We start from the raw sequence: 56,626 nt of genomic DNA, 5'->3' as shown, positions 1-56,626 counted from the left end.
GGCAATGGATTCAGTGATACGGGCATCGAGGTAGGCGTATCCCAGCATCGCGCGCCAGCCGTCGCCAAGTTCTCCCGCCAAGGTCCATTCCGCGCCGTCCGTGCGCTGCGTGCCGACCGGCACCAGCGTGTTGGTGACGGGGTTGTTGACCTTGATATCGGTGCGCTCCAGGCGGAAGACTGACACCGTGGTCGACAGCTTGCCACCAAGGAAGTCGTACTTGGCGCCGATTTCGTAGTTGGTGGTTTTCTCGGGCGCCAGGTCGGCGTTGTTCGCGGCCAGCGAGAACGCTTCGCCGGATGGCTGGTACGACTGGCTCCACGAAATGTAGTACGACTGCACCGAATCGGGCTGGAACACCAGGCCCAGGCGCGGGCTCCAGTTGGAATCGGTACGGGCCAGGTTGGTGCCGTTGCGGCGGTCTTCGGTCTTCTGCTCGAAGCGGTCGTGGCGCACGCCGCCCAGCACTTTCCAGTGTTCGCCCAGCGACACCATGTCCTGCACGTACAGGCCCAGGGTGTTGAAACGGCCCAGGTTGTCCGTGCCGGGACGGCCGCCCAACTGCAAGGGCAAAGTCGGCAGCACCGGATCGAACAGGTCGACGGTCGCCACATTATTGGCCGAGTAGTTCACCAGGTCCTTGTTCTGCTGGCCGACCTCCACGCCGTACAGGATCTCGTGCCGCACCGCGCCCCACTGCGCGCGTTGCGTCAGTTCGGTCTGGTTGGTCCAGCCGTGTTCTTCGCGCATCACGTTCGAGCGGTTCAAGGTCACGGTCCTTGCGGCCTCGTTCACGATGCCGGGCAAGGTGTTATTGCGATCCAGGGTGTAGTGGTAGTAGCGCGTGGCGTTGCGCAGCGACCAGTTCTCGTTGAAACGATGGTTCAGCGTGGCGGCATACGACTGCACCCGCGCCTGCGAGTAGTCCGCGTCGCGCGCGTTTTCGGCGCCGTAGTAGGTGGAAGGATCCACCTCCACCGGACGGCCATGGTAGGCCGGGATGCCAAAGTCCGTGACGCGGCGGTCTTCGAGGAATTCGGTCTGCAGCAGCAGCGTCGTATCCTCGCCCAGGCGGAATTGGGCGGACGGCGCTATCGCCTTGCGGTCCAGGAATTGCTTGTCGCGGTAGCTGTCGCCCTTCTCCACCGCGCCGGTCAGGCGCCACGCCATGCTGCCGCTTTCCGTCGAACGGCCCAGGTCCAGATCCAGACGCCGGTCATTCCAGGAGCCGTAGCTCAGGCCCAGTTGCGTGATGTCCTCTCCGGGCTTCTTGGTGATGCGGTTGATCAGGCCGCCCGACGATCCCCGGCCGTACAGCACCGCGGCCGGTCCCTTGATGACGTCGATGCGCTCGACGTTGGACAGGTCGCGGAAATACAGCGCGTCGTCGCGGAAGCCGTCGACGAACTGGTCGGCGATGGCGGTAAAGCCCCGGATCGACACCTGGTCACGCTGTCCATCGCCGGTGGAGAAGCTCACGCCCGGCACGTTCTTCAACGCGTCCTGCATCGAATTGGAGTGCTGATCGCGCATGACCTCCGCGGGCACCACGTTCACGGTCTGCGGAATATCGCGCAAGGGAACATCGATCTTGGTGGCGCTGGACGAGTCAGGCGGGTTGTAGCTTTGCGCCGCCGCGTCGTTGCCGTACACGCTGACGGCGGGCAAGGTTGGAGTGCTGGTCTGGGCTTGCGCGGGAGCCGGGCTGGCCAGGGGTGCCAGGACAATCAATGCTGCGGAAATCGAACGAGGGGCGTGCATGGCCGTGCTGCGTCTTTCTAAAGTAGTTTGAAATGGAACGATCGGCGATTTTCCAGTTAATGAGAATGGGTCGCAATCTTTTTGTTATTTCGTTGCCGGCGGGCCACGATAAATGAGACAGTCGTCCAATTCAGTTTTCTGTCAGCACGTGTATGCAACCCGTGCGCGAACCGTGGCCGCGCCAGCCTTCGCCCATGTCACGGCCGGGTCACACGCTGTCCCCAAAATTCCTTTCCTTCAAACCCGGAGGAAAGACGGTGAAGCCGAATCTAGGAAAGATCCTTGCAATGTCCGCCAGCGCCGCGCTGTTGGCGGGCCTGGCCGCTTGCGGCGGCGATGACGACGACGATGACACGCCCGCGACGCCGCCGCAGGCCAGCGTGCCGCAGGGCTCCACGCTGGACGTGGCCATCCTGGGCACCACCGACCTGCACGCCAACGTGCTGGGTTACGACTATTACAAGCTGGCTGAAGACAAGAGCTACGGCGTGGACCGCACGGCCACGCTCATCGCCAATGCCCGCAAGCAGTACGCCAACACCCTGCTGTTCGACAACGGCGACACCATCCAGGGCACGGCCCTGTCCGACTACCAGGCGCTGGTGGCCCCGGTGCAATGCAGCGACATGCTGGCGATCTACAAGCAGATGAAGCTGCTAACCTATGACGCCGCCACGCTGGGCAACCACGAGTTCAACTATGGCCTGCCCTTTCTGTCGCAGATCACGAATACGGACCTGGGGCTGGCCGGCATCGGCAAAGGCACGGCCCAGACCAACCCCGCCGGCGCCAAGGACTGCGCGGAGCCAGGCTTTCCCTTCGTGTCCGCCAACGTCGTATCGGCTGCGAGCAAGCAGCCCGTCTTCAAGCCCTGGGTGGTGCTGGACAAGACCTTCAAGGCCACGGATCCGAACGGCAAGCAGATCGATGTCGCGCTGAAAGTGGGCGTGATCGGCTTTGCGCCTCCGCCCATCCTGCAATGGGACAAGGCCAACCTCGAAGGCCACGTCGAAGTCTCCGGCTGGAAGGAGTCGGCGCAGCGCTACGTGCCGGAAATGCGCGCGGCGGGCGCCGACCTGGTGGTGGCGCTGGCGCACGGCGGCATCGACATGGTCGCCGCCTATAGCCCCGCCATGGAGAATGGCGCCGGCTACCTGAGCCAAGTACCCGGCATCGATGCCCTGATCACCGGCCACCAGCACCTGCTGTTCCCCGACACCAACGCCAAGTCGCAATTCGCGGGCCAGCCCGGCATCGATCTGGAGAAGGGTCTGATCAACGGCGTGCCCGCGGTGCAGGCCGGCCAGTGGGGCAACAACCTGGGGCAGATCACGCTCAAGCTGGCGTATGACAAGAGCTGGCAGGTGCAGAAGGACGCCACGCGCGTGCAGCGCATCTCCACCCGCCTGACCGCGCAGAGCGGCGCCACGCCCGCGACCTACGTCGAACCGGATGCCGCCACCCAGCAGCTGGTGCAGGCGGAACACGCGGCCACCATCGCCTACGTCAAGACACCCATTGGCCAGAGCCGCTTCGACATGGCGACCTATTACGCGCTGGCGGGTGACGTGTCGGCGTTGCAGATCGTGAACATGGCGCAGATCGATTATCTGGCGGACTACATCGCCAAGAACAAGCCGTCATACGCCGCGCTGCCCATCCTGTCCGCCGCTGCGCCCTTCAAGGGCGGACGCAACGGCCCGGGCGATTTCACCTACGTGAAGCAGGGCAACATCGCCATCAACAACGCCGCCGATCTGTACCTGTACCCGAACACCCTGCAGGTAGTGCGGGTCAGCGGCAACATCGTGCGGCAATGGCTGGAGAAGACGGCCGAACAGTTCCGCCAGATCGACCCGGGCCAGGTCGCGCCGCAGGATCTGATCGACACCGGCTTCCCGACCTTCAACTTCGACGTGCTGTACGCCGCCGGCAACGCCTTGCAGTATGAAATCGACGTGACCAAGCCCAAGGGCTCGCGCATCACGAAGCTGACGTACCAGGGCGCGCCGCTGGATCCCGCCGCGCAATTCCTGGTGGTCACCAACAACTATCGCGCCAGCGGCGGCGGCGACTTCCCCGGCCTGGCCGGCGGCAAGGGCGACATCGTGCTGCAAGCTCCGGACGCCAGCCGCGACGTGCTGATCAGCTACATCAAGAAGCACCCGGATCTGGACCTGGCCAGCTATGGCCTGGACCGCAGCTGGCGCTTTGCGCGGGTGGGTGCATTGGCTGGACCGGTGGTGTTCGCGTCGGTGCCAGGGACGCTGGCCATGGCCGCGGCGCATGGCGTGGACAACGTCAGCGTGCATGACGCCACGCCCGACCCGGTGACCCAGCTGTCGCGCTACGCGGTGGATCTCAGCCGCTAAAGCTGGCGGTAGTAGACGCAGATGCGCCGGCCGCCGATCTCGTGCACCTCGATCGGCAGCTCGTACAGCTCGCTCAGGATCTCCGGCCGGACCAGTTCGGCCGGAGTCCCCTGATGCGCGATGCGCCCTGCCCGCATCGCCACGATGCGGTCGGCGTAGGTGGACGCGAAATTGATGTCGTGCAGCACCAGCACCACGGTCTTGCCCAGTTCGTCCGCCGCCCGCCGCAAGGTGCCCATCATGGCGACGGCGTGCTTCATGTCCAGGCTGTTCAAGGGCTCGTCCAGCAGCACGTAGCGCGTGTCCTGGCACAGCACCATCGCGACGAAGGCGCGCTGGCGCTGTCCGCCCGACATCTCGTCCAGGTAACGGTCGGCCAGCGGCTCCAGGTTCAGGTAGGCAATGGCGCGGTCGATGTGGTCCTTGTCTTCAAGCGTCAGCCGGCCGCCGGTATGCGGATAACGGCCGAACGCGACCAGGTCCCTCGCCGTCAGCCGCAGCGGCAGGTGGTTGTCCTGGCGCAGGATGGCCAGGCGACGCGCCAGCTCGCGGCTGTCCGCCCGCGTCACGTCCAGGCCTTCCACCAGCACCCGGCCGGCGGACATGGGCAGCAAGCGGCTGACCATGGACAGCAGCGTGGACTTGCCCGCGCCGTTGGGGCCGATGATGGCCGTAACGCCGCCCGCCGGCAGCGTCAGGCTGACATCGTCGACCACCACGCTATCGCCGTACTGCTTGCTGATTTTCTGGATTTCTATCATCGGCGCCCCCTGCGCAGGATCAGGACGAGGAACATCAGGCCGCCCAGGAATTCGATCACCACGCTGACGGTGGTGTTCAGGCCCAGCACGCGTTCAAGCAGCGTCTGGCCGCCGACCAGGAAGATCACGCTCAGCAGCACGGCCGCCGGCACGGTGTGGCGGTGCCGGTCGGAACCCATGGCCTGATAGGCCAGGTTGCTGACCAGCAGGCCGAAGAAGGTCACCGGACCGACCAGCGCCGTCGATACCGACACCAGCACCGCAATGGCGGCCAGCGTCAGCATCAGCGTGCGGCGATAGTCCACGCCCAGGTTCACCGCAATATCGCGGCCCAGCGCCAACACGTCGTAGCGGCGCCGCATACGCCACACCAGCAGGGAAGCGGAGCACACCGCGGCCAGCGCGATCGGCAGCAGGCCCACGCGCACAGTGTTGAAGCTGGCGAACATGCGGTCCTGCAGCACCAGGAACTCGTTGGGATCGATCAGCCGCACCACGAAACTGGACAGGCTGCGGAACAGCAGGCCGAAGATGATGCCCACCAGCATCATCAGGTGCAGGCTGCGCACCGCGTCGGAGAACAGCCAGCGGAACAGCAGGCAGGCAAACGCCGTCATGGCGCCGACCTCCAGCAGGAACGCCGCCACCGGATGGCTGGCGGCGGTGGCCGCCTGGCCGAAGCCGAACACCACCACCGCCTGGATCAGTAGGTACAGGGCGTCGAAGCCCATGATGGCCGGCGTCAGGATGCGGTTGTGGGTGATGGTCTGGAACAGCACCGACGACACCGCCACGGCATAGGCCACCAGCAGCATCGCCGCCAGCTTGGCGCCGCGGAACGGAATCACGAAGGACCACTGGCCATTGGCGCCCAGGGTCATGAAGGCGACGGCACAGGCCAGGGCGGCCGCGCCCAGCAGCCATAGGCGCCAGGCTTGCGGCGCGCGGACCGGCGCAGCTGCGCGGATTGCGAATTCAGCCAAGTCGGTTCCTCCGCGTGCGCAACAGCCACAGGAACAGGATGCTGCCCAGCACGCCGACCACCGTGCCGATGGGAATCTCGTAGGGATGGATCACCAGCCGGCCGATGACGTCGCAGGCCAGCACGAACACCCCGCCCAGCACCGCCACGTAGGGAATGGAGCGGCGCATGTTGTCGCCCAGTACCAGGCTGACGGCGTTGGGCACGATCAGGCCCAGAAAGGGAATACTGCCCGCCGTCACCACCACCACGGCCGAAATCGCGGACACGATCAGCAGTCCCGCCAGCGTCAGCCGCGCATGGTTCAGACCGAGGTTGGCGGCGAACTCGCGGCCCATGCCCGCCACCGTGTAGCGGTCGGCGGCCGCGTAAGCCGCACAGGCCAGGCCGAAGCCTATCCACAGCAGTTCATAGCGCCCCCGCAGCACGCCCGAAAAATCGCCCGTGGTCCAGGCATGCAGCGACTGCAGCAGGTCGTAGCGGTAGGCGACGAAGGTAGTGGCGGCGTGGATCACGCCGCCCAGGATCAGCCCGATCAGCGGCACGATGAAAGGCGTGCGCAGCGGCACGCGCTTGAGCAAGGCCAGGAACAGCAAGGTGCCGGCCAGCGCGAAGCCCGTGGCCGTGAGCATCTTGCCGATCACGGGCGTATCCGGCGCCAGCAACGTGACCACCAGTATGCCCAGGGTCGCGGACTCCACCGTGCCCGCGGTAGTGGGCTCCACGTAGCGGTTGCGCACCAGCATCTGCATGATCAGCCCCGCCACCGCCAGCGACATGCCGGCCAGCAGCAAGGCCAGCGTGCGCGGTATCCGGCTGACCATAAGCAGGCGCCAGGCCCGCTCCGCGTCCTCGCCGCCGCTCCACAGCGCGGCCAGGCTGAGCTGGCCGGCGCCCAAGCTGATGCTGGCCGCGCACAGGGCCAGCAGCAAGGCGACTGCCGCCGCCAAACCGCCCCAACCGCCTATCGACTGCCGCCAGCTCACCCGCAATGCTCCCGCCGCTCAGGCATAAGGCTTTACTTACCCGCCGCCAGCGCGCCAGCGATCTCGTCCACGTTCTGCTGCATGGCGGTCAGGCCTGCGCTGCCCAGCAGATACCAGTTGTAGCCGTTCAGGTAGACCACGCGCTTGTTCTTCCAGGCCTTGGTCGGACGCAACAGCTCGTTGTCCAGCATGCGCTGGGCCGATACCCCTTCGCGGCCAATGGCGGCATCGCGGTCGATCACGAACAGCCAGTCAGGGTCGGTCTGGGCGATGAACTCGAAGGAGATCGCCTGGCCGTGGTTCGACACGCTCAGCCCCGTCGTCGCCGGCTTGATGCCGAAGGCGTCGTGGATCACGCCGAAGCGCGAACCCGGGCCATAGGCGCTCATCTTGCCGCCGGTGGTCAGCACGATCAGTGCGGTGCCGGCGCTTGCCGCCTTGCCGTTCAGATCCGCGATCGAAGCGCGCAGCGCGTCGAGCTTGGTCTTCGCAACGTCCTGTTTGCCGTAGATGGCGGCCAGCGTTTCGGTGTTGCGCGTGACGCTGCCCACCAGATCCTTGGCGTTCACGGTCAGATCCACGGTGGGCGCCAGCTTGGCGAGCTCGTCGTACTTGGGCGCGGAGCGGCCCGCCACGAAGATGAGCTGCGGCGCGGCGGCGTGGATCACCTCGTAGTTGGGCTCGAACATCGAACCCACCTTCAGGTAGCGCTGATCGGCATACTGGCTCAGCTGCGGCGGCCACTTGGCGACCGTCGGCACGCCCGTCGCGTCCACGCCCAACGCATGCAGCGTGTCCAGCACGGCCAGGTCCATGACTACCGTCTTCGCCGGGTTGGCCGGTACGGCGGTTTCACCGCGCGCGTGCTTTACCGGCACTGTCGCCTGCGCCGCGCATACCGCCGTAGCGGCGCCGAGGACCAGCGCGGCCCCGGCCTGGACCGCCCAACGCCGGACGCGGCCTGCTTGCGTTTGCTTCTTCATGCATACCTCTTCATGTAGCGGGCGCCAGGCGCCCTTTCAAACTCAGAACTTGACGCCCACGCCCAGCCAGTAGCGGCGGCCGTCCTCGACATAGCCGTAGTCGTCGTACGTAACCTGCTTGTCGAACAGGTTGTAGATGCCGGCGTACACCGCCACGGTCTTGTTCACCTGGTACGAGCCGCCCAGGTCCACGAAGGTGTAGGAAGGCGCCACCACCGACGAGGAAGACGGGCCGGTGATGGGCTGGCTTTCCTTGCCGCGGTAGTTCAGGCGCGCCCATGCCTGCAATGCGTCCGAGGCCTGCCAGTTCACCGTGGTGGTGAACAGATGCTTGGGCAGCTGGTTCAGCGGCTGGCCCTGGTACTGGCCGGACTTCTGTTCCGACTTGGTGAAGGTGTAGCTGCTGGTCATGGACCAGTCGCGCGACAGCGGCAGCTTCAAGTTGGCTTCCACGCCGCGCGAATTGGCCTTGTCCACGTTCATGTAGGTGGTCGGGTCCGAGCCGAACTGGTTCGGGCCGTCCGTGCACTGGCTCGCCGGGCAAGCCACGCGGGTGATCTTGTCCTTGAAGTCGTTGTTGAAAATGGTCAGGCCGGCGTTGAAGCCTTCGCCGTCGTCATACAGGATGCCGATTTCCTCGGTCACCGACTTCTCGGGCGTCAGGTCCGGATTGCCGTACATATTGCCGCCACGGCTGACCTGGCCCCAGCCAGCCACCGTCTGGCGCAGATCAGGCGCGCGGAACCCCGTGGACACGCCGCCCTTCAGGGTCCAGCGGTCGGCCATGTGCCAGACGCCGTACAGGCGCGGGCTGAAGTGCGTACCGAAGTTCTCGTCTTCGTCCATGCGCAGGCCGGTTGTGACAGCGAAGGTCTCGGTCAGGCGCCATTCGTCCTCGGCGAACAAGGCCCACTGGTAGCGGTCTACCTTGCTGGGGCCGTTGGCCAGCTGGTTGCCGGTCTGGTCGTTCAGGCGCTGGCTCAGGTAGCTGCCGCCCAGGGTCAGCATGTGCGAGCCCAGCGGCAGCGTCCAGCTGGTCTGGATGTCCAGATTCTTGATCTTCATCTGGCGCGAGCGGTTGTCGAATTCTTCCTGCTGCACGTAGCTGTCCGACACGCCCCAGCCCCAGCGTCCGGTGTGCGACAACGCCCACTTGTTGCTGCGGTAGTCGGTATCGGACGAGGCCGGGCAGCCATTGCGCCCGCAAGCCTGGCCGGGCGGCAGCGGCTCAACGGTCTTGCCCAGCGTTTCGTGCAGCTTCTGGCGCATGGTGGTCGCTTCCAGCACGATGTCGTGGTCGCGGTTGGGCGTCAGCGCCAGCTTGGCCGTGACGCTTTCCGAGTTGCGTTTGCGGAAGCCGTCGACGATGTCGTCTTCATCGCGCTGCGTGGCCTGGCCGTAGATCTGCAGGCCCAGCAGGTCGGTCTTGATCGGGCCGGACAGGTAGAAGTTGCCCTGGTAGATGTCGCCCGACTTGTTGCTTTCCTGGATGGTCGTGTCCAGGCGGATCTCGCCGCCCCACTCCGAGGGCACCTTGCGGGTGATGATGTTGATCACCCCGCCCATGGCGTCCGAGCCGTACAGCGAAGACATGGGGCCGCGCACCACTTCGATGCGCTCGATGGCGGAAAGCGGCGGCGTCCAGCCGCCTTCGACGCCCGTGGAGTCCGAGTTGGTGCGGGTTTCGCGCGAATTCTGGCGCTTGCCGTCGATCAGGATCAGCGTGTACTTGGGTCCCATGCCACGCAGGCTGATGTCCTGGCGGTCCCCGCCGCCGGTGACGATCACGCCCGGCACGTCCACCAGCGCGTCGTTGATGTCGCGATAGAACTTCTTGTCCAGGTCCTCGCGGGTGATCACGCTGATCGACGCCGGCGCGTCCTGGATCTGCTGCTCATAGCCCGAGGCCGTCACCACCACGGTATCCAGCGTCTTGGCGCTGTCCGCGCTTTGCGCCCACAGGGGCTGCGCCACGCCGAAACCCGCGGCGCACAGGGCTGCCGCCAATTGCGTGCGCGAGCCCGGACCGCGCCGGCCGGCGACCATTTGTTTGCTGCTCATGATTCCAATTTCTCCCGTCCCAGGCCCGCGCCGCACCCCGCGTGCGGCGTCCGTCCTGCCCCGTACTTATTAATGAAAACCATTCTCATATTAGAATTGGAGCTGCCGGGAGCCAGCAACACGCTTTCCGCAACTTTTATCTTCTTTGAACTTCTTGACACTCCGGTCCGCGGCCATAAGCCAAACTGCCGGATGCAGAACCGACGACACGCATGCCTTTTTCCCACGCTCCGGCGACGCGCCGCATCCTGCTGATCGACGACGATGTCGAGCTCGCGCAGATGCTGCGCGAATACCTGGAACCCGGCCATTGCCAGCTCGCCCTGGCGCATAGCGGCGCGCAGGGCCTGGCCCTGCTGGCGCGAGACGACTACGACCTGGTGCTGCTGGATTTGATGCTGCCCGACGGCAACGGGCTGGATCTGCTGAAGCAGTACCGCCAGCGCTCGCGCCGGCCCGTCATCATGTTCACCGCCCACGGCGGCGAGACGGACCGCGTGCTGGGCCTGGAGTTCGGCGCCGACGATTACCTGGCCAAACCTTTTAGCCCGCGCGAACTCAAGGCCCGCATCAGCGCGGTGCTGCGCCGCTTCGAGGAGGTGCCCGACACCGCCCGGCCCCCCTTGGCGCTGGGCGCGGTGTCGCTCGACCCCGCCACCGGCCTCTTGCGCGTGGGCGACAGCGAAATCGCGCTGACTGGCGCCGAGCAGCGCATCCTGGAAATCCTCCTGCGCACGCCTGGCCAGGTGGTCGGACGCGACCAGATCGGCCTGTACGCGCTGGGCCGCAAGCCGGACCGCTACGACCGCAGCATCGATACCCACATCAGCGCGCTGCGCAAGAAGCTGCGCAGCGACAGCGGCGCCGAAACGCTGGCCATCCGCAACCTGCGCGGCCTGGGCTACGTGCTGGCGGGCGCGGACTGATGGCCTGGCTGCCCGCCCGCTCGCTGTTCTGGCGCGCTTTCCTGACCTTCTGGGGCGCAATGGCCGTCATTCTGGTGTGCGGCATGGTGCTGACCGCCGCGGTCGCCTGGTACCGCTTCAACTCCCTGGACGGCCTGAATCCCGGCAACCTCACGCGCGACGCAGCGCAGATCGCCCGCAGCGAGGGCGTGGATGGCCTGGAACGCTGGGTCCAGGCCATGGACCAGCGCTACTCGGCCCTGAAGATCTACGTCATGGACGCCCAGGACGCCGACATCCTGGGCCGGCGGCTACCCGCCCGCATGGAAGACTGGTTGAGCGATTTCCGCGCAGGACCCGACCGCTCGCCAAAGGCGGACTACCTGCCCGCCGACCCCACCGGCGAACGGGTCTCCTGGTGGGAACCGCAAAAGCTGGTGCTGCCCGATGGCTCGGTGCTGCTGATGCTGTTCCTGCCGTTCGATTCTTCGCATTGGGAAGTGCTGGCCCTGTCGCCGGTCGCGCTGGCGCTGGTGCTGTTCGCGCTGGCGGTAACCGCTCCATTCTGCTGGGCCCTGAGCCGCCACGTGACGGCGCCATTGGCGCAGCTGCGCCAGACCACCCACGCCTTGTCGGCTGGCCGGCTGGACGTCCATACGCCCGCCAAGCTGGCCCGCCGCAAGGACGAGCTGGGCCTCTTGGCACGCGACTTCGACGCCATGGCCGACCGCCTGAAAGCCCTGGTCGACACACGCGAGCAGTTGCTGCACAACATCGCACACGAGCTGCGCTCGCCGCTCGCGCGGCTGCGGCTGGCGGCCGAACTGGCGCGGCGCAAGGACGAACGCCAGGACCTGCAGCTGGACCGCATCGAACTCGAATGCGAACGCCTGGACGCGCTGGTCGGCAACACCCTGAGGCTGGCGCGCCTGGGCGCCTTGCCCGTGCCCACCGAAAACCTGGACCTGGCCGAAGTCGTTTCCGACGTGGTCAATGATGCCCGCTACGAAGCCGGCGGCCGGCAGATAGGCATAGAGTGGCAGCAACAGGCCCCGGTGCCGCTCATCGGCGATCGCTGCAGCCTGGCCAGCGCCATCGAGAACGTACTGCGCAACGCCCTGCGCTTCGCGCCCGCGCACAGTGCGATCCGCGTGCGCCTGCTGTCGAACTCGCAGGAGGCCTGCCTGGAAATCGAAGATCGCGGGCCGGGCGTGGCAACCGAAGAGCTGGAAGCGCTGTTCGAGCCCTTCTATCGCACAGCATCGGGCGCGCGCAAGGCCGGCAGCGGCGCCGGGCTGGGGCTGTCCATCGCCCAGGCCGCGGTGGCCGCGCACAAGGGCACGATGTCGGCCCGCAATATCTCGCCGCAAGGGCTTTGCGTGCGGATGGAGCTGCCTCGCCTGGCCGGCTGAACCGGGCAGCCGCGGTCAGTCGGCATCGGCCAGGATCGCGGCCGGCAGCCGCGGCAAGACGCGCATGGCATTGGCCGTGGTGGCATGCGCCACCTGCGCGGGCGTGATGCCGCGCAGTTCCGCCAGCGTGGCGGCGATGCGGACCAATTCCGCCGGCGCGTTGCGTCGCTGCGGCGGATGCAGCCAGGCCGGTGGAATGTCCGGTGCATCGGTTTCCAGCACCAGGTGCGCCAGGTCCACGTCCACCGCATGGCGGCGGATCTGCAAGGCGCGCTCATAGGTCATGGCGCCGCCCAGGCCCAGCGCAAAACCCTGGTCGATGAAAGCCTGCGCCTGCTGCGCGCTGCCGTTGAAGGCGTGCGCAATGCCGCCGATACGCGGGTGGCGGCGCAGATACTTCAAGAGGATGTCTTGCGATCTGCGCACATGCAGCAGCACCGGCAGATGGAACTCGGCGGCCAGCGCCAGCTGCGCGGCGTAGAACCGTTCCTGGCGCTCGCGCGGCTCGCCAGAAGCGATTTCAGGAACGAAGAAGTCCAGGCCGATCTCGCCGATGGCGACGAAGCGCGGATCGCCCAGCGCTTCCTTGACGGCCGCACGTAGCGCGTCCAGATCATCATCGCTGGCGCGCTGCACATACAACGGATGAATGCCCAGCGCATAGGCGCCGCCGGCGGTCTTGCCGGCCAGATCGCGCACCACGGAAAAATTGGCGCGCTCGACCGCCGGAATCACGATGGACTGGACGCCCGCCTCGCAGGCGTCGTCGGCGACCTGCTCGCGGTCGGCGTCGAACTCGGCGGCATCCAGGTGGCAATGGGTATCGATCAGCATGGGCGCGACCTCCTTGTCCGGATTATCGCCCCGCGCGCCTTAACCCGAAACCAGGCGGCCGTTTTCCATCAGCAGTTGGCGGTCGGCGCGGGCGGCCAGTTCGGGGTCGTGGGTGACGATGGCGAACGCCGTGCCCGATTCCTGGTTCACCCGCGTCAACAGTTCGAACATATTGTGCGCGGTGTGGCGGTCCAGGTTGCCGGTGGGTTCGTCGGCCAGCACGCAGACGGGACGCGTGACCAGGGCCCGCGCCAGCGCCACGCGCTGCCGCTCGCCGCCGGACAACTGCCCCGGGAAATGCCCTTCGCGGGCGGCCAGGCCCACCATGCCCAGGACTTCGTGCGCGGCTGCCCGCGCCTTATCGCGGCTCTCGCGGCGCACGATCAGCGGCATCGCCACGTTGTCCAGCGCGGAAAACTCCGGCAGCAGGTGGTGGAATTGGTAGACGAAGCCCAGGCTGCGGTTGCGCACCGCGCTCTTGCGGCCCTCGGACAGTCCGACGGCGAGCTGGCCATCCACCGAGACGGAGCCGCTGGTAGGCACGTCCAGCAGGCCCAGGATATGCAGCAGCGTGCTCTTGCCCGAGCCCGAGGCGCCGACGATGGCGACCATTTCGCCGCGCGCCACCGTCAGGCTGACGTTGCTCAGCACTTCGATGCGCGCGGGGCCTTCGTCGTAGACCTTGACGATATTGTCGGCCTGCAGCGCGTGAGTCAGCATGTCAGTCATGGCGCAGCACCTGTGCGGGTTGCAGGCGCGAGGCGCGCCAGCTGGGATACAGGGTCGCCAGCAACGACAGCACCAGGGAAGTCACGCCGATGGTGACGATGTCGCCCATCTGCGGATCCGAAGGCAAGGCGCTGATGAAATAGATTTCGCGCGGCAGGAAATGCACGCCCAGCAGGCCCTCGATGAACGGCACGATCACGTCCACGTTGTAGGCGATCAGGATGCCGCCCGCCACGCCCAGCAGCGTGCCGATCACGCCGATCAGCGCCCCCTGCACCAGGAAGATGCGGGCAATCTCGCGCGGGCCGGCGCCCAGCGTGCGCAGGATGGCGATGTCGGACTGCTTGTCCTTCACGGCCATGACCAGGGACGACAGCAGGTTGAACGCGGCCACGGCCACGATCAACGCCAGGATCAGGAACATCATGCGCTTTTCGGTCTTCACGGCCGCGAACCAGGTGCGGTTGTTGCGCGACCAGTCGCTCGCCATCATGTAGGGCGGCAGCACCTTCTGCAGCTCGGCCGCCACTTCCGGCGCGCGCTGCATGTCGGCGACGCGCAGGCGCACGCCGGCGGTGCCGCTGTCGCGGAACACGCGGGCGGCATCCTCGTCGTCGACGAAGGCCAGCGAGGAATCGTATTCATAGTGGCCGGACGAGAACACGCCCACCACGGTGAACTGGCGCATGCGCGGCGTGAAACCCGCCGGGCTGATCGAGCCTTGCGGCGCCATCATCAAGAGCGTGTCGCCCAGCTTCACGCCCATGCCATCGGCCAGTTCATTGCCCAGCACCACGCCGAAACTGCCGGGTTTCAGATCGGTGAGCTTGCCCGACACCATCTGGCGCGGCAGGTCCGAGACATTGCCTTCGGTCTGCGGATCGATGCCGCGTACCTGCACGCCCCGCAAGGCCTGGCCGCGCACCAGCATGCCCTGCGCCGCCACGAACGGGGCGCCGGCCTTGACGGCGGGATTCTTCTCGGCGGCGGACGCGAATTCCTGCCATCTCTCCAGCACCCGCTCGGGCGCGGCCCCGGGAATATAGAGTTCGATGTGCGGCAGCACCGACAACATGCGGTCGCGCACTTCCTTCTGGAAGCCGTTCATTACGGACAGCACCACGATCAGCGCGGCAACGCCCAGCGCGATGCCCGCCATCGAACTGGCGGCGATGAAGGAGATGAAGCGATCGCGGCGGCCGCGTCGCTGACGGATTCTGGCCAGCCCGGCATAGCGGGCGCCTATCCATAGTTCGTAGGGTATTTTCAGCACGTGCGCATTATGGCATTAACCGCCTGGATTCCGGCCCGCGGATGTGCGGTTCGGAGACCAGGCGTTTCAAGCTATGGCAGTCCGCGGCGCCGCTTAGTTCCCGGCGCCTGCGGGGACTACAATCGCGCCCATGCTGATCGTCATTCCGGGCGCCCTGCCCGCCCTACCCTTTGCCGCCGAACTGGCCAAGCTGTTGCCTGAACGCGCGCCCACGCTACATGGCTGGCTGCTCGCCGGCAGCGCCCGGCCCCAGGCCCATGACCGGCGCGCGCAGGGCTGCACGCCCTACGAAGCCTGGCTGCTGGACCGCGCGGGCTACGTCCCCGAGCCAGGCCTGCCGCCCGGCGCCGGACTCGGCCCGCTGCTGGCCGGGGCGCAAGCCGAAGGCAGCGGCCCCATCTGGCTGGCCGAACTGGTCCATCTGGCGCTGGGCACGGACCAGGCCACCTTGCTGGATCCCGGCCTGATGGACCTGCGCGCCGAGGAAACGGCCGCCCTGCTCGACACCGCCCGCCCCCTGTTCGAGGACACGGGCTTCGCGGTCGAAGAACTCTCGCCCGAACGCTGGCGCCTGCGCCTGCCGGAGGGCCTGCGTCCGCAGACCGCCAGCCCGCTGGCCGTGGCTGGACAGCGCCTGAACGACTGGTGGCGCCAGGACGCGGAAGCGCGCCCCTGGCGCCGGCTGCTCAATGAAATACAGATGGCCTGGCATGAACACCCGGTCAACGACGCCCGCGCGGCGCGCGGCTTGCCGCCAGTCAACGCGCTATGGCTGTATGGCGGCGGCACGCCCTGGACGCAGTCCCGGCCGACCCCGGCGCAGGTGTACGCCGATCTGGACGCCCCCCAGCGGGCCGGCGACTGGGCCGCCTGGCTGGACGCCCTGGCAGCGCTGGACGCGCAGCATCTGCGCCCGCTGGCCGGCAAGCATGGCCTGCCGGCCGCGCCCGCCGAACTGCTGCTGCTGGGCGACGACCGCAAGGTCGCCCTTACCCTGAAACCGCGCGGGGGCCTGCTCGGCTTGCTGCCCGCGCCCAAGAAAAACTGGAGCGCCTGGTGGTCTCACCCCGCTTAACCGTCCGCACGCCCGACCTGCAAGCCTGCCACATCCTGGAAGCCTCGGGCATCCACCCGTTGCTGGCCCGCCTGTGGGCCGCCCGCGGCGTCACCCATCCTGATCAAACCCAGCTCGCCTGGAAGTCGCTGCTGCCGCCCAACGGCCTGACGCATTCGGACCACGCTGCCGGCGTGCTGGCCGACGCCATTCAGGCGGGCAAGAAACTGCTGATCGTGGCCGACTACGACTGCGACGGCGCGACCGCCTGCGCGGTCGGCCTGCGCGCCCTGTCCGCCATGGGCGCGGACGTGGACTTCCTGGTGCCCAACCGCTTCGAAACCGGTTATGGCTTGTCGCCCGCCGTGGTCGACCTGGCGGTCCGGCATCGCGCCGGCAAGCCCGACATCATCATTACGGTCGACAACGGCATTGCCAGCGTCGACGGCGTGGCCGCGGCCAACGACGCTGGCATCGGCGTGGTCATCACCGACCACCACTTGCCGGGCGACACGCTGCCGGCGGCCCTGGCCATCGTGAACCCGAATCAGCCCGGCTGCGGCTTTCCGTCCAAGAACCTGGCGGGCGTGGGCGTCATTTTCTACATGATGCTGGCCCTGCGCGCCGAACTGCGCCGCCGCGGCGTCTACGCGGCCGATGGCGGCCCGCGCCTGGACGCGCTGTCCGACCTGGTGGCGCTGGGCACGGTGGCCGACGTAGTCAAACTGGATGCCAACAACCGCCTGCTGGTCACCCAGGGCCTGCAACGCATGCGCGCCGGCCGCCTGCAGCCAGGTTTGCGCGCACTGTTCGCCGTAGCCGGCCGCGAGCCGCGCGCGGCCAACGGCTTCGACCTGGGCTTCGCGCTCGGCCCCCGCATCAATGCGGCCGGCCGCCTGGCCGACATGAGCCTGGGCATCGCCTGCCTGACCACCGACGACGAGGCCCAGGCGCTGGAAATGGCGCGCGAGCTCGACAACATCAACCGCGAACGCCGCACGATCGAAGCCGAAATGCGCGAGCAGGCGCTGGCCGCCATGGAAGCGCCGAACGCGGCCGCAGGCGCCACGGTCTGTGTGTTCGACCCGGGCTGGCACCAGGGCGTGGTGGGCCTGGTGGCCTCGCGCCTGAAGGAAAAATTCTGGCGCCCGACGCTGGCCTTTGCGCCCGCGGGGGACGACGAAATCCGCGGTTCGGGCCGCTCGATCCCCGACGTGCACCTGCGCGACGCGCTGGACCTGGTGTCCAAGCGCCATCCCAACCTGATCCGCAAGTTCGGCGGCCACGCCATGGCGGCCGGCCTGACGCTGGGGCGCGAGGACTTCGCCGCGTTCGCCCCCGCCTTCGACGCCGCCGTGCGCGAGCTGACGGGCCGCGATACCTTCGAGCCGGTGATCGAGACCGACGGCTCGCTGGAATCGGGCTACGCCAACGCCGACGTCGCCGGCATGCTCCAGCAGCAGGTCTGGGGCGCCGGCTTCGCCGCCCCGCTGTTCCTGGACGAGTTCGTGGTGCGCAACCAGCGCCTGGTCGGGGAAAAGCACCTCAAACTGTCGCTGGAGCGCGGCCATCAGCGCTTCGACGCCATCTGGTTCGGCCACGACCAGTCGCTGCCCGAACATATCCAGGCGGCTTACCGGCTGGAGCAGAACGTGTGGAACGGGATGGTGTCGGTTCAGCTGGTCATCGAGCACGCGGGCTGAGGCCCGCCATGGGCGCAAGCCCCGATAAGGCGTGAAACGTCGCACGCGGAGCGGACCCGGGTACCTGTCCCAGGCCGCTCGCTCGACGCCCGGACTACTTGTTCACCAGCTTCGCAGGCTGCGCCAGGGCCACCAGCGCGCCCACCACCAGGCAGCCCGACAACATGTAGAGGCCTGTATTGGTTGTGCCCGTCATGTCCTTGAGCCAGCCCACCAGATACGGGCTGACGAAGCCAGCCAAGTTGCCCACCGAATTGATGAGCGCGATGCCGGCCGCCGCGGCGGTGCCGCCCAGCAAGGCCGTGGGCAGGCTCCAGAACAACGGCAGTACCGTGCAGATGCCGATATTGGCCACCGTCAGCGCCAAGATCGCCAGTACAGTGTTGCCGCTCCAGATCGCCGAGAACAGCAGGCCCAGCGCGCCGAACAGCGCGGGCAAGGCCACATGCCAGCGGCGCTCCCGCAGGCGGTCGGAGTTGCGCGAGATCAGGATCATGCCGATCACGGCGAACAGGTTCGGAATCGCCGTCAACAGGCCAATGGCCAGCGGACTCTGCACGCCCGTACTCTTGATCAGGGTCGGCATCCAGAAGCCCACGCCGTACAGCCCCATCACGAACGAAAAGTAGATCAACGCCATCGCCCACACCCGCGGCTTGGCCAGCGCGGCGCGGATCGGCGGATCTTCCTTCTGCTGTTCCTCGGCCGCAATATTGCGGATCAGCACGGCCTTTTCATTGGCAGTCAGCCACTTGGCCGTGTTGATGCGGTCGTCCAGGTAGATCAGCACCAGCACGCCGATCACCACCGACGGAATGCCTTCCAGCAGGAACAGCCATTGCCAGCCCGACAGGCCATGGTCGCCGTGGAAGGTGCTCATGATCCAGCCGGAGATCGGGCCGCCGATCAGCCCGGACATGGGCACCGCGGTCATGAAAAAGGTCGTGATGCGGCCGCGCCGGGCCGCAGGATACCAGTAGGTCAGGTACAGGATGATGCCCGGAAAGAATCCGGCTTCCGCCGCGCCCAGCAGGAAGCGCAGGATGTAGAACATGTGCACGCTGCTCACGAACATCATGCAGGCGGAAATGATCCCCCAGGTAATCATGATGCGGGCGATCCAGATCCGCGCGCCCACCTTGTGCAGGATGATGTTGCTGGGAATCTCGAAGATGAAGTAGCCGATGAAGAAAATGCCCGCGCCCAGGCCATACACGGTTTCGCTGAACTGGAGCTCCTGCAGCATCTGGAGCTTGGCGAAACCCACGTTGACGCGGTCCAGGTAGGCCACGACGTAGCACACCACCAATAGCGGCACCAGCCGCCAGCCTACCTTGCGGTAGATCCGGTCTTCCTCTGTCGCCGGGATCGCCGGCGAAACCCCGGGGGCCATCGCATTGTCCATCTGTGTCTCCATTCCTCTGTCGGGATAGGCCGGCTGCTCGCCGGCGCCGTCGCGGTCCATCCCGTCCCGATCAGGAACGGCCGGGCCGTTGCCCCCAGCCTAGAACCCCCGTCTTGACAAAAAACTGAACAATTCGGATTTTCTGGCAGAAACCTCCCCGATAAGATCCGTCCCCCTTCTTGTCCACTGTGGCCGCGCACTTGGCCCAAGCACGGTAAAATGTTCGGTTTCGCACAAAAGTCATCAGGACAGGATCATCATGGAAGCCGAACGTCAGAACCAGCTCGCAGCCCGCCTCGCCGATTACGCGGAGCGCGAACAGGCTCTACGGAGGTATCTTTGACTACGATGCCAAAGCTGAACGCCTGCAAGTCGTAAACGCCGAACTCGAAGATCCGGCGGTCTGGAACGACCCCAAGCACGCCCAGGACCTGGGCCGTGAAAAGAAAGCCCTGGAAGACGTGGTGGAAACGCTCACCGCCCTGGGCTCGGGCCTGGCCGACTCGAACGAGCTGTTCGAACTGGCCGCCTCCGACGACGACGACGCCACCCTCGAATCCATCGAGCAGGACGCCGACGCCTTCCAGGAAAAGCTGGAAGCGCTGGAGTTCCGCCGCATGTTCTCCAATCCGGCCGATCCGCTGAACTGCTTCCTGGACATCCAGGCCGGCGCCGGCGGCACGGAAGCGCAGGACTGGGCCTCGATGCTGTTGCGGCAGTACCTGAAGTACGCCGAGCGCAAGGGCTTCAAGGCCGAAGTGCTGGAAGAATCCGACGGCGATGTCGCGGGCCTGAAGTCCGCCACCATCAAGATCGAAGGCGAATATGCGTTCGGCTACCTGCGCACCGAAACCGGCGTGCACCGCCTGGTGCGCAAGAGCCCCTTCGACTCCTCGGGCGGCCGCCATACCTCGTTCGCCAGCGTCTTCGTCTACCCCGAAGTCGACGAATCCTTCGAAGTCGAAGTGAACCCCGCCGACCTGCGCGTGGACACCTACCGCGCTTCCGGCGCGGGCGGCCAGCACATCAACAAGACCGATTCGGCCGTGCGCCTGACCCACATCCCCACCGGTATCGTGGTGCAGTGCCAGAACGACCGTTCGCAGCACCGCAACCGCGCCGAAGCCATGCAGATGCTGAAGTCCAAGCTCTACGAACTGGAAATGCGCAACCGCATGGCCGAGCAGCAGAAGCTGGAAGACTCCAAGACCGACGTGGGCTGGGGCCACCAGATCCGCTCCTACGTGCTGGACCAGAGCCGCATCAAGGACCTGCGCACCAACGTCGAAATTTCCAACACCCAGAAGGTGCTGGACGGCGACCTGGACCCCTTCATCCAGGCCAGCCTGAAGCAAGGCATCTAAGTTTCGCGATACTTCCCCTCAACGCATCCAGAGGTTCACGAATGTCCGACACCATCGTAATTCTCACCGGCGCATCGCGCGGCATCGGCGCCGCCATGGCGCGCGGCCTGGCCAAACCGGGCACCCGCCTGATCACCCTGGCGCGCCGGGAAGATCCCGAACTGGCTGCCTATGCCCGCTCGCAGGACGCGCAGCTGGAACAGCTGTCCGTGGACCTCTCGGACCTGAATGCGGCCGAGACGGCCGCGCAGCGCATCTGCGCGTCGCTGCCCCGTGACGCCCGCCGCTATCTGCTGATCAACAACGCCGGCACCGTGCACCCCGTCGCCGGCACCGACGCGCTGGTCGACGGCGCGGCCATCGCCTCCGCCTTCAACCTGAATGTAAGCGCCGTGATGCTGCTCACGGCGCGCTTCCTGGCCGCGGTCGAGGACCTCAAGGCCGACCGCCGCGTGCTCAACATCTCCTCCGGCGCGGGCCGCAACCCGAACGCCGGCTGGGGCGTCTACTGCGCCACCAAGGCCGCGCTCGACATGTACTCGCGCGTGGTCAAGGCGGAGCAAGGCGCCGACGGCGCGCGCATCGTCGCGCTGGCCCCCGGCATCGTCGACACCGACATGCAGGTCGCCATCCGTTCCAGCGATCCGGAAAGTTTCCCGGCGCTGGCCAAGTTCCAGGAGTTCCACGCGACCGGCAAGCTGTCCTCGCCCGCCAACGTGGCCTCCCGCATCCTCGCCTACCTGGACCGCGAAGATTTCGGCACCACCGAGATCGACGACATCCGCAATTACGACTGATTCCCCGACCATGACCGACCACTCGACCACTCCGGCGCCCGCCCAGGACGAAAACCGCTTGATCGCCGAACGGCGCGCCAAGCTGGCCAAACTGCGCGAAACCGGGGTCGCGTACCCCAACGACTTCGTTCCCGACGCCCGCGCCGCCGCCCTGCATGACAAGTACGACGGCCAGGAGCAGGAAGCGCTTGCCGCCAACCCCGTCACCGTCAAGGTCGCCGGCCGCATGATGCTCAAGCGCGTCATGGGCAAGGCCAGCTTCGCCACGCTGCAGGACAGCACCGGCCGCATCCAGATCTACCTGGACCGCGGCACGCTGGGCGAAGACAGCTACGCCGCGTTCAAGCAATGGGACATCGGCGACATCATCGCGATCGAAGGGTCGGTCTTCAAGACCAACAAGGGCGAACTCTCGGTGCACGCCGCCAGCGCGCGCCTGCTGTCCAAGTCGCTGCGCCCGCTGCCCGACAAGTTCCACGGCGTGGCCGACCAGGAACTGCGCTACCGCCAGCGCTATGTCGACCTCATCATGACGGACGCCACGCGCCGCACCTTCGAGGCGCGCAGCAAGGCCGTGGGCAGCATCCGCCAGTTCATGCTGAACGCCGGCTTCCTCGAAGTGGAAACCCCCATGCTGCACCCGATCCCGGGCGGCGCGGCGGCCAAGCCCTTCGTCACGCACCACAATGCGCTGGACATGGAAATGTACCTGCGCATCGCGCCCGAGCTCTACCTCAAGCGCCTGATCGTCGGCGGCTTCGAGCGCGTCTTCGAAGTCAACCGCAACTTCCGCAACGAGGGCGTGAGCCCGCGCCACAATCCTGAATTCACCATGATGGAGTTCTATGCGGCCTTTGCGGAATACCGCTGGCTCATGGACTTCACGGAAGAGCTGATCCGCCAGGCCGCCATCTCGGCCACCGGCAGCGCGGTGCTGACCTACGGCGAACGCGAACTCGATCTGTCCAAGCCGTTCGACCGCCTGACCATCTGCGAAGCCATCCTCAAGTACGCCCCCGGCTACACCCAGGCGCAACTGGACGATGCGGCCTTCGTGCGCGCCGAGCTCAAGAAACTGGGCGCCGATGCCGACGGCCCGGTGCTGTCGCGCGCCGGCCTGGGCGCGCTGCAGCTGGCCCTGTTCGAAGAGACCGCCGAAGCCAAGCTCTGGAACCCCACCTACATCATCGACTACCCGGTCGAAGTTTCGCCGCTGGCGCGCGCCTCCGATACCCGCGAGGGCATCACCGAGCGCTTCGAGCTCTTCATGACCGGCCGCGAAATCGCCAACGGCTTCTCGGAGCTGAACGATCCCGAAGACCAGGCCGAGCGCTTCCGCTCGCAGGTCGAAGCCAAGGACGCGGGCGACGAGGAAGCCATGTTCTACGACGCGGACTACATCCGCGCCCTGGAGTACGGCATGCCTCCGACGGGCGGCTGCGGCATCGGCATCGACCGCCTGGTCATGCTGCTGACCGACAGCCCCAGCATCCGCGACGTCATCCTGTTCCCGCACCTGCGCCGTGAAGACTAAACGGCGGCTGGCATCATGATCTTCAAGATCCTGATGCTGCTGCTGGTCGTGGCGGGGCTGATCTACTGGATCAAACAGCCCCGCGGCGGCCAGCCCTACACCTCCTATCCGGCGGCGCGTCCGCGCCGGCCGGTGTTCATTGCTCTGTGCATCGCCGCGGCGCTCTCGGTGGCGGCTTCCCTGACGACCTTCCTGCTGTGGGCAGGCGGCGTGGCGGGCGGCGTCACCGGCGGCGGCTATCACGGCCAGGTGGATTTCCTGCTGCCCGTGGCGGGCACCCTGCTGGCGCTGGCCGTCGTCTGCGCCGTGGGCGCATTCTTCAAGCGCCGGGGCTGAAGTCCCGCCCTGGCGGCCCGCCTATTCCGGCCATTTGCCGGCTCCCGCCGGCAGCGAGGGCAGCGATGCCTGCAACATCGCATCGATGAACTCGGCAGGCCGCAAGCGACCGTCCGGCCTGTACCACTGCACCGTCAGGTTCATGGCGCCCAGCACGCAGCGCTTGATGACACGCGCATCGCCTTGCAAGAGTCCCACGCCGACGGCAGCCGCCACCGCCTCCTGCCACATCGCCTCGTAGCGGTCGCTCAGCGATTTCACGGCCGCGCGGCTGGGCGGCGAAAGACTGCGCCATTCGTAGACCAGCGCATTCATGGCGTCGCCACCGGCGCCATGCAGCATGCTCCACATGTGCACGCGGAACAGCGCGGCCAGCCGGTCCGCCGGCGCCTGGTAGCGCCCCAGGGCCCGTTCGCCGTCGTCTATCACTTCCTGGATGCCGTTGTTCATCACCGCCACCAGGATCTCTTCCTTGCTGCGGAAATGATGGAACAGGCTGCCGGATTGCAGGCCCACCGCCCGCGCCAGCTCGCGCACGGTGGTGCGTTCATAGCCGTGCTTGCAGAACAGCTGCCCCGCCGTCAGGACCAGCTCGCGCCGGCGTTCGGACTCCGATCCCTCGTCCCGCCCTTGCGCGGCTTCCCGGATTTTCTCCATGGTGCGGTCACAGCCGTTGAATGATGGTGGCCGTGGCCATGCCGTGGCCGATGCACATCAGCTGCATGCCCAGCTCGCCTTCGGTGGCTTCCAGTCCCGTCAGCATCTTGGCCATCAGCCCGGCGCCGGTGGCCCCTAGCGGATGGCCGTGAGCGATCGCGCCGCCCCAAGGATTGACGCGCGACAGCTTGGCGCCCAGTTCGCGCTGCCAGGCCAGCACCACGCTGGCGAAGGCCTCGTTGATCTCGATCCAGTCTATGTCTTCCAGGCTCAGGCCGGCGCGCGCCAGCGCTTGCCTTGCCGCCGGGATCACACCCGTCAATTGCAGCACCGGGTCCGATCCCACCGCCACCCGCGCCAGGAAGCGCGCGCGCGGCCGCAGGCCGTCGGCCAAGGCCGCGTCGCGGTCGGCCAACAACACTGCGGAGGCGCCGTCCGCCAGTTGGCTGGCGTTGGCGGCGGTGACGCCGCCCTGGCCCGGCGGCCGCAAGGCGGGCGCCATGGCCGCCATGCGAGCCGGGTCCGTCTTCTCGCGTATGCCTTCGTCGCGCCCGGCATCTGCGCGCGGCCCCGGCAGCAACTCGGCGTGGCGGCCGGCCTGCGCCGCGCTCCAGGCGCGCGCATGGCTCTCCCTGGCCCATTCGTCCATCTCGGCCTGGGACAGCTGCCAGCGCTCCGCAATCCGCTCCGCGCTCTCGATCTGATGAATCAATGGATAGCGTTCCAGCAAGGCGGGGTTCAAGCCTTCGAAGCCGCGGAACTCGCCTTGCCCCAACGTCACGTCCAGGAACATCGGCACCCGGCTCATGCTTTCGACGCCGCCGGCCACCACGTAGCGCATGTCGCCTGCGGCAATCGCTTGCGCGCCGAAATGCACCGCCTGCTGGCTGGACCCGCACATGCGGTTCAGCGCCACGCCCGGCACGCTCTCGGGCAAGCCCGCCAGCATGGCGGCCAGCCTGCCGATGTTGGCGCCCTGCTCGCCCGCCTGGCTGACGCAGCCCGCGATCAGGTCCTCGACCTGCGCGCCCGGCAGTTCGGCTCGCGCCAGCAGGCCCTGCACGGTCTCGGCCAGCAGCGTGTCCGGCCGCGTATCGGCCCACCATCCGCCGCGCCGCCCGAAGGGCGTGCGCACGGCCTCCACGATCACGGCTTCATTCATGCCGTCGTCTCCTCAACGTAGAGCGCTTCGATTTCGTCCGCATAGCTGCGGTAGATGCTGGCGCGCCTGACCTTCATGGTCGCGGTCACTTCGCCGTCATCATGGTCCAGTTCCTTGGTCAGCAGATGGAAGCGCTTGATCTGCGCCACGGGCGCGAGGCCCGCGTTGGCGCGCGCGACCTCCTGCTGCACCAGCTCGCGCACCTGCGCGCATTCGGCCAACGAGCGGAAATGCGTGAAGGCGATGCGGCGCGACTCGGCCCACTTGCCCACCGTATCGAACTCCAGCTGGATCAGCGCGGACACGTACTTCCGGCCATCCGCGATCACGATGCATTCCTTGACGTAGGGGCTGCCCTTGACCGCGTTCTCGATCTCGGAAGGCGTCAGGTTCTTGCCGCCCGCCGTAATCATGATGTCCTTCAGGCGGTCCACGATACGCACCCGGCCCGCTTCTTCAGCCACCACATCGCCCGTGTACAGCCAGCCGTCGCGCACCGTACTGGCAGTGGCTTCCGGGTTCTTGTAATAGCCCTGGAACACCATCTCGCCGCGCACCAGCAGCTCGCCCGCCTCGCCCATGCGCCATTCCACCCCCAGGATGGGCTCACCCACGGTGCCCACCTTCACGCGGTCCGGATGCTGACCGAAGATCATGCCCGCCGACTCCGTCAGTCCGTAGACCTCGATCAGCGGCACGCCCAGCGTGCGGAAGTAGCGCACCACGTCGGGCGAGATCGGCGCGGCCCCCGTCATGGCCACGCGCACCCGCCGCAGACCGATGAAGTTCTGCAAGGCGCGCAACACCAGCCAGTACCAGAGCCAGCGGGTCCAGCGCTCGCGCAGCGTGTATTGCGCAGGAGACTTCTCCAGGAACGGCGTGCACGCCGCCAGCGCGCGCCGGTACAGCCATTGCTGCAAGCGCCCCGCTTCCTGCATCTTGATCGAAATGGCGGCGTGCAGCTTTTCCCAGATGCGCGGCACGCCCAGGAATATCGTCGGCGCGACTTCGCGCAGATCTTCCTGCACCGTGCGTATCGACTCGCCGAAGTTCACCTGCGCGCCCAGGTAGAGGGGCACGAAGGTGGAGAGCATCTGTTCGGCCACATGGCACAGCGGCAGGTAGGACAGGTGCACGCTATTGCCGTCCATCGCCAGCCGCTCGGCGATGCCCGGCGCCACGCCGCGCATATTGCCGTAGCTCAGCATCGCGCCCTTGGGCTTGCCGGTGGAGCCGGAGGTGTAGATCATGAGACCGGTGTCGTCCAGCCGTTGGCCGTCCAGTCCCTGGTTCAGGGCAGCGAGCTCGGCCGCCTCGCGCCGCGCGCCTTCGGCCTCGATCTCGGCGTAGGTCACGATGCGCTCGCGCTCCGCCGGCGCATAGGAGCGCAGGCCCTTGGTCTCCATCATGACGATGCGGCGCAACAGCGGCAGCCTGTCGGCCACCTGCAGCACCTTGTCGGTCTGCTCCTGGTCCTCGCACACCACCAACTCAACGTCCGCATGCTCCAGCACGTAGCCCATTTCCTCGGCCGGGCTGGTGGAATACACGCCCACCGCCACCGCGCCGACCGCGCCCGCCCCCATCTGGGTCAGCAGCCATTCCACGCGGTTCTCGGAGACGATGGCGACCCGTCCGCCCGCGCTCAGACCCAGGGCGCGCAGGCCCAGTCCCACGCGGCAGGCCCGGCTCCAGTATTCCGCCCAGGTCATGGGCTTCCAGATGCCGAAGTCCTTCTGCCGGATGGCGATGGCCTCCGGCTGGCGGCGCGCCTGCTCGCGCAGCATCTGCGGCAGCGTCAGGGCCGGCCACGCCTGCGCCGAAGCGCCGGAGATATCCATGTGCTTGTCCGTCATGACAGCCAGCGCTTGCGGCGCTTGTAGTGCTTGATGTCGCGAAAGCCGCGGGCCTCGCCCGTGCCGCCCACGCCCAGGTAGAACTCGCGCACGTCGGGGTCCGCCGCCAACTTTTCGGCGCTGCCGTCTATCACCACCTTGCCGGTTTCCATGATGTAGCCGTAATGGGCCACCGCCAGCGCCACAGAGGCGTTCTGCTCCACCAGCAGCATCGACACCCCCTGTTCGTGGTTGATGCGGGCGATGATGGAGAAGATGTTCTCCACCAGCATCGGCGACAGGCCCAGCGAGGGCTCGTCCAGCAGCATCAGCCTGGGCTGCGCGATCAGCGCGCGGCCGATGGCCAGCATCTGCTGCTCGCCGCCCGACAGATAGCCCGCCAGGCCGCGGCGCCGCTCGAACAGGCGCGGGAAGTAGCCATAGACCAGATCGAAGTCGACCTTCGCCCCCGGCCTGCCCGTCAGGGCGTAGGTGGCGGCCACCAGGTTTTCCTCGACCGTCAGGTCCTCGAACACCCGGCGCCCTTCCATCACGTGCGCCAAGCCCGCGCGCACCAGGTTCTGCGGCCGGGCGCCCGCGGTGTCGCCGCCGTTGAAGACGATCTGCCCGCGCACCAGCGCGCCATCCTCCAGGTCCAGCAGGCCAGACACGGCCTTCAGCGTGGTGGACTTGCCGGCGCCGTTGCTGCCCAAGAGCGCCACGATGCTGCCGGCGGGCACCGACAGGGACAAGCCGCGCAGCACCTGCACCGCCTTGTTGTAGACGACTTCGATATTGTTGATATCGAGTACCGCCGCTGCGGGCGGCGCGGCATGCGCGTCATGTCCAGGGTTCACAGGCGCCTCACTTCAGCACGATCCAGTCGGAGGCCGGCACCATCTGCTTCTGCTTCACATCGGCGCGATAGATCCGGCCCACCGGGATCGAATTACCCTTGATCGAAATCGGCACGCCGATCAGGCCGCCCGTGTCGAAGTCCTTGATGCCGTCCAGCGCCGCCTTCATGTTGGCGCTGGTCAGTTCCTTGCCGGCGTCCAGCGTGCGCTTGGCGACTTCGGTGAACAGCATGGCGGCCAGGAAGCCCTGCATGTAGCCCGTGCTCTGGTACGTCGGGCGCATCTCGCGGATCTTCTTCAGCATCGGCGCGTCGGCCGCGGTGTCGTAGTAGTAGCGGTACGGCATCACGCCCATGAAGCCCTCGGCGTCCTCGCCCATCTGCATCACGGTGGAGTTGTCCATGGTCCAGAACGTGCCCATGTAGCGCGTCTTCAGGCCCATGCGCTTGCCCTGCCCCACGAACTCGGGAATCGGCGCCAGCACGTAGCCGTGGAAGATGGTGTAGTCCGGATCGGCGCGGCGCAGTTTGATGACCTCGGTCGACACGTCCACGCTGCCCGGCGGCGTCATGATCTCGGTCGCAACCTTCAGACCCAGCTTTTCCGCCACCGCGCGCGAGCTGGCGATGGGATCGCGGCCGAATTCCGTGTCCGAATACACGAACGCCACCTTGGCGCCGGGCTGCTCCTTGGCGATGTAGCGCAGCAGGATGCCGAACATTTCCGTGTAATCCGGTCCCAGCATGAACTGGGCCGGATACTTGGCCGGATCGTTCAATTCGGTGGCAAACGACGCGCCGGTCATCAGGATATCGCCCGTGCGGTTCAGCTCGGCATTGATGGTCTTGGAGAAGCCGGTGGAATCGCCGTAGTAGAAGTTCACCTTGTTCTGGCTGGTGATCTTCTTGAACGCCGCCACCGACGCATCCACCTTGTAGGCCGTGTCTTCCGGCACGTAGCGCAGCTTGCGCCCCTTCACGCCGCCCTGGTCGTTGACGATCTTCACGTAGTCGGTAATGCCGGCATGGATGCCCTGCCCCGCGAAGGCGAACACGCCGCTCAGCGGGATGGAGCCGCCCAGCACCAGGTCCTCGGCCGCCTGCGCGACCGGCGCCGCTGACAGGGCCGCCGCCAGGCCCAGGGGGGCCAACAACCTCGATAAACCGCTGCCGATCCGGATGCGCTTCATGGTTAGTCTCCTGAGGGTCTTATGGATGGCCGCCGCCGCGCTCGCCTCGCATGGGCTAGGTACGGAAGGGCCAGAGGTGGAAGTAACGGCGCACGCGTCGCCAGATTTCCGCGAGCCCGTGCGGCTCGAAGATCAGAAAGCCCACGATCAGCAGGCCGAAAACAATGGTGCGCACCGGCGAAATCAGGCGCAGCGCGTCGCCGCCCACCGGCAGCCAACCGACGATCAGCTTGAGCAGTTCCGGCACCATGGTCATGAAGATGGCGCCCAGGATGGAGCCCAGGATCGTGCCCATGCCGCCCACGATAATGGCGGCCAGGAAGAAGATCGACATGATCAGCGGGAAGCTCTCGGGGGTGACGACCCGGAAGAAGTAGGCCCACATGCCGCCCGCCACGCCCGCATAGAACGAGGACAGGCCGAACGACAGCAGCTTGTAGCGCAACAGGCGTATGCCCAGCACCTCGGCCGAGATGTCACGGTCGCGTATGGCGATGAAGGCGCGGCCGATGCGCGTGCGGAACAGGTTGGCCGCGCCCAGCACCATCAGCGCCGTCACCGGCACGATCAGCCAGTAGATCTTGAACGAGGTGTCCAGGTCCACGCCCAGCACCCGCGCCGGCGGCACCTGCATCCCCGTCGTGCCGCCCGTGAACTGCCAGTTGGCGAAGATGAAATGCGCGATGAACGAGGCGGCGATCGTGGCGATGGCCAGGTACAGGCCCTTCACCCGCAGGGACGGAATGCCGACCAGCAGACCACCCAGCATCGCCACCAGCCCGCCAGCCACCAGATTCAGCAGCACCGGTGTGCCCAGCCGCTGCTCCAGCACCGCCACCGTGTACGCCCCCAGGCCCATGAAGGCCGCCTGCCCCAGGCTGACCAGGCCGGTATAACCCGTGAGGATGTTCAGCCCCGTGGCACTGGCGACATTGATGGCCACCAGGCAAGCCAGGTACAGCCAGTAGGCATCGGCCACGAAGGGGAACATGACCAGGGACGCGGCCAGCAAGACCAGCCACGCCTTCTGCGTACGGGTGTCGAACAGCGCTTCGTCCGCAAGATAAGTCTGCTTGGCAGTCGCGATGCGCATCGGTCAGAGCCTCTCGATTTCACGGGTGCCGAACAGGCCGTAGGGCCTGACCATCAGCACCACCACCAGCACGATGAAGGTAGCCAGCAATTTGTATTCGCCGCCCATGTAGGCGCCGGCCCAGGCTTCCAGCAGGCCGATGAAGACGCCGCCCACCAGGGCGCCGGCCACGCTGTCCAGCCCGCCCACGATCACCACCACCAGCACCGACAGGCCGAACACGCCCATCGACGAAGAAATGCCGCCGATCGCGCCGACGATTACGCCCGACACCGCGGCCAGCGCGCCCGCCGCCACCCAGGCCAGCGAGAACACGCGCGGCACGTTGATGCCCATGGCATACGCCGCGCCCTGGTCCGAGGCCGTGGCGCGCAACGCCACCCCGCCGCGCCAGTAGCGGAACACCACCAGCACCAGCAGCGCCAGCACCACCGCCACCCAGAAGCCGTAGAACACCTTGGGCGCGACGAAGGCCTCGCCTATCATCACCGGCGAACGCGGCATGAATTCGGGCAGGCGGCGCTGGTCGGCCGTCCAGATCAGTTCCACCGCGCCCACCAGGATCGACGCCAGGCCCACCGTAATCATGAACACCGAGATCGGCGCCTCGCCCAGCATGGGACGGATGGTCAGGCGCTCGACCACGGCGCCCAGCGCACCCGACACCACCACCGCGCCCACGATGGCCAGCCAGATCGGCCACTCCATGCCGGTGGCGAAGGCGTAGAACACGTAGGCGCCCAACATCAGGAATTCGCCAATGGCGATGTTCACCACCCGGGTCGCCTTGTAGACAATGACGAAGGCCAGCGCCGCCAGCGCGTAGAGCCCGCCGCTGCCCAGCCCGGCCAGCGTCACTTCCAGGAAAAACAGCATGTCCATCAGGCCGCCTCCCGCAGGCGGCGACGCAGATCGCCGACGTCGCCCGCACCCAGATAGGCCTGGATGACCTGCGGATCGGCCTGCACCTGCGCCGGTGTGCCATCGGCGATCACCTGGCCGAAGTTCAGCACCACCACGTGGTCCGACAGGTCCATGACCATGCCCATGTCGTGCTCCACCATCAACACCGTCACGCCCCATTCGGAGCGCGCGTCCAGGATGAAGCGCGCCATGTCGTCGGTCTCTTCGCGGTTCATCCCCGCCACCGGCTCGTCCAGCATCAGCACCTTGGGATTCATGGCCAGCGCCCGCGCCAACTCCACGCGTTTTTGCAGGCCATAGGACAGTGCGGCCACCGGCGCGTGGCGGATGTGGTCGATTTCCAGGAAGTCGATGATGCGTTCTTCGATGTCGGCGCGCAGCGCCATTTCTTCGCGGCGCGCCCGCCCCAGATAGAACAAGGCGTCCAGCACATTGGTGCGCAGGTGGGCGTGGCGGCCCAGCTTGATGTTGTCCAGCACGGTCATGCCGCGGAACAGCGCAATGTTCTGGAAGCTGCGGGCCAGGCCCAACCGCGCGCGTTCCGGCGCGGCCATGCGCGTGATGTCGCGACCCTGGAAGCGGATCTGCCCGGATGCCGGACGGTAGAAACCGGAAATGGTATTGAACAGCGAGGTCTTGCCCGCGCCATTGGGGCCGATGACCGTGGTGATGGACCCAGGCGCCACGCGAAAGCCCACGCCGGTAAGCGCCTTGACCCCGCCGAACGCCAGCGTGACCCCATCCACCTCCAGCAAGGCAGTGCTGTCGGACTGATCCACCATTTGTCTCCTCGCTTTTACATGCGAAGTTTTTATCGACGTCGGTCTGGCGAACCCGCGAGGCAGGAGATGCAACGAACCTGTCTTTACCTACGCCAGTACAGCGCCGGAAAATCGTTCTATGCGTTACGCTAAGCGTGCTTAAAAGAAAACCAAGCAAGCGCTCGGTTCAGACCATAGCATCGCGGTTTTTGGATCGACAGCTGGTACTTACCCGATAACGGAGACTCGCCATGACCCAAGGACTTCCCGTCTTCCAGACGCTGTTTCTGGAGACCGACGGCGCAATCGCGACCGTGACGCTGAACCGCCCCGATGCCCTGAATGCCATCGACGTGGCGCTGGCGCAGGACCTGCAAGGCGCCGCGCAATGGCTGGAAACGCGCGATGAAATCCGCGCGGTCCTGCTGCGCGCCACCGGCAAGGCCTTCTGCGCCGGCGGCGACATCAGCATGTTCATGGGCGACCCGGCCCAGGTGCGCGCCACGCTGCTGGACCTGTTCACGCCGCTGAACGATTTCATCGCGCGCATCGCCCGCATGGACAAGGTCTGGATCGCCCAGGTGCACGGCATCGCCGCGGGCGCGGGCCTGTCGCTGGTGCTGGCCTGCGACCTGGCCATCGCCGATGCCGAGGCCCGCTTCATGACGGCCTATCTCAAGCTTGGAGCGACGCCGGACGCCGGCATGACGCACGGCCTCACGCGGGTGCTGGGCGCCCGACGCGCGCTAGACCTGCTGCTGCGCCATGACGCCTTCTCCGCGAACGACGCGCTGGCCTGGGGCATCGTCACGCGCACCGCCGCATCCGGCGAACTTGCGCAAGCGGCGCAAGCCTATGTGCAGGACATCGCCCGCCACGCGCCGCACGGCATCGCCAGCGCCAAGGACCTGTTGCGTTCGGCCAAACACGCCACGCTGGAAACCCAGCTGGCCGAAGAAACGGCGCGCTTTTTGGACACGGCTGCGCGCCAGGATTTCGCCGAAGGCGTGCGGGCGTTCCGCGAGAAGCGGACGCCGCAGTTCAAGGGAAAGTAGGCCAAGGCACGCACGCGGCGCCGGCTCTACCCGCCGTTGCGCAGCCCGCTCCAGTCCGGCGCGCGCTTTTGCACGAAGGCGCTCAGGCCCTCGCGCGCCTCGGGCGTGGCGGCTGCATTGCAGAACACTTCGACCGCCGTCGCCACCCTGCGACGGTATTCGTTGTCGTTGCTGTAGACGAAGGCGCGCCGCCCCATCGCCAGGACTTGCGGCGGCTTGTCCGCCAGCGAGCGCGCCAGCAGGCGGGCCTGCTCCAGCAATTGCGCCGCAGGCGCGACGCGCGCCACCAGCCCCAGCTCGTGCGCCTCTTGCGCATCGAAGATGCGCCCGGTGAACAGCAGGTCGAACGCCCGGTGCTTGCCCACGATGCCCGGTAGGTGCACGTAGTGGATCGCCGGCAAGACGCCAACATCGATTTCCGGATAGCCGAAAGTGGCGGTATCCGCGGCCACCACCAGGTCGCTGGAAATGGCCACCGTCATGCCGCCACCGCGCACCGCGCCCGACACCACCGAGATCGAGGGCTTCGTCAGGTTGAACTGCGTGTCGTAGAGCTTGATGTACAGCTTGGACAACAGCGCATGAATCCGCGCCGGCGTGCTGTCCAGCAACTTCTTCATGTCCAGCCCGGCGCAGAAGCGCCCAGGCAAATCGCTGGCCAGCAGCACGGCGCGCACCGCGGGATCGGCATTGGCCCGTTCCAGCGCGGCGATCAGCGCGTCCAGCATGTCTTCGTCCAGCGCATTGACGGGCGCATGGCACATATGGATTTCCGCAATCCGATCGCGGACTTCGTAGCGCAGGAATGTCATCTGTCTTCTCGCATTCAGGAATGGGTTTGCACGCTGCCCGACGCCAGCAGCGCTTCGATTTCAGCTTGCGCGTAGCCCAGTTCGGCCAGGACTTCGCGAGTGTGCTCACCCAGCACGGGCGCGGGCAGCGCAGCCTGGCGAGGCTGGCGGCCGAACCGTATCGGCAGGCCGACGTTGCGGACCTCGCCCAGCACCTTGTGCTCACTCTTGACGATCAGTTCGCGCGCAGCGACCTGCGGATGCGCCAGCGCTTCGTCCAGCGTGTGGATGGCGGAACAAGCAATGCCCGCGGGCTTGAGTGCATCCAGCCATTGCGCCACGCTGCGCGTCTGCATGCGCGCCTGGACCAGCGCGACCGTCTCGGCAAAATGGCGGACCCGGTCGGCGTTGGTCGCGAATTGGGGCGCATCGACATGGTCCTGCAGTCCCGCGACCGCGCAAAAGCGCTGCCATTGCGCATCGTTGCCCACGCCCAGCATGATGTCTCCATCGGCCGCGCGAAACGCCTGATAAGGGCACATGGCCGGATGGCCCGTGCCCATGCGGCGCGGAATCTGGCCGGTGCGCCAGTAGTTCTGCGCCATGTACGACATCAGGCCAAGCGAAGTGTCCAATAGGGAAACGTCCAGATACTGTCCCTTGCCGGTCTGGCTGCGCTCCAGCAGCGCGGCCAGGATCCCGCTCAGCGCGAACGAGCCCGTGCCCAGGTCCACCGGCGAGAAGCTGGCGCGCGCGAAATTTCCATCAGGCTCGCCCATGGTGCTGATCATGCCGCTGAAGGCCTGCAGCATGACGTCATAGCCCGGCTCCTCGCCCATCGGGCCCTCGCGGCCATAGCCCGATATCTCGCAGTACACCAGACGGGGATTGAGGCCGCTGAGCGTCTCGTAATCCACGCCCAGGCGCGCGGCGGTCTTGCCGCCAAAGCCCTGCAACACCACATCCGACTGTTGCGCGAGGCGGTGCACCACGGCGCGCCCTGCCGGCGTCTTGAGATCCACGGCCAGGCTGCGCTTGTTGTGGTTCACCGCCAGGAAAGTTGCGGATTGGCCGGCATCCTGCGGCAGCCAGGCGCGCGTGTCGTCGCCCTTGCCCACGGGTTCGACCTTGATCACCCGCGCGCCCAGTTCGCCCAGATACTGGCCGCATAGCGGCCCGGCCAGCACCTTGCTCAGGTCCAGGACGGTGATGTTCTTCAACGGTATCATGCGTGCTTCAGTCGACATGATTACTGCTCGCCCTTCAGGCCGATGGTTTGCGCAGCCTGGGTCCATTGCGCGGTTTCGCGCTTGAAGAACGCATCCAGTTCGGCGGGAGCGACTCGGAAAGCCTCCGCGCCGCGCTCCTGCATCGCCTTGCGGTAGGCATCGCTCGCGACCACTCGGGCCACGGCCTCGCGCAGCTTCTGCACCACGTCCGGCGGGGTGCCCGCAGGAGTCTGCAGGGAGAACCAGAATTTGAGATCCAGGCTGGGATAGCCCGCCTCCTTCAGCGTGGGCACGTCCGGCAACAAGGGCGAACGCTCGGCGGCGGTAATCGCCAGCGCCCTCAGCCGGCCGCCTTGCACCTGGCCGAGGCTGGTCGACATGCTGTCGAACAGGAAATCGACCTGCCCGCCGATGACGTCGGTCACGGCGTTCGCGCTGCCCTTGTAAGCCACGCCCACGGCCTGAAAACCCGCAAGCTTCTGCAACGACGCGCCATAGACGTGCGGCGAACTGCCGGGGCCGAAGGTGGCATAGCTGAGCCCGTTCTTCATGTCGCGGCCGCGCTGGACCAGCTCGGCCAAGGTCTTGACCGGCGTGCGCTCGGGATTGACCACCAGCAGATTGGGCATGGCGCCCGTCGTGCCGACCGGCACATAGTCCTGCAGCGGAGCCATCTTCGCGCTCGGGTACATCAGCGGATTGATGGCCTGCATGGCCACCGTGTTGTGCATCAGCGTATAGCCATCCGCGGGACCGTTCAGCACGCTCTGGTAGCCGACATTGCCGCTGGCACCCGGCTTGTTCTGCACGATGACCTGCTGCCCCAACTCGCGCGCCAGAGGCTCGGCCACCAGGCGCGCGATGAAATCAGTCGGACCGCCGGCCGAAAACGGCACGACCAGCGTAATTGGCTTGGCGGGCCAGGTACCTGCCAACGCCGGGCCGGACAGCGCCGCCGCAGCCGCGCAAGCGGCAAGAATTCTTTGGAACGCCATGATGTCTCCGTTGTGTTCTTAGAGGGATGGCGTCCATTATGCGAAGCGTCTTGATATATTAGAAATGCCGTTTAAATATGCAGGCCATAATAAATTTGTGATGGCCTGCCTGCACGAGGTTCACGCATCATGTCGATGTCCATCCGCGCGATGCAATGCTTTGTCGCCGTGGTTTCCACTGGATCGATCAGCCGCGCCGCCGCCGCGCTCCATGTCGCGCAACCCGCGCTAAGCCTGCTGATACGCAATCTGGAAGAGGATCTGGGCGTGGTGCTGTTGCATCGCAGCGCCCGCGGGGTCACGCCAACGGCTGCGGGATCGCGCATGCTGGCGCACGCGCGCGAGATACTTGGCCGCATCGACGCGGCGCGCGCCGACGTGCGCGAAGACCTCAGCGCACCGCGCGGGACCGTCTCGCTGGCCATGTCCATGTCCATGGCCAAACTGCTCACCGTGCCGCTCCTGCGCTTTTCCCTGGAACACTGGCCCGGCGTCTACCTGAAGATCATCGAGTCCAGCACCGGGTACATCCCGGGCTTCGTCAGTTCCGGCCATGCCGACCTGGGACTGACCTTCAGCGACGACGCCTCGGTCGACCTGCGCTTCCAGCACCTGATAGATGAAGAACTGGTCGTGGTTTCGCCGCCGTCGGCCAAGCCGCGCAAAAAGCCGGCCCCAGCCGCGCTACGTGCGCTGCCGGTCATGGATCTGCACGCGCTCGCCGAATTGCCGCTGGTATTGCCTGGCAGCCAGCACAGCCTGCGCCGCCTGCTGGACCAGTATCAACAACAGGAGCGCGCCGAATTCCGCGTCATTGCCGAGGCCAACGCCATTCCGCAACTGATCGAACTGGCGCAGGCTGGCATCGCGCACACCATCCTGTCTTACGCGGCGGTGCACCAGGAAGCCGCGCGCGGCGAGGTCATCCTGCACCGCATCGTCAAGCCGCGCCTGGCGCGGCCCGTGTTCCTGTGCAGGTCCGATGTCCTGCCATTGTCCATGGCAGCATCCGCCGTGGCCGACCGGGTCAGCCGCATCATCACGGACTCCCGACCTGGCGACGCGCCCACCCGGGCCAGGTTCAGATGACGCGCTTTTCCACCGCCTGCGCCCAGCGCCGCGCCACCACCGGCGAAGTGGCGCAGGTCGCGGACTCGGTCACCACGCGCACCGCGCGTTCCAGCAGCTGGATGTCGGCCTCGTGCTGGCGGGCCACATGCGGATCTTCGAAGAAGATCACGCGCTGGCATTGGTGTTCCAGCACCAGCTCCGCGATCTGGGCGTCGCCGCCCAGCGGCCCGCTCAGGTAGCGGTGCACCCAGGGCGTATCCTTGGGCCAGCCGCGCGACCAGGCCAGGTCGTTCAAGCGGCCGCCGGTGGTGCCTGTGGCCACGCGCCGCGCAAACCGCGACAGCACGTCGAAATGCTCGCTGGCGAACGCCACCATCTCGTCCTTGAGCGCATCGTGGGCGATCAGCGCCACGGTCTGGCCGGTGAAGTTGAAATGGCGCGAAGCCGAGACATCCGGCGGCAAGCCGGCATGGACGCGTTCGACTTCCATCCATTCGATGGCGCCCGCGAGCGTCGAAATGAACGGACGGCCGTGCGTGATGCACTGGCGCTTGAGCGCCAGCGCCTCCGGGAAAATCGATGACGGGTCGACGGGATCGATCAGGTAGATCGCGCCGTCGAACGGCGCCTGCCCGTCGCGCCCTTCCGTCACCCGGGCCACCAGCTTCATCAAGCCGCCCTCACGGCCGTAGGGATAGCGGATCAGCCCACCGTAGCCCTGCAGCATGCCCTCGCGCACGATCGCATCGTGGGTGCGGCCGACGGTGTGCAGCTGCACCCCCAGCTCGCGTATCGTGCCCGAACATGCGCGCAGCCAGGTAAACAGCGCGGCATCGGGAGTTTCGTGGTGCAGCCGGTTGGCGGCCAGGCCAAAGCGCAATTGGGCAGCGGGCATCGGTGGACTCAGGGAGGTAGGGACGACAGGAAGATCCTTGATGATACCGTGGCGGACATGGCCGCGGCGGGTTCGGCCCGCATCTGCAGCGCTCCAAAACAAAAAACGCTCCCCGCAGGGAGCGTTTTCGACTCAGCGATCAATCCGCCTCATCGATCCAGGCCATCTGGATGGCCTCCAGGATCTTTTCACCACAATGCGCGGGGTCGTCGTTGAAGCCCGGCAAGGCCAGGACCCACTCGCGCAGCTGCACGAAACGCAGCGTCTTGGGATCCTCGTCGGGGTGCGCGTCGAGCAGCGCTTCGGCGATCTGGTAGGTGTCGGTCCACTTCATCAATGGCCCTCTTTGGCGTGGTTGATGGTGTACTTGGGAATCTCGACCGTCAGGTCGGCGTCGGTCACCAGCGCCTGGCAAGACAGGCGCGAGGTCGGGGTCAGGCCCCAGGCCTTGTCCAGCAGATCCTCTTCGTCGTCGGTGGCGTCTTCCAGCGAAGAGTAGCCCTGCTTGACCACCACGTGACAGGTCGTGCACGCACACGAGAGTTCGCAGGCGTGTTCGATATCGATGTGGTTGTCCAGCAGCACGCGGCAGATCGACACGCCCTTCGGCGCGTCTTCGATTACGGCGCCTTCCGGGCAGTAGTCGGGATGAGGCAATACAGTCAGTTTCGGCATAGCGTGTTATCAGGCAATCTCATCAAGTTTGCGGCCCGCCAGCGCGGCGCGGATGCTGCGATCCATCCGGCGCGCAGCGAAATCATCGGTCGCGGCCGACAAGGCCTGGACTGCGTCCTTCACCGTGTCCACGTCCTGGGCGTCCTGGGCTGCCATGGCGGCCTGCAGGCATTCGTCCACGCGCTTGCGTTCCTCGGCGTCCAGCAAGTCGCCGTCGGCGGCCAGCGCGGCCTGCACCGACTCGACCAACTGGCGGGCGTCCACTTGTTGCTCCCGCAGCATGCGGGCGCGGGCATCGGTATCGGCTTGCGCCACGCTGTCGGCCAGCATCTGCGCGATCTCGTCATCCGTGAGGCCGTAGGACGGCTTGACGGACACCATGGCCTCGACGCCTTTGCTCTGTTCGCGCGCGGTCACGCTCAGCAGGCCGTCGGCGTCCACCTGGAAGGTCACGCGGATGCGCGCGGCGCCAGCCACCATGGGCGGAATGCCGCGCAGTTCGAAACGGGCCAGCGAGCGCGAATCGGCGACCAGGTCGCGTTCGCCCTGCACCACGTGGATGCTCATGGCCGTCTGGCCATCCTTGAAGGTCGTGAATTCCTGCGCGCGCGCCACGGGGATGGTGCTGTTGCGCGGGATGATGCGCTCCACCAGGCCGCCCATGGTTTCCAGTCCCAGCGACAGCGGAATCACGTCCAGCAGCAGCCAGTCCTCGCCAGGCGCACGATTGCCTGCCAGCAGATTGGCCTGCAAGGCGGCGCCCAATGCCACCACCTGGTCCGGATCCAGATCGGTCAATGGCTGCGAGCCGAACAGCTTGCCCACGGCCGCGCGCACGACCGGCATGCGCGTGGCGCCGCCGACCATCACCACGCCGCGCACGTCGGCCGGCGTCAGCGCAGCGTCGCGCAAGGCGCGGCGCGCGCAGTCCAGCGTACGGACGATGAGAGGCTGGGCCAATTCTTCGAATGCCGCCCGCGTCAGGCTCGTGTCCACGGTCCTGCCGTCGGACAATGCCAGCTTCAGGCTGGCGGCATCCGCATCCGACAAGGCTTCGCGCGCGGCGCGCGCCGACATCAGCAGGCGGCGGCGATCCGCCGGCGTAAACTCGCCGGGAGCAAGCCCCGCCACCACATGATCGACGATCAACGCATCGAAGTCGTCGCCGCCCAGCGCGGTATCGCCGCCCGTGGCGATGACTTCGAACACGCCCTGGGTCAGGCGCAGAATGGAAATATCGAATGTGCCGCCGCCCAGGTCGTACACGGCATACACGCCTTCGGCGGCATTATCCAGGCCGTAGGCGATGGCCGCCGCCGTCGGTTCATTCAGCAGGCGCAGTACGTTCAGACCAGCCAGACGGGCGGCGTCGCGCGTGGCCTGGCGTTGCGCGTCATCGAAATAAGCGGGCACAGTGATGACGGCGCCGACCAGATCGTCGCCCAACACGTCTTCGGCACGCTGGCGCAGGACGGCAAGGATCTGCGCCGATACTTCGACCGGGCTCAGGTCGCCCTGGACGGTGCGGATGCGCACCATGCCGGGCGCGTCCACGAATTCGTAGGGCGCGCGGCTGGCGCGCGCCTCTTCCAGCGAACGGCCCATGAACCGCTTGACCGAAACAACGGTGTTCAACGGATCCTCGGCCTGCTGCGCCAGCGGCTCGCGGCCCGTGGTGACCTTGCCGCCCGCGAAATAGCGCACGGCGGAAGGCAGCAAGGCGTGGCCCTGCGCATCCGTCAGCACTTCGGCGACGCTGCTGCGCACAGCCGCGACCAGGGAATTGGTAGTGCCCAGATCAATCCCGACCGCCAGCTTGCGCTGGTGCGGCGCGGGCGATTCGCCAGGCTCGGATATCTGCAATAAGGCCATGATTCTGCTTTTATGGTCAGTAGGCGGCGCGATGCCGGCGCCCGCCTCGCGGGCGCTCCGGCGCGCCCTGGGCTATGCGGCGGGCTGGGCGTGCGCCAGTTCTTCCGCCAGCTTCTCCACGAACATCCATTCCCGCACCTTGAGCCCGGCCGCCGCGTAGTCGCGGTCCTGGTCCAGCAAGCGGGTCAGCGTGGCCCGCATGGTGGCGCGCGCCTGCTGCAACTCCGCTTGCAAGGCCGCCAGGCCGTCAGCGTCGTCGCGCGCGTCGTCCAGCATCTCGCGCCAGGTCATCTGCTGCATCAGGAACTCGGGGTCCATGGCCGTGTTGCTCTCGGTCTGCAGGTCCACGCCCGCCTGCTCGCACAGGTAGCGCGCCCGCAGCAAGGGATCGCGCAACAGGCGGTAGGCCTCGTTGGCGCGCGCCGCCCACTGCATGGCGACGCGGCGTTCCGCGGGGCTGGCAGTGGCATAGCGGTCGGGATGCACCTGCGCGGCGACAGCGCGCCAGGCGGACTCAAGCGCCTGGGCGTCCAGATCGAAGCGCGCCGGCAAGCCGAACAGGCTGAAGTGATCGTCTACAGCCAAGACCTACACCGTGAACGACTCGCCGCAGCCGCAGGTCGCCTTCTCGTTGGGGTTGCGGAACTTGAAGCCTTCGTTCAGGCCTTCGCGGGCGTAGTCGAGTTCGGTGCCGTCCAGGTAGGACAGGCTTTTCGGGTCGATGAAGACCTTCACGCCGAAGCTTTCGAACACCACGTCTTCCGGCGCCACGTCGTCCACGTATTCGAGCTTGTAGGCCATGCCGGAGCAGCCCGTGGTCCTAACGCCGAGCCGCAAGCCGATACCCTTTCCGCGCTTCTGCAAGTAGCGGCCGATATGGGTGGCAGCCTGTTGGGTCAGGGTAACGGACATGTTCAGCCCGCCACAGCTTCGGCCGGGGCCGTATGCTTTTCTTTGTAGTTCTGCACCGCGGCCTTGATCGCGTCTTCGGCCAGGATGGAACAGTGGACTTTCACGGGCGGCAGGGCCAATTCTTCGGCGATCTGCGTGTTGCGGATGTTCATCGCTTCGTCCAGGGTCTTGCCCTTGACCCATTCGGTCACGAGCGAACTGGAAGCGATGGCCGAACCGCAACCGTAGGTCTTGAAGCGCGCGTCTTCGATCACGCCGGCTTCGTTCACCTTGATCTGCAGCTTCATCACGTCGCCACAGGCGGGTGCGCCGACCATGCCGGTGCCCACCGATTCGTCCGACTTGTCGAACGAACCGACGTTGCGCGGGTTTTCGTAGTGATCCAGAACTTTGGTGCTGTAAGACATGTTAATTCTCCACGAATTTCTAGGCGCGGGCGCTTAGTGCGCAGCCCACTGAACGGTGTTCAAGTCGATGCCTTCCTTGGCCATTTCCCACAGCGGCGACATATCGCGCAGCTTGCCGACGCGGCTCTTGAGCAGTTCGATGGCGTAGTCCACTTCCTTTTCGGTCGTGAAACGGCCCAGGGTGAAACGGATCGAACTGTGCGCCAACTCGTCGTTGCGGCCCAGGGCCCGCAACACGTAGGACGGTTCCAGGCTGGCCGAGGTGCAGGCCGAGCCGCTGGAGACGGCCAATTCCTTGATCGCCATGATCAGGGATTCGCCTTCGACATAGTTGAAGCTGACATTCAAATTGTGCGGAACGCGCTGATCCATGTCGCCGTTGAGGTAGACCTCTTCGATCTGCGACAGGCCTGCCCACAGGCGGTCGCGCAGCATGCGAATGCGCTCATTTTCGGTGCCCATTTCCTCGCGGGCCAGGCGGAAAGCCTCGCCCATGCCGACGATCTGGTGCGTGGCCAGCGTGCCCGAGCGGAAACCGCGCTCATGGCCGCCACCGTGCATTTGCGCTTCGATGCGGATGCGCGGCTTGCGGCGCACGTACAGCGCGCCGATGCCCTTGGGACCGTAGGTCTTGTGGGCGGAGAAGGACATCAGGTCGACCTTGAGCTTTTGCAGGTCGATGGCCACCTTGCCGGTCGCCTGGGCGGCGTCCACGTGGAAGATGATGCCCTTCTCGCGGCAGATTTCACCCAGGGTTTCCACGTCCTGGATCACGCCGATTTCGTTGTTCACCATCATCACCGACACCAGCACGGTATCAGGGCGCAGCGCGGCCTTGAAGGTGTCCAAGTCGATCAGGCCGTTGTCCTTGACGTCCAGGTAGGTCACCTCGAAGCCCTGGCGCTCGAGTTCGCGACAGGTGTCCAGCACAGCCTTGTGCTCGGTCTTGACGGTGACGATGTGCTTGCCGCGTTCGGAGTAAAAGTTCGCGGCGCCCTTGATCGCCAGGTTGTTGGACTCGGTCGCGCCGGAGGTCCAGACGATTTCGCGCGGGTCGGCGTTGACCAGCTTGGCGACTTCTTCGCGGGCGCGTTCGACGGCATCTTCGGATTCCCAGCCAAACGCGTGGCTGCGCGAGGCCGGGTTGCCGAAGTTCTCGTACAGCCAGGGCACCATCTTGTCCACGACGCGGGGGTCGACGGGCGTCGTGGCCGAATAGTCCAGATAGATCGGGCGGGTGGTCATTTCTACAACTCCTGATACTGCTTATACGGTGGCGTTGGCGGCGACGGTCGCGGCCGGAGCATTGGCGGCGCTTGCGGCGCCCCCCACCCGGTTCACGCGTACCGCGCAAGCCTGCGCTTGATTGTTGGCTTCCTGCAATTGGCGCACGCGCTGCTGATCGACCAGATCTTGCAGGGACACCGAATCCAGGTAATCCACCATCTTGCGATTCAACGTAGCCCAGAGTTCGTGCGTCATGCACTTGCCCGGCTTGCCGTCGTTGCCGCTCGTACAGTCCCGCTTGCCGCCGCAACTGGTGGCGTCCAGGGGTTCGTCGACGGCAAAGATGATGTCGGCGACGGTAACGTTACGGGCCAGGCGTGCAAGCGAATAGCCGCCGCCGGGACCGCGCACGCTGTCCACGAGTTCGTGGCGACGCAGTTTCCCGAACAGCTGTTCCAGGTAGGACAGCGAAATATTCTGACGCTGGCTGATGGCCGCTAGAGTGACCGGACCGCTATGCTGCCGCATAGCCAGATCGATCATGGCAGTCACGGCGAAACGCCCCTTGGTAGTTAGCCGCATGGTAGGTTCCCTGTGATTCGGCAATGGCCGCAGGCGAATCCAGCGGTCAATACCCGAGTAATTGGCTCAAGTATAGCCTATTCCCGACTAATTTGGTATGGCTCCCGGCTAGAAAAAACCGCGCATTCGCGCGGTTTTTTTCTGCCCAGTTTCTCCGAGAACCGCCCGGCGGGCAGCCCTGCGGAAAAAACGGATCACGCCGCCTGATACTGGGTAGCGCGCTTGCGCACCAGCTCGAGCACACCCTGACAGGCGTCTTCCAGGTAGTCCAATACCTTGCCGAAACCATCGGCGCCGCCATAGTACGGATCGGGCACGGTGGCCTCCTCGAACTCGTTGGCAAAGCGCATCAGCAGCATCAGCTTGTGCTGGTAGGCCTTGGGGCACTGCTGCTGCATGGCAGACAGGTTGTCCCAGTCCATGGCGAGGATCAGGTCGAAATCGCGGAAATCCTCCGCGGTGACCTGACGCGCTTCGCAGTGCGTGATCTCGTAGCCGCGCTTGCGCGCTGCGGCCTGCGCCCGGGCATCAGGCGCCTCGCCGATGTGAAACGCGTGCGTGCCCGCGGAGTCGATGCGAACCACATCGCCCAAACCCGCGTCGTTCACCAAATGGCGAAACACGCCCTCTGCGCTCGGCGAGCGACAGATATTGCCCATGCAAACGAAAAGTACCTTGGTCATCATGGAAGTAAGTGTGCGGGAAAACCCGAGATAAGGCAAGCTTTTTTTGCGTTTGCGAGATTCGGGCCGAGCCAATACATCGCCATCATTAACCCAAACAAATCATACACTTACGATTGAATCCGGATCCTGCGCCTGAACACTGGACCCGGAGAATTCGCCTGATTGCGACAGCTTGATTGCAACGCAACAGATTTTCTAAAAATTCAGCAGACCGTCAGCCAATAGAAACATTTAGGTACACCAACCTGGCCTATACCGCCCCATCCAGAAGCACCCGCTGCTTCAGCGCGGTCAAGGCGTCGCGGGCGGCCGCCGCCTGCTCGAACTCCAGATTCCGGGCATGGTCCATCATCAGTTTCTCCAGGCGCTTGATCTCGCGGGCCAGGGCCTTTTCGTCCTTCAGGAACTCAGCCGGCACCGCCGCCTCGAGCGCATCGTGCTGCGTGGGCGCGACCACGCCGTCGATCAGCTCGCGCACGGCCTTCTGCACGCCCCTGGCAGTGATGCCATGATCGGCGTTGAATTTCTGCTGCTTGGCGCGTCGTCTCTCGGTTTCTTCCATGGCGCGCTGCATCGAATCGGTGATGCGGTCCGCATAGAGGATGGCGTGGCCATTCAGATTGCGCGCCGCGCGGCCTATGGTCTGGATCAGGCTGCGCTCCGACCGCAGGAAACCTTCCTTGTCCGCGTCCAGTATGGCGACCAGCGAGACTTCAGGGATATCCAGGCCTTCGCGCAGCAGGTTGATCCCCACCAGCACGTCGAACGTGCCCAAGCGCAGGTCGCGGATGATCTCCACGCGCTCTACGGTGTCGATATCCGAGTGCAGGTAGCGCACCCTCACCCCGTGTTCGCTGAGGAAGTCCGTCAGGTCCTCGGCCATGCGTTTGGTCAGGGTGGTGACCAGCACGCGCTCAGCTTGCGAGACGCGCGCCTTGATCTGCCCGAGCAGATCGTCGACCTGCGTGCGGGCAGGCAGGACCTCGACCAGCGGATCCACCAGCCCGGTGGGTCGGACGACCTGCTCCACGACGTTGTCGGTGTGCTCTTTCTCGTACGCAGCCGGCGTGGCCGATACGAATACGCACTGGCGCATCCGGGCCTCGAATTCTTCAAGCTTCAACGGCCGGTTGTCCAGCGCCGAAGGCAGCCGGAAGCCGTACTGCACCAACGTTTCCTTGCGCGCACGGTCGCCGCGGTACATGCCGCCCAACTGCCCGATGGTGACGTGGCTTTCGTCGATGAACATGAGCGCATCGGACGGCAGGTAGTCGATCAAGGTAGGTGGCGGTTCGCCCGGCGCCGCGCCCGACAGGTGCCTGGAGTAGTTTTCGATGCCCTTACAGAACCCCAGTTCCTGCAGCATTTCCAGGTCGAAACGGGTGCGCTGCTCCAGCCGCTGGGCCTCGACCAGATGACCGTCGTCGACAAAACGCTTGACGCGTTCGCGCAGCTCTTCCTTGATGGTTTCGATGGCGCGCAGCACGGTATCGCGCGGCGTGACGTAGTGCGAACCGGGATAAACGGTGAAACGCGGCAGCTTCTGGCGGATGCGGCCGGTCAGCGGGTCGAACAGCTCCAGGCTTTCGATTTCGTCGTCGAATAGCGTCAGGCGCAGCGCCAGCTCCGGACTTTCCGCCGGGAAGATGTCGATGGTCTCGCCGCGCACCCGGAATACGCCACGGGTGAACTCGGCGTCGTTGCGGGTGTACTGCATGGCGACGAGGCGCGCCAGGATCTCGCGGCGGGCGATCTGATCCCCAGCGCGCAGGATCAGCACCATGGCATGGTAGTCGCCCGGGTTGCCGATACCGTAGATGCAGGACACCGTGCCCACGATGATGGTGTCGCGGCGCTCCAGCAGGCTCTTGGTCGCGGACAGCCGCATCTGCTCGATGTGTTCATTGATGGACGAATCCTTTTCGATGAACAGGTCGCGCGTCGGGACGTAGGCCTCAGGCTGATAGTAGTCGTAATACGAAACAAAGTACTCGACCGCGTTCTTCGGGAAGAACTCCCGCATCTCGGCGTACAACTGGGCGGCCAGCGTCTTGTTGGGGGCCAGCACCAGCGCCGGCCGTCCCATGCGGGCGATCACGTTGGCCATGGTGTAGGTCTTGCCGGAGCCCGTCACGCCCAAAAGCGTCTGGAACATCAGGCCGTCCTCTACCCCCTGCGTCAGCCCCTCGATGGCGGTGGGCTGATCCCCAGCCGGCGGATAGGGTTGGTACAGATGAAACGGGCTGCCCGGGAAGTCGATGAATCCAGGGCCTGGCGCGGACGGGTCCGCCACGGCCGATGCCGCCACGGGATCGGCCGCCGGGTTCGCCGCAGCCCCCGCCGTAATCGGGTCTATTGCGCTCTTAGGCATGCTAGACTCTTCCAGGGTAAACCCCTCATTATCCACAGCAGCCTGTACTGCGTCCACCCACCTCATCAGACTCCCATGAGCACCCTTTTCGATTCCGTCGAACTCGCGCCGCGCGACCCCATTCTTGGCCTGAACGAACAATACAACGCTGATACGCGTCCCGGTAAGGTGAATCTGGGCGTGGGCGTGTACTACGACGATCAGGGTCGCATTCCCCTGCTGGGCGCGGTGCGCAAGGCCGAGGCCGCCCGCATCGAAGCCGCCGCCGCCCGCGGCTACCTGCCGATCGAAGGCATCGCCGGCTACAACACCGGCGCGCAAGCCCTGTTGCTGGGCAAGGATTCGGCGCTGGCCGCCGCCGGCCGCGTGCTGACCACCCAGGCCCTGGGCGGAACCGGCGCGCTGAAGATCGGCGCCGACTTCCTGCGCCAGCTGCTGCCGACCTCCAAGGTCCTGATCAGCGATCCCAGCTGGGAAAACCACCGCGCCCTGTTCGAGCGCGCCGGCTTCGAGGTCGGCACCTATTCGTACTACGACGCCGCCACCCGCGGCCTGAACTTCGACGCCATGCTGGCCGACCTGAAGGCCGCCCCCGCCAAGACCGTCGTCGTGCTGCATGCCTGCTGCCACAACCCCACCGGCGTGGACCCCACCCCCGACCAGTGGAAGCAGATCGCCGCCGTCGTCAAGGAAAACAAGCTGGTCCCGTTCCTGGACATCGCCTACCAGGGTTTCGGCGACGGCCTGACCGAAGACGCCTCGGTCGTGCGCATGTTCGCCGATCTGGACCTGACCATGTTCATCAGCTCGTCGTTCTCGAAGTCGTTCTCGCTGTACGGCGAACGCGTGGGCGCGCTGACGGTCGTGGCCGGCAGCAAGGACGAAGCCACCCGCGTGCTGAGCCAACTCAAGCGCGTGATCCGCACCAACTACTCCAACCCGCCCACCCACGGCGGCACGGTGGTGTCGACGGTCCTGAACACGCCTGAACTCTTTGCCATGTGGGAAGAGGAACTGGCCGGCATGCGCGACCGCATCCGCGAGATGCGCAAGCAACTGGTCGACAAGATCAAGGAACACGGCGGCAAGCAGGACTTCAGCTTCGTGCTGCAGCAGCGCGGCATGTTCTCGTACTCGGGCCTGACCGCCGCGCAAGTGGATCGCCTGCGCGAAGAGCATGGTGTCTACGCCGTGTCCAGCGGCCGCATCTGCGTCGCCGCGCTGAACAGCGGCAACATCGACAAGGTCGCCAAGGGCATCGCAGCAGTGCTTTAAGACCACTTGCCGCGCACAGGCCTATCCGGGCCTGCCGCCAGGAACGGGACCTTCGGGTCCCGTTTTTCTTTTGGCGCGGGCCGGCTTTTTCTTTTGGCGCGGGCTGGCTTGCTTTTTTGCGCTGCGTCCCCCAGAATGGCGCTGTATATATGTACAGTCCGCTAGCACCGGATCATCGCCATGGCCAGCAAACTCACTGATCGCCAACAACAAATCCTGGACCTCATCCGGCAGACCGTCGCACGCACCGGCTTCCCGCCGACGCGCGCCGAAATCGCCCTGGCCCTGGGTTTCCGTTCCCCCAATGCAGCGGAAGATCACCTCAAGGCGCTGGCGCGCAAGGGCGCCATCGAACTGACGGCGGGCGCCTCCCGCGGCATCCGCCTGAAAGACGCCTCCCCCACTTCCACGCAAAGCTCGCTGCCGATGCCGGGCCTGGCGCAGTTACTGCTGCCCCTGGTCGGCCGCGTGGCTGCGGGCAGCCCCATCCTGGCCGCCGAGCACGTCGAACGCGAAGTCGGCGTAGACCCCAACCTGTTCGCTCAGGCGCCCGACTACCTGCTCAAGGTCCGCGGCATGAGCATGCGCGATGCCGGCATCCTGGAAGGCGACCTGCTTGCCGTAAAAAAGGCTTCGGAAGCCCGCAACGGCCAGATCGTGGTGGCTCGCCTGGGCGACGACGTCACGGTCAAGCGGCTGCAGCGCCAGAACGGCCACATCGAACTCCTGCCCGAAAACCCCGATTTCGAACCCATTGTGGTCGAAGCCGGCCAGGATTTTGCGCTGGAGGGCATTGCAGTAGGCCTGATCCGCACACACGCACTGCACTAGACCCCGGCGTTCTGCGTCCGCGCACTACGTAAAAAAACCCCGCCGATTTTCTTGGCGGGGTTTTTTGTTGAAGGCCCTGTCTTGGAGAAACGCCACCCGAGGGCGGCGTCCTCCAGGCGTTCATCAGTGCTTGAGCACCGGATCGGTCGAACCGGGTTCGGCAGGCTTGGCCACCAGGGGTTCCTTGACGGCCTCTTCCTCGGCCAGGGGCTCCGGCAGACGCTCCAAGGCCATTTCCAGCACCTTGTCGATCCAGCGCACCGGCACGATTTCAAGGTGGTTCTTGACGTTGTCCGGGATTTCCGCCAAGTCCTTGACGTTTTCTTCCGGGATCAAGACCGTCTTGATGCCGCCACGGTGAGCTGCAAGCAGCTTTTCCTTCAGGCCGCCGATGGGCAGGACTTCGCCGCGCAGCGTGATCTCGCCGGTCATGGCGACGTCGGCGCGCACCGGGATGCGCGACAAGGCCGACACCATGGCCGTGGTGATCGCGATACCCGCGGACGGACCGTCCTTGGGTGTCGCGCCTTCCGGCACGTGCACGTGCATGTCGTGCTTCTCGAAGACGCTGTCGGCAAAGCCCAGGCGGCGGGCGCGCGAACGCACCACCGTGCGGGCCGCTTCGACCGATTCCTTCATCACGTCGCCCAGCGAACCGGTGCGTTGGATGACGCCCTTGCCCGGCATGTCCGCGACTTCGATCGTCAGCAGATCGCCGCCGACTTCGGTCCAGGCCAGACCCGTCACCTGACCGATCTGGTTTTCCTTTTCGGCCATGCCGAAGGCGTAACGGCGCACGCCCAGGAAATCGCTCAGGTTGTCGCCCGTGACGTTGACCGGCTTGACCTCGACGGTCTTGCCTTCAGCCTTGGCGCGGTCGTTCTGGGTCAGCAACTGCTTGATGACCTTGCGGCAGATCTTGCCCACTTCGCGCTCGAGCGCACGCACGCCGGCTTCGCGGGTGTAGTAACGCACGATGTCGCGCAGCGCGCTGTCGTCGACCGTGAGTTCGCTATCCTTCACGCCGTTGTTCTTCATCAGCTTGGGCAGCAGATGGTCGCGGGCGATGTGGATCTTCTCTTCCTCGGTATAACCCGACAGGCGGATCACTTCCATGCGGTCCAGCAGGGCCGGCGGAATGTTCAGCGTGTTGCTGGTAGCCACGAACATCACGTCGGACAGGTCGAAGTCGACTTCGATGTAATGGTCCTGGAACGTGTGGTTCTGTTCCGGGTCCAGCACTTCGAGCAGCGCCGAGGAGGGATCGCCACGGAAATCCATGCCCAGCTTGTCGATTTCGTCGAGCAGGAACAAGGGATTGCGCACGCCGACCTTGGACATGTTCTGGACGATCTTGCCAGGCATGGAGCCGATGTACGTACGACGATGGCCGCGGATCTCGGCTTCGTCGCGCACGCCGCCCAGCGCCATGCGCACGAACTTGCGGTTCGTTGCCTTGGCGATGGATTGGCCGAGCGAGGTCTTACCCACGCCAGGAGGGCCGACCAGGCACAGGATGGGCGCCTTCACCTTGTCCACGCGCTGTTGCACGGCAAGATATTCGAGGATCCGTTCCTTGACCTTTTCCAGACCGTAATGGTCGTTGTCCAGCACCGTTTCCGCGTTGCTGATGGAATTGTTGATCTTGCTCTTCTTCCTCCAGGGGAGGTTGATGAGCGTATCGATGTAGTTGCGCACCACGGTGGCTTCGGCCGACATGGGCGACATGAGCTTGAGCTTCTTGAGCTCGGCATCGGCCTTCTTGCGCGCCTCTTTGGGCATGTGGGCAGCGATGATCTTCTTTTCAAGCTCTTCGATGTCCGCGCCCTCTTCGCCTTCGCCCAACTCCTTCTGAATGGCCTTGACCTGCTCATTCAGGTAGTAGTCGCGCTGGCTCTTCTCCATCTGCTTCTTCACGCGGCCGCGAATCCGCTTTTCGACCTGGAGGATGTCGATTTCGGTTTCGAGTTGCGTGAGCAGGCCTTCGAGGCGCTCGGAGGTGCCGACGATCTCGAGCATCTTCTGCTTCTGCTCGAGCTTCAGGGGAAGATGTGCGGCGATCGTGTCGGCCAGGCGCCCGGCATCATCGATGCCAGCCAGCGAGGTCAGGATCTCCGGGGGGATCTTCTTGTTCAGTTTTACGTACTGCTCGAACTGAGCCACGATGGCGCGGCGCAGGGCCTCGGTCTCGGAGCCTTGCATGGCGTCCGGTTCGATCGGGCTCACCTGGCAGGTGAAGTGCGAATCGGCGTCTTCGATGCTGTTGATACGGGCGCGCTGGGTGCCTTCGACCAGCACCTTGACGGTGCCGTCGGGCAATTTGAGCATCTGCAGGATGCCGGCTACGCAGCCGATCTCGTAGACGTCTTCGGGGGTGGGATCATCCTTGCCGGCGGATTTCTGGGCCACGAGCATGATGCTCTTGCCCGCTTCCATCGCAACCTCGAGCGCGCGGATAGAGCGCGGACGGCCGACGAACAGCGGGATGACCATGTGCGGAAACACTACGACGTCGCGCAGTGGGAGCAGGGGCAGGTCGATCGGGTCGGAAGGCAGGGTCTGGCTGGCAGACATAGGAGGTTCCTCGGTATGACTCGGCGTATCGGGGACGGGAGATCCGGGTATACCCGGGCAATCCACGTCGGTTACGTCTGTTATGGGAACAATAGCCGAAAATTCAAGATCTCGGCGCCCGGATAACCCAAAGGCTGGAAAAAACCCCGGGGCGGCACTCCCAGTATGCAAGCGTCGCGCCTGCGGGAAAAGCGTGTTTGCACCCGGGAATGCGCCTTAGGCAAAAAAACCCGTTACAGGAACGGGCTTTTTTGAAATATCAGGCTGCGGCATCGCGGACTTCTCCGCGCTCTGGCTTGTCGGCAGCCGCGTCCTCGTCGGCGTAGATGAGCAATGGCTTGCCCTCGCCTTCGATGGCGCCCTCGTCCAGCACCACGCGCTTGACGTTGCCTTGAGAAGGCAGGTCATACATGGTGTCGAGCAGGGCCTGCTCGATGATGGAACGCAGGCCGCGCGCGCCTGTCTTGCGGCGCAGCGCCTTGCGGGCGATCGCCTTCAGGGCCGCGGGCCGCACGTCGAGCTCAGCGCCTTCCATGGCGAACAGCTTCTGGAATTGCTTGAGCAAGGCGTTCTTGGGCTCGGTCAGGATCTGCACCAGGGCCGCTTCGTCCAGTTCGTCCAGGGTGGCGACCACCGGCAGACGGCCGACCAGTTCGGGAATCAAGCCGAACTTGATCAGGTCTTCCGGTTCGACTTCGGAGAACAGCTCGCCCACGCCGCGTTCCGACTTGGCGCGCACCGAGGCCGAAAAGCCGATGCCCGATTTTTCGGTACGGTCGCGGATGACCTTTTCCAGTCCGTCGAAGGCGCCGCCCACGATGAACAGGATGTTGGTCGTGTCGACCTGGACGAAGTCCTGGTTGGGGTGCTTGCGGCCGCCCTGCGGGGGCACCGAAGCGACCGTGCCTTCGATCAGCTTCAGCAAGGCCTGCTGCACGCCCTCGCCCGACACGTCGCGGGTGATGGACGGGTTGTCGGACTTGCGGGAAATCTTGTCAATTTCATCGATGTAGATGATGGCGCGCTGCGCCTTTTCCACTTCGTAGTTGCAGTTCTGCAGCAACTTCTGAATGATGTTCTCGACGTCTTCGCCCACGTAACCGGCTTCGGTCAGCGTGGTGGCGTCGGCCATGACGAAGGGCACGTTCAGCATGCGCGCCAGCGTCTGGGCCAGGAGCGTCTTGCCCGACCCGGTGGGGCCGATCAGCATGATGTTGCTCTTGGAGAGCTCGACTTCGTCGCCCTTGATCTCGCCGTGGCGGATGCGCTTGTAATGGTTGTAGACGGCCACGGCCAGCATGCGCTTGGGCGAGTTCTGCCCGATGACGTACTGGTCGAGGAAGGTCTTGATTTCAGCCGGAGTGGGCAGTTCGGAACGAATCGCCGCGCGCGCGGTGGCTTGCGCCTCCTCGCGGATGATGTCGTTGCACAAGTCTATGCATTCATCGCAGATGAATACCGACGGACCCGCGATCAGCTTGCGGACTTCATGCTGGCTTTTATTGCAAAACGAGCAATGCAGCACTTTTGCGTCTGCCGATCCCTTTTTTTCAGGCATATTTCTTTCGTATCTCAGGTAAAGATGCGCCAGGCTGGAACTTAGCCTAGCGCATGCGCTTACTCAAACATGATGGCAGCGGGTCAGATCAACCTGGAAGTCAGCCTTCCGAGCGGGAGGTCATCACCTTGTCCACCAGTCCATACGATACCGCATCTTCGGCCGACATGAAGTTGTCACGCTCCGTGTCTATGCCGATGCGTTCCATGGTCTGGCCGGTGTTTTCAGCCAGGATGCGGTTCAGGCGTTCGCGCAGGTCCAGGATCTCGCGAGCCTGGATCTGGATGTCCGATGCCTGCCCTTGGGCGCCGCCCGAGGGCTGGTGGATCATGATGCGCGAGTTGGGCAGGGTGAAGCGCTTGCCCTTCTTGCCTGCGGCCAGCAGGAACGCGCCCATGCTGGCCGCCAGGCCGGTGCACAGGGTGGACACGTCCGGCTTGACGAACTGCATGGTGTCAAAAATGGCCATTCCCGCGTACACCGACCCGCCGGGCGAGTTGATGTATAGGGAAATGTCCTTGTCAGGATTCTCCGATTCCAGGAACAGCAACTGCGCCACGACCAGGTTGGCCGTTGCGTCATTGACCGGACCCACCAGGAAAATGAGCCGCTCGCGGAGCAGACGCGAATAGATGTCGTAGGCGCGCTCGCCGCGCCCCGACTGCTCGATCACCATGGGAATGTAGCCCAGGCCGGTGGGGGTCACCGAAGACCCGCCATTCATTGCCGCATAGAAATCGGTGAATCTCTGCATAGTGTTACGCCATCCCCATCAACTGATCGAAAGGCACCTTCTCTTCGGTGACCTTGGCCTTTTCCAGCACGTGCGCGACGACATTGTCTTCCAGCACGATAGCCTCGATTTCAGCACGACGCTGGCGGTCAGCCAGGTAATAGCTGACAACCTGGGCGGGTTGTTCGTAGTTCTCGGCGAACTCTTCGATACGCGCGCGAACTTGCTCGGGCTTGGCTTGCAGCTGGGCTTGCTTGACCAGTTCCGACACCAGCAGGCCCAGGCGCACACGGCGCTCGGATTCGGTGGCGAAGGCTTCAGCCGGGATCGGCACGGACTCGGCGTTCGGGATGCCGCGCTGCTTGAGCTCTTCGCGGGCAGCGGCGACGCGGCCTTGCACGTCGTTGTCGACCAGTGCCTTCGGCACGTCGAACTTGCCGGCTTCGACCAGGGCGTCCATGACGCTGGACTTGGTGCGGCCAGCCGAGCGGACCTTGACTTCGCGTTCGATGTTGCTGCGGATGTCGGCCTTCAGCTTTTCGACGTCGCCTTCGGCCTGGCCGAGGGACTTGGCGAATTCGCTGTTCAGCTCGGGCAGCACGCCTTCAGCCACTTCCTTGACGGTGATGGTGAATTCGGCGGTCTTGCCGGCGACTTCCTTGCCTTGGTAGTCATCGGGGAACTTGAGCGGGAAGACCTTGCTTTCGCCAGCCTTCAGGCCGCGGGCGGCTTCTTCGAATTCCGGCAGCATGCGGCCTTGGCCGAGCACGAACGGGAAATCTTCGGCCTTGCCGCCTTCGAACGGCACGCCGTCGATGGTGCCGGCAAAGTCCAGCGTGACGCGGTCGCCGTCTTGCGAGGCGCGGCCTTCACGGGCTTCGAACGTGGCGCGCTGCTTGCGCAGGACGTCCAGCGTTTGCTGCACTTCGGCGTCGGTGACGGCCGTTTCGTAGCGGGTCACGGCCAGGGTCGACAGGTCCGGCACGGCGACTTCGGGATAGACCTCGAACGTGGCGGTAAACGCCAGCGTGTCGTCGGCAACGCCGTCGGTCTTGGGTTCGAGATTCGGGGCGCCAGCGACGCGCAGCTTGGCGCCGTCGACGGCTTGTTCAAAGGCACGGCCAACTTGGCCATTGATCACGTCGTAGCGGATGCCGGGGCCATGGCTGCGCTCGAGCATGGCAAGCGGAGCCTTGCCAGGACGGAAGCCGGGGACCTTGGCGGTCCGTGCCACGCGCTTCAATTGCGCCTGGACTTCCTTTTCGACGTCGGCCACCGAGACGGCCAGATCAACACGGCGCTCCAGGCCGGAGAGGGTTTCAACCACAGGCTGCATTAAAAGACCTATTTTCCGAGAGATAAAGAGATGACGGGCGGATAAACGCGGCATTTTACCGGAAACTTCCGGCCCCCTGACGCAAAGGGGCGCGAGCACCCGGATAAGTCCGGATACTCGCGCCCCGTTTTCCACCCGGGACGGGAGGAGAAACGCCTGTACGGACGCTTTATTTGGCCTTGGCGATGCGCTCTTCGATGTGCTGCGCACGCTTGGCCGAGGACGGGTGCGAGCTCATCATATCGCTCTTGCCGCCGTCGAGTTCGGCCAGCTTCTGGAAGGCCGTCACCAGGCCGCGGGTATTGAGACCCTTGGCCTGCAACTGGTCGAAGGAGTAATCATCGGCGGCGCTTTCCTGCGATTGCGAGAATTGCGCGTTGATGAACTTCTCGGTCAGGTCGCCCAGTTGCGACGAGCTCAGCGCGGCCACGGTAGCGCCGCCTGCCGCATTGGCGGCGTCGCGCGCGGCGGAAACGGTGTAGGCGGTCTGCATTGCCTTCTTGCTGTGGCCCAGCGCGACGTGGCCGATTTCGTGGCCCACCACGCCCAGCACTTCATCGTCGGTCATCATGTCCATCAGGCCGCTGTAGACGCGGATGCAGCCATTGGCCATGGCCCACGCGTTGACGTCCTTGGTGACGTAGACCTTGTAGCTGGCCTTCTGGCCGTTGACGGTGCCGCCCAGTTGCTTGGCGATCTTCTGCAGGCGGGCGTCGTACTTGCTGCCGGGAGCAGCAATCTTTTCCTGCGAATCGCTTTGCGCGCAAGCCTTGTCCGACAGGGTCTTGATTTCAGCATCGCTCAGCGTGGCAGCCTGAACGACCTTGCTGCCGGCGCCGACCAGGCCGCCGATGTCCAAAGCCTGGGAGGCGGAGAAAGGGGCGAGCGCAACGCTCAAGGCGGCAACGGTGTAGCGGATCTTCATGGGAACAAACTCCTCTTTACTGGCTCTATGCGAACGAGGCCGCAATTCTATATACGACCAATGCACACAAAGCGTTTCGCCACACAGTTTCGCAAATGCCAGCTTTTCTTACATAAAACCCCAACAAGATCCGCGCAGTCATGCTAGCCGGCGCTTGCGCCGGACTGGATCGCTCTTAAAAAACTGATATCTGCGGCAACGCGGCATTGATAGAATTGCGCCCGCCTTTTTCGCACATACCATTCGGCTCGCACCCACAAATGAACTCCAACACCCCTCCCCGCCTGGGCTTGCTGCCCAGCCTCATCTTCAGCTCGCGCTGGCTGCAACTGCCCCTGTACCTGGGCCTGATCGTCGCCCAAGGCGTCTACGTCATGCTGTTCCTGAAAGAGCTGTGGCACCTGGTGACGCACGCCAGCAGCTTCGGCGAAATGGAGATCATGCTGCTGGTGCTGGGCCTGATCGACGTGGTGATGATCTCGAACCTGCTGGTCATGGTGATCGTGGGCGGCTACGAAACGTTCGTGTCCCGCCTGCGCCTGCAGGGCCATCCTGACCAACCGGAATGGCTCAGCCATGTGAACGCCAGCGTGCTCAAGGTCAAGCTGGCGATGGCCATCATCGGCATCTCCTCGATCCACCTGCTGCGCACCTTTATCGAAGCCGGGACGCTAGGCACCCCCAACGCGCGCTTCTCCGAGGCCGGCGTGATGTGGCAGACCGTCATCCACGCGCTGTTCATCCTGTCGGCGCTGGGAATCGCGCTGGTCGACAAATTGGCCACGCCGCCCGCCAACCACGCCAAGCACTGACGCCAAATCAGTCTCCGCGAGCCTCGCCCGCCTTGCGGGACGCACCGGGCCTCGGGAGCAAAAAAAGCCCCCGCACATTGCGTG

Annotated in this window: 50 protein-coding genes and 1 pseudogene (1 of these 51 cut by a window edge); 14 read left to right on the top strand and 37 right to left on the bottom strand. The window is 65.5% G+C overall.

The window, feature by feature from the left end:
* A protein-coding gene (locus AC6LKD_RS05010; protein WP_498115392.1) for a TonB-dependent receptor crosses the window boundary here: on the bottom strand, positions 1–1,761 show its 5' portion. 342 nt of this gene lie to the left of the window's left edge; the window shows 1,761 of its 2,103 coding nt (coding positions 1–1,761); its start codon is at positions 1,759–1,761; its stop codon lies off the left edge, out of view.
* 152 nt (positions 1,762–1,913) lie between these two features.
* Between AC6LKD_RS05010 and AC6LKD_RS05005 the strand changes: the two are divergent.
* A pseudogene (locus AC6LKD_RS05005) lies at positions 1,914–3,836 on the top strand (5'-nucleotidase C-terminal domain-containing protein); the annotation flags it as partial.
* Between the two features lie 293 nt (positions 3,837–4,129).
* Here AC6LKD_RS05005 and AC6LKD_RS05000 read toward each other — a convergent pair.
* Genes AC6LKD_RS05000 through AC6LKD_RS04980 form a run of 5 tightly spaced genes read right to left on the bottom strand, consistent with a single transcriptional unit; the run spans position 4,130 to position 9,906 of the window.
* A complete protein-coding gene (locus tag AC6LKD_RS05000; protein ID WP_498115391.1) occupies positions 4,130–4,894 on the bottom strand; it encodes an iron ABC transporter ATP-binding protein in 765 nt (254 codons plus the stop codon).
* Entirely contained in the window at positions 4,891–5,877 is a 987-nt protein-coding gene (locus tag AC6LKD_RS04995; protein WP_498115389.1) for an iron chelate uptake ABC transporter family permease subunit, read from the bottom strand. Before AC6LKD_RS04995 ends, AC6LKD_RS05000 begins: the two co-directional genes overlap by 4 nt.
* Positions 5,870–6,862 (bottom strand): ABC transporter permease, encoded by a 993-nt coding sequence (locus AC6LKD_RS04990; protein ID WP_013394562.1) that lies wholly within the window; start codon positions 6,860–6,862, stop codon positions 5,870–5,872. Before AC6LKD_RS04990 ends, AC6LKD_RS04995 begins: the two co-directional genes overlap by 8 nt.
* A 32-nt stretch (positions 6,863–6,894) precedes the next feature.
* Positions 6,895–7,845 carry a siderophore ABC transporter substrate-binding protein gene (locus AC6LKD_RS04985; RefSeq protein WP_498115387.1) on the bottom strand — a complete coding sequence of 317 codons (951 nt, stop codon included), beginning with the start codon at positions 7,843–7,845 and terminating at the stop codon, positions 6,895–6,897.
* Positions 7,846–7,887: 42 nt separating this feature from the next.
* On the bottom strand, positions 7,888–9,906 hold the full coding sequence (locus tag AC6LKD_RS04980) for a ligand-gated channel protein (RefSeq protein ID WP_498115385.1): 2,019 nt from the start codon (positions 9,904–9,906) through the stop codon (positions 7,888–7,890).
* Between the two features lie 212 nt (positions 9,907–10,118).
* On the opposite strand from AC6LKD_RS04980, the gene AC6LKD_RS04975 reads away from it, so the two are divergent.
* Both AC6LKD_RS04975 and AC6LKD_RS04970 read left to right on the top strand, forming a co-directional pair.
* Positions 10,119–10,832 (top strand): response regulator, encoded by a 714-nt coding sequence (locus AC6LKD_RS04975; RefSeq protein WP_498115383.1) that lies wholly within the window; start codon positions 10,119–10,121, stop codon positions 10,830–10,832.
* Positions 10,832–12,223, top strand: coding sequence for a sensor histidine kinase (locus AC6LKD_RS04970; RefSeq protein WP_498115381.1), 1,392 nt, complete (start codon positions 10,832–10,834; stop codon positions 12,221–12,223). Before AC6LKD_RS04975 ends, AC6LKD_RS04970 begins: the two co-directional genes overlap by 1 nt.
* A 15-nt stretch (positions 12,224–12,238) precedes the next feature.
* Here AC6LKD_RS04970 and AC6LKD_RS04965 read toward each other — a convergent pair whose 3' ends face one another.
* Genes AC6LKD_RS04965 through AC6LKD_RS04955 form a run of 3 tightly spaced genes read right to left on the bottom strand, consistent with a single transcriptional unit; the run spans position 12,239 to position 15,011 of the window.
* The gene (locus AC6LKD_RS04965) at positions 12,239–13,057 is read right to left on the bottom strand and encodes a TatD family hydrolase (protein WP_498115379.1); all 819 of its coding nucleotides are present in this window, start codon (positions 13,055–13,057) and stop codon (positions 12,239–12,241) included.
* Positions 13,058–13,096: 39 nt separating this feature from the next.
* A complete protein-coding gene (locus AC6LKD_RS04960) occupies positions 13,097–13,786 on the bottom strand; it encodes an ABC transporter ATP-binding protein (RefSeq protein WP_207464361.1) in 690 nt (229 codons plus the stop codon).
* Positions 13,779–15,011, bottom strand: coding sequence for a lipoprotein-releasing ABC transporter permease subunit (locus AC6LKD_RS04955; protein WP_492276475.1), 1,233 nt, complete (start codon positions 15,009–15,011; stop codon positions 13,779–13,781). The genes AC6LKD_RS04960 and AC6LKD_RS04955 overlap by 8 nt, the downstream gene beginning before the upstream one ends.
* Before the next feature lie 178 nt (positions 15,012–15,189).
* Between AC6LKD_RS04955 and AC6LKD_RS04950 the strand changes: the two genes are divergently transcribed.
* On the top strand, positions 15,190–16,134 hold the full coding sequence (locus AC6LKD_RS04950; protein WP_013394570.1) for a hypothetical protein: 945 nt from the start codon (positions 15,190–15,192) through the stop codon (positions 16,132–16,134).
* A complete protein-coding gene (gene recJ / locus AC6LKD_RS04945; RefSeq protein WP_013394571.1) occupies positions 16,116–17,816 on the top strand; it encodes a single-stranded-DNA-specific exonuclease RecJ in 1,701 nt (566 codons plus the stop codon). Before AC6LKD_RS04950 ends, recJ begins: the two co-directional genes overlap by 19 nt.
* A 94-nt stretch (positions 17,817–17,910) precedes the next feature.
* On the opposite strand, the gene AC6LKD_RS04940 is transcribed toward recJ, so the two are convergent.
* Complete coding sequence (locus AC6LKD_RS04940) at positions 17,911–19,221, bottom strand: MFS transporter (RefSeq protein ID WP_498115377.1); 1,311 nt, start codon at positions 19,219–19,221, stop codon at positions 17,911–17,913.
* A gap of 259 nt (positions 19,222–19,480) precedes the next feature.
* Here AC6LKD_RS04940 and prfB point away from each other — a divergent pair.
* The 4 genes from prfB (at position 19,481) to AC6LKD_RS04920 (ending at position 23,252) form a co-directional block, all read left to right on the top strand.
* A protein-coding gene (prfB, locus tag AC6LKD_RS04935) for a peptide chain release factor 2 (protein ID WP_148260614.1) occupies positions 19,481–20,585 on the top strand; the annotation gives its coding sequence in 2 pieces (ribosomal slippage) (positions 19,481–19,561 and positions 19,563–20,585; 1,104 coding nt in all).
* A gap of 41 nt (positions 20,586–20,626) precedes the next feature.
* Complete coding sequence (locus tag AC6LKD_RS04930) at positions 20,627–21,382, top strand: SDR family oxidoreductase (protein ID WP_498115375.1); 756 nt, start codon at positions 20,627–20,629, stop codon at positions 21,380–21,382.
* A gap of 10 nt (positions 21,383–21,392) precedes the next feature.
* Positions 21,393–22,916, top strand: a complete 1,524-nt coding sequence (gene lysS / locus AC6LKD_RS04925; protein ID WP_332011628.1) for a lysine--tRNA ligase — start codon at positions 21,393–21,395, stop codon at positions 22,914–22,916.
* Positions 22,917–22,931: 15 nt separating this feature from the next.
* A complete protein-coding gene (locus AC6LKD_RS04920) occupies positions 22,932–23,252 on the top strand; it encodes a preprotein translocase subunit TatB (RefSeq protein WP_013394576.1) in 321 nt (106 codons plus the stop codon).
* 21 nt (positions 23,253–23,273) lie between these two features.
* On the opposite strand, the gene AC6LKD_RS04915 is transcribed toward AC6LKD_RS04920, so the two are convergent.
* Genes AC6LKD_RS04915 through AC6LKD_RS04880 form a run of 8 tightly spaced genes read right to left on the bottom strand, consistent with a single transcriptional unit; the run spans position 23,274 to position 31,751 of the window.
* On the bottom strand, positions 23,274–23,900 hold the full coding sequence (locus tag AC6LKD_RS04915; protein WP_498115456.1) for a TetR/AcrR family transcriptional regulator: 627 nt from the start codon (positions 23,898–23,900) through the stop codon (positions 23,274–23,276).
* A gap of 16 nt (positions 23,901–23,916) precedes the next feature.
* Positions 23,917–25,071 (bottom strand): thiolase family protein, encoded by a 1,155-nt coding sequence (locus AC6LKD_RS04910; RefSeq protein ID WP_498115373.1) that lies wholly within the window; start codon positions 25,069–25,071, stop codon positions 23,917–23,919.
* Positions 25,068–26,927, bottom strand: a complete 1,860-nt coding sequence (locus AC6LKD_RS04905; RefSeq protein ID WP_498115371.1) for an AMP-dependent synthetase/ligase — start codon at positions 26,925–26,927, stop codon at positions 25,068–25,070. Before AC6LKD_RS04905 ends, AC6LKD_RS04910 begins: the two co-directional genes overlap by 4 nt.
* Positions 26,924–27,763, bottom strand: a complete 840-nt coding sequence (locus AC6LKD_RS04900) for an ABC transporter ATP-binding protein (protein ID WP_498115370.1) — start codon at positions 27,761–27,763, stop codon at positions 26,924–26,926. Before AC6LKD_RS04900 ends, AC6LKD_RS04905 begins: the two co-directional genes overlap by 4 nt.
* 7 nt (positions 27,764–27,770) lie before the next feature.
* On the bottom strand, positions 27,771–28,952 hold the full coding sequence (locus AC6LKD_RS04895) for an ABC transporter substrate-binding protein (RefSeq protein WP_498115368.1): 1,182 nt from the start codon (positions 28,950–28,952) through the stop codon (positions 27,771–27,773).
* 55 nt (positions 28,953–29,007) lie between these two features.
* On the bottom strand, positions 29,008–30,045 hold the full coding sequence (locus tag AC6LKD_RS04890; RefSeq protein ID WP_013394582.1) for a branched-chain amino acid ABC transporter permease: 1,038 nt from the start codon (positions 30,043–30,045) through the stop codon (positions 29,008–29,010).
* A gap of 3 nt (positions 30,046–30,048) precedes the next feature.
* Positions 30,049–30,927, bottom strand: a complete 879-nt coding sequence (locus tag AC6LKD_RS04885) for a branched-chain amino acid ABC transporter permease (RefSeq protein WP_088141197.1) — start codon at positions 30,925–30,927, stop codon at positions 30,049–30,051.
* Positions 30,927–31,751 (bottom strand): ABC transporter ATP-binding protein, encoded by an 825-nt coding sequence (locus AC6LKD_RS04880; RefSeq protein ID WP_207464376.1) that lies wholly within the window; start codon positions 31,749–31,751, stop codon positions 30,927–30,929. Before AC6LKD_RS04880 ends, AC6LKD_RS04885 begins: the two co-directional genes overlap by 1 nt.
* A 230-nt stretch (positions 31,752–31,981) precedes the next feature.
* On the opposite strand from AC6LKD_RS04880, the gene AC6LKD_RS04875 reads away from it, so the two are divergent.
* The gene (locus AC6LKD_RS04875; protein WP_498115366.1) at positions 31,982–32,785 is read left to right on the top strand and encodes an enoyl-CoA hydratase/isomerase family protein; all 804 of its coding nucleotides are present in this window, start codon (positions 31,982–31,984) and stop codon (positions 32,783–32,785) included.
* 26 nt (positions 32,786–32,811) lie between these two features.
* Here the strand turns inward: AC6LKD_RS04875 and AC6LKD_RS04870 are convergent, their stop codons facing one another.
* From AC6LKD_RS04870 to AC6LKD_RS04860, 3 genes are read right to left on the bottom strand one after another with little or no spacing between them, the layout of a single operon-like run.
* Entirely contained in the window at positions 32,812–33,597 is a 786-nt protein-coding gene (locus tag AC6LKD_RS04870; RefSeq protein WP_492276357.1) for an enoyl-CoA hydratase/isomerase family protein, read from the bottom strand.
* Positions 33,598–33,611: 14 nt separating this feature from the next.
* Entirely contained in the window at positions 33,612–34,805 is a 1,194-nt protein-coding gene (locus AC6LKD_RS04865; protein WP_492276473.1) for a CaiB/BaiF CoA transferase family protein, read from the bottom strand.
* Between the two features lie 20 nt (positions 34,806–34,825).
* Positions 34,826–35,800, bottom strand: a complete 975-nt coding sequence (locus tag AC6LKD_RS04860) for a Bug family tripartite tricarboxylate transporter substrate binding protein (protein WP_013394588.1) — start codon at positions 35,798–35,800, stop codon at positions 34,826–34,828.
* 129 nt (positions 35,801–35,929) lie between these two features.
* On the opposite strand from AC6LKD_RS04860, the gene AC6LKD_RS04855 reads away from it, so the two are divergent.
* Entirely contained in the window at positions 35,930–36,889 is a 960-nt protein-coding gene (locus AC6LKD_RS04855; protein WP_498115364.1) for a LysR family transcriptional regulator, read from the top strand.
* On the opposite strand, the gene AC6LKD_RS04850 is transcribed toward AC6LKD_RS04855, so the two are convergent.
* From AC6LKD_RS04850 to uvrB, 11 genes are all read right to left on the bottom strand, one after another.
* Positions 36,882–37,766, bottom strand: a complete 885-nt coding sequence (locus AC6LKD_RS04850; protein WP_013394590.1) for a methylglyoxal synthase — start codon at positions 37,764–37,766, stop codon at positions 36,882–36,884. The genes AC6LKD_RS04855 and AC6LKD_RS04850 overlap by 8 nt on opposite strands.
* Before the next feature lie 139 nt (positions 37,767–37,905).
* Positions 37,906–38,100 (bottom strand): Fe-S cluster assembly protein IscX, encoded by a 195-nt coding sequence (gene iscX / locus AC6LKD_RS04845; protein WP_013394591.1) that lies wholly within the window; start codon positions 38,098–38,100, stop codon positions 37,906–37,908.
* Entirely contained in the window at positions 38,100–38,441 is a 342-nt protein-coding gene (fdx, locus tag AC6LKD_RS04840) for an ISC system 2Fe-2S type ferredoxin (RefSeq protein WP_013394592.1), read from the bottom strand. Before fdx ends, iscX begins: the two co-directional genes overlap by 1 nt.
* Before the next feature lie 9 nt (positions 38,442–38,450).
* Positions 38,451–40,313, bottom strand: a complete 1,863-nt coding sequence (gene hscA / locus AC6LKD_RS04835; protein WP_013394593.1) for a Fe-S protein assembly chaperone HscA — start codon at positions 40,311–40,313, stop codon at positions 38,451–38,453.
* A 72-nt stretch (positions 40,314–40,385) separates the two neighbouring features.
* On the bottom strand, positions 40,386–40,898 hold the full coding sequence (gene hscB / locus AC6LKD_RS04830) for a Fe-S protein assembly co-chaperone HscB (RefSeq protein WP_013394594.1): 513 nt from the start codon (positions 40,896–40,898) through the stop codon (positions 40,386–40,388).
* 3 nt (positions 40,899–40,901) lie between these two features.
* On the bottom strand, positions 40,902–41,225 hold the full coding sequence (gene iscA, locus AC6LKD_RS04825; RefSeq protein ID WP_013394595.1) for an iron-sulfur cluster assembly protein IscA: 324 nt from the start codon (positions 41,223–41,225) through the stop codon (positions 40,902–40,904).
* Positions 41,226–41,227: 2 nt separating this feature from the next.
* Positions 41,228–41,632: a Fe-S cluster assembly scaffold IscU gene (gene iscU / locus AC6LKD_RS04820; protein WP_013394596.1), complete on the bottom strand. Its 405-nt coding sequence runs from the start codon at positions 41,630–41,632 to the stop codon at positions 41,228–41,230.
* A 33-nt stretch (positions 41,633–41,665) separates the two neighbouring features.
* Positions 41,666–42,877 (bottom strand): IscS subfamily cysteine desulfurase, encoded by a 1,212-nt coding sequence (locus AC6LKD_RS04815; protein WP_013394597.1) that lies wholly within the window; start codon positions 42,875–42,877, stop codon positions 41,666–41,668.
* Between the two features lie 21 nt (positions 42,878–42,898).
* Positions 42,899–43,441, bottom strand: coding sequence for a Fe-S cluster assembly transcriptional regulator IscR (gene iscR / locus AC6LKD_RS04810; protein ID WP_013394598.1), 543 nt, complete (start codon positions 43,439–43,441; stop codon positions 42,899–42,901).
* Positions 43,442–43,635: 194 nt separating this feature from the next.
* Complete coding sequence (locus AC6LKD_RS04805) at positions 43,636–44,127, bottom strand: low molecular weight protein-tyrosine-phosphatase (RefSeq protein WP_006386176.1); 492 nt, start codon at positions 44,125–44,127, stop codon at positions 43,636–43,638.
* 250 nt (positions 44,128–44,377) lie between these two features.
* Positions 44,378–46,498: an excinuclease ABC subunit UvrB gene (gene uvrB / locus AC6LKD_RS04800; RefSeq protein WP_237709918.1), complete on the bottom strand. Its 2,121-nt coding sequence runs from the start codon at positions 46,496–46,498 to the stop codon at positions 44,378–44,380.
* 75 nt (positions 46,499–46,573) lie between these two features.
* Here uvrB and AC6LKD_RS04795 point away from each other — a divergent pair, with 75 nt between their 5' ends.
* Both AC6LKD_RS04795 and lexA read left to right on the top strand, forming a co-directional pair.
* Entirely contained in the window at positions 46,574–47,773 is a 1,200-nt protein-coding gene (locus tag AC6LKD_RS04795; protein WP_013394600.1) for an amino acid aminotransferase, read from the top strand.
* Positions 47,774–47,953: 180 nt separating this feature from the next.
* The gene (lexA, locus tag AC6LKD_RS04790) at positions 47,954–48,604 is read left to right on the top strand and encodes a transcriptional repressor LexA (protein WP_498115361.1); all 651 of its coding nucleotides are present in this window, start codon (positions 47,954–47,956) and stop codon (positions 48,602–48,604) included.
* A 123-nt stretch (positions 48,605–48,727) separates the two neighbouring features.
* Here the strand turns inward: lexA and lon are convergent, their stop codons facing one another.
* The 5 genes from lon to loiP all read right to left on the bottom strand — a co-directional run bounded on the left by lon (position 48,728) and on the right by loiP (position 55,730).
* A complete protein-coding gene (lon, locus tag AC6LKD_RS04785) occupies positions 48,728–51,178 on the bottom strand; it encodes an endopeptidase La (RefSeq protein ID WP_013394602.1) in 2,451 nt (816 codons plus the stop codon).
* 259 nt (positions 51,179–51,437) lie between these two features.
* Positions 51,438–52,736, bottom strand: a complete 1,299-nt coding sequence (gene clpX, locus AC6LKD_RS04780; RefSeq protein WP_013394603.1) for an ATP-dependent Clp protease ATP-binding subunit ClpX — start codon at positions 52,734–52,736, stop codon at positions 51,438–51,440.
* Positions 52,737–52,836: 100 nt separating this feature from the next.
* Positions 52,837–53,490, bottom strand: a complete 654-nt coding sequence (gene clpP, locus AC6LKD_RS04775) for an ATP-dependent Clp endopeptidase proteolytic subunit ClpP (protein ID WP_013394604.1) — start codon at positions 53,488–53,490, stop codon at positions 52,837–52,839.
* Positions 53,491–53,494: 4 nt separating this feature from the next.
* The gene (gene tig, locus AC6LKD_RS04770) at positions 53,495–54,805 is read right to left on the bottom strand and encodes a trigger factor (RefSeq protein WP_013394605.1); all 1,311 of its coding nucleotides are present in this window, start codon (positions 54,803–54,805) and stop codon (positions 53,495–53,497) included.
* Positions 54,806–54,974: 169 nt separating this feature from the next.
* The gene (loiP, locus tag AC6LKD_RS04765; RefSeq protein WP_013394606.1) at positions 54,975–55,730 is read right to left on the bottom strand and encodes a metalloprotease LoiP; all 756 of its coding nucleotides are present in this window, start codon (positions 55,728–55,730) and stop codon (positions 54,975–54,977) included.
* Positions 55,731–55,990: 260 nt separating this feature from the next.
* Between loiP and AC6LKD_RS04760 the strand changes: the two genes are divergently transcribed.
* The gene (locus AC6LKD_RS04760) at positions 55,991–56,542 is read left to right on the top strand and encodes a TIGR00645 family protein (RefSeq protein WP_013394607.1); all 552 of its coding nucleotides are present in this window, start codon (positions 55,991–55,993) and stop codon (positions 56,540–56,542) included.
* Positions 56,543–56,626: the final 84 nt, after the last annotated feature.

It is taken from the genome of Achromobacter sp. D7-1, assembly GCF_059760445.1.
The sequence above is the reverse complement of the archived record's forward strand: the minus strand, read 5'-3'. Positions and strand labels throughout refer to the sequence as shown.

Coding starts and splice junctions, on each gene's coding strand:
- clpP (WP_013394604.1), bottom strand. CDS start 53,490: ATGCAGAGATTCACCGATTTCTATGCGGCAATGAATGGCGGGTCTTCG.
- AC6LKD_RS04975 (WP_498115383.1), top strand. CDS start 10,119: ATGCCTTTTTCCCACGCTCCGGCGACGCGCCGCATCCTGCTGATCGAC.
- loiP (WP_013394606.1), bottom strand. CDS start 55,730: ATGAAGATCCGCTACACCGTTGCCGCCTTGAGCGTTGCGCTCGCCCCT.
- AC6LKD_RS05000 (WP_498115391.1), bottom strand. CDS start 4,894: ATGATAGAAATCCAGAAAATCAGCAAGCAGTACGGCGATAGCGTGGTG.
- AC6LKD_RS04965 (WP_498115379.1), bottom strand. CDS start 13,057: ATGCTGATCGATACCCATTGCCACCTGGATGCCGCCGAGTTCGACGCC.
- uvrB (WP_237709918.1), bottom strand. CDS start 46,498: ATGCCTAAGAGCGCAATAGACCCGATTACGGCGGGGGCTGCGGCGAAC.
- AC6LKD_RS04985 (WP_498115387.1), bottom strand. CDS start 7,845: ATGAAGAAGCAAACGCAAGCAGGCCGCGTCCGGCGTTGGGCGGTCCAG.
- AC6LKD_RS04880 (WP_207464376.1), bottom strand. CDS start 31,751: ATGGTGGATCAGTCCGACAGCACTGCCTTGCTGGAGGTGGATGGGGTC.
- AC6LKD_RS04905 (WP_498115371.1), bottom strand. CDS start 26,927: ATGACGGACAAGCACATGGATATCTCCGGCGCTTCGGCGCAGGCGTGG.
- AC6LKD_RS04950 (WP_013394570.1), top strand. CDS start 15,190: ATGCTGATCGTCATTCCGGGCGCCCTGCCCGCCCTACCCTTTGCCGCC.
- AC6LKD_RS04865 (WP_492276473.1), bottom strand. CDS start 34,805: ATGATACCGTTGAAGAACATCACCGTCCTGGACCTGAGCAAGGTGCTG.
- AC6LKD_RS04940 (WP_498115377.1), bottom strand. CDS start 19,221: ATGGACAATGCGATGGCCCCCGGGGTTTCGCCGGCGATCCCGGCGACA.
- AC6LKD_RS04850 (WP_013394590.1), bottom strand. CDS start 37,766: ATGCCCGCTGCCCAATTGCGCTTTGGCCTGGCCGCCAACCGGCTGCAC.
- AC6LKD_RS04910 (WP_498115373.1), bottom strand. CDS start 25,071: ATGAATGAAGCCGTGATCGTGGAGGCCGTGCGCACGCCCTTCGGGCGG.
- AC6LKD_RS04890 (WP_013394582.1), bottom strand. CDS start 30,045: ATGCGCATCGCGACTGCCAAGCAGACTTATCTTGCGGACGAAGCGCTG.
- AC6LKD_RS04860 (WP_013394588.1), bottom strand. CDS start 35,800: ATGGCGTTCCAAAGAATTCTTGCCGCTTGCGCGGCTGCGGCGGCGCTG.
- AC6LKD_RS04980 (WP_498115385.1), bottom strand. CDS start 9,906: ATGAGCAGCAAACAAATGGTCGCCGGCCGGCGCGGTCCGGGCTCGCGC.
- iscU (WP_013394596.1), bottom strand. CDS start 41,632: ATGTCTTACAGCACCAAAGTTCTGGATCACTACGAAAACCCGCGCAAC.
- iscX (WP_013394591.1), bottom strand. CDS start 38,100: ATGAAGTGGACCGACACCTACCAGATCGCCGAAGCGCTGCTCGACGCG.
- lexA (WP_498115361.1), top strand. CDS start 47,954: ATGGCCAGCAAACTCACTGATCGCCAACAACAAATCCTGGACCTCATC.
- fdx (WP_013394592.1), bottom strand. CDS start 38,441: ATGCCGAAACTGACTGTATTGCCTCATCCCGACTACTGCCCGGAAGGC.
- AC6LKD_RS04795 (WP_013394600.1), top strand. CDS start 46,574: ATGAGCACCCTTTTCGATTCCGTCGAACTCGCGCCGCGCGACCCCATT.
- clpX (WP_013394603.1), bottom strand. CDS start 52,736: ATGCCTGAAAAAAAGGGATCGGCAGACGCAAAAGTGCTGCATTGCTCG.
- lon (WP_013394602.1), bottom strand. CDS start 51,178: ATGTCTGCCAGCCAGACCCTGCCTTCCGACCCGATCGACCTGCCCCTG.
- lysS (WP_332011628.1), top strand. CDS start 21,393: ATGACCGACCACTCGACCACTCCGGCGCCCGCCCAGGACGAAAACCGC.
- AC6LKD_RS04930 (WP_498115375.1), top strand. CDS start 20,627: ATGTCCGACACCATCGTAATTCTCACCGGCGCATCGCGCGGCATCGGC.
- AC6LKD_RS04815 (WP_013394597.1), bottom strand. CDS start 42,877: ATGACCACCCGCCCGATCTATCTGGACTATTCGGCCACGACGCCCGTC.
- AC6LKD_RS04760 (WP_013394607.1), top strand. CDS start 55,991: ATGAACTCCAACACCCCTCCCCGCCTGGGCTTGCTGCCCAGCCTCATC.
- AC6LKD_RS04875 (WP_498115366.1), top strand. CDS start 31,982: ATGACCCAAGGACTTCCCGTCTTCCAGACGCTGTTTCTGGAGACCGAC.
- AC6LKD_RS04970 (WP_498115381.1), top strand. CDS start 10,832: ATGGCCTGGCTGCCCGCCCGCTCGCTGTTCTGGCGCGCTTTCCTGACC.
- AC6LKD_RS04855 (WP_498115364.1), top strand. CDS start 35,930: ATGTCGATGTCCATCCGCGCGATGCAATGCTTTGTCGCCGTGGTTTCC.
- iscR (WP_013394598.1), bottom strand. CDS start 43,441: ATGCGGCTAACTACCAAGGGGCGTTTCGCCGTGACTGCCATGATCGAT.
- AC6LKD_RS04895 (WP_498115368.1), bottom strand. CDS start 28,952: ATGAAGCGCATCCGGATCGGCAGCGGTTTATCGAGGTTGTTGGCCCCC.
- AC6LKD_RS04870 (WP_492276357.1), bottom strand. CDS start 33,597: ATGACATTCCTGCGCTACGAAGTCCGCGATCGGATTGCGGAAATCCAT.
- AC6LKD_RS04920 (WP_013394576.1), top strand. CDS start 22,932: ATGATCTTCAAGATCCTGATGCTGCTGCTGGTCGTGGCGGGGCTGATC.
- AC6LKD_RS04885 (WP_088141197.1), bottom strand. CDS start 30,927: ATGGACATGCTGTTTTTCCTGGAAGTGACGCTGGCCGGGCTGGGCAGC.
- AC6LKD_RS04805 (WP_006386176.1), bottom strand. CDS start 44,127: ATGATGACCAAGGTACTTTTCGTTTGCATGGGCAATATCTGTCGCTCG.
- tig (WP_013394605.1), bottom strand. CDS start 54,805: ATGCAGCCTGTGGTTGAAACCCTCTCCGGCCTGGAGCGCCGTGTTGAT.
- iscA (WP_013394595.1), bottom strand. CDS start 41,225: ATGTCCGTTACCCTGACCCAACAGGCTGCCACCCATATCGGCCGCTAC.
- hscA (WP_013394593.1), bottom strand. CDS start 40,313: ATGGCCTTATTGCAGATATCCGAGCCTGGCGAATCGCCCGCGCCGCAC.
- AC6LKD_RS04960 (WP_207464361.1), bottom strand. CDS start 13,786: ATGACTGACATGCTGACTCACGCGCTGCAGGCCGACAATATCGTCAAG.